52 protein-coding genes (2 of these 52 running past the window's edge) are annotated in these 57,671 nt (G+C 36.4%); 25 read left to right on the forward strand and 27 right to left on the reverse strand.

All coding sequences use genetic code 11. The features are described 5' to 3' along the window. The 13 genes from FN817_RS03455 to FN817_RS03515 all read right to left on the reverse strand — a co-directional run. Positions 1–386, reverse strand: the beginning of a protein-coding gene (locus FN817_RS03455) for a M48 family metallopeptidase (protein WP_142716721.1). The gene continues 1,663 nt to the left of window position 1, outside the view; 386 of the gene's 2,049 nt are visible here — the first part of the coding sequence; the start codon lies at positions 384–386; its stop codon lies beyond the left edge, outside the window. 10 nt (positions 387–396) lie between these two features. Further along, the gene (locus FN817_RS03460; protein WP_047375800.1) at positions 397–843 is read right to left on the reverse strand and encodes a phosphohydrolase; all 447 of its coding nucleotides are present in this window, start codon (positions 841–843) and stop codon (positions 397–399) included. Positions 844–923: 80 nt separating this feature from the next. Next, positions 924–1,259, reverse strand: a complete 336-nt coding sequence (locus FN817_RS03465; RefSeq protein ID WP_047422779.1) for a YegP family protein — start codon at positions 1,257–1,259, stop codon at positions 924–926. Positions 1,260–1,286: 27 nt separating this feature from the next. Further along, positions 1,287–1,598, reverse strand: coding sequence for a hypothetical protein (locus FN817_RS03470; RefSeq protein WP_142716722.1), 312 nt, complete (start codon positions 1,596–1,598; stop codon positions 1,287–1,289). 202 nt (positions 1,599–1,800) lie between these two features. Next, positions 1,801–3,576 (reverse strand): acyl-CoA dehydrogenase family protein, encoded by a 1,776-nt coding sequence (locus FN817_RS03475; RefSeq protein WP_142716723.1) that lies wholly within the window; start codon positions 3,574–3,576, stop codon positions 1,801–1,803. A 110-nt stretch (positions 3,577–3,686) separates the two neighbouring features. Continuing rightward, on the reverse strand, positions 3,687–4,055 hold the full coding sequence (locus FN817_RS03480) for a four helix bundle protein (RefSeq protein WP_142716724.1): 369 nt from the start codon (positions 4,053–4,055) through the stop codon (positions 3,687–3,689). Positions 4,056–4,127: 72 nt separating this feature from the next. After that, positions 4,128–5,306, reverse strand: a complete 1,179-nt coding sequence (locus FN817_RS03485; RefSeq protein WP_047422782.1) for an acetyl-CoA C-acyltransferase — start codon at positions 5,304–5,306, stop codon at positions 4,128–4,130. Positions 5,307–5,410: 104 nt separating this feature from the next. Then, the gene (tnpA, locus tag FN817_RS03490) at positions 5,411–5,875 is read right to left on the reverse strand and encodes an IS200/IS605 family transposase (protein ID WP_142716725.1); all 465 of its coding nucleotides are present in this window, start codon (positions 5,873–5,875) and stop codon (positions 5,411–5,413) included. 83 nt (positions 5,876–5,958) lie between these two features. After that, positions 5,959–8,352, reverse strand: coding sequence for a 3-hydroxyacyl-CoA dehydrogenase/enoyl-CoA hydratase family protein (locus tag FN817_RS03495; RefSeq protein ID WP_142716726.1), 2,394 nt, complete (start codon positions 8,350–8,352; stop codon positions 5,959–5,961). Between the two features lie 55 nt (positions 8,353–8,407). Next, complete coding sequence (locus FN817_RS03500) at positions 8,408–8,863, reverse strand: MarR family winged helix-turn-helix transcriptional regulator (RefSeq protein WP_142717053.1); 456 nt, start codon at positions 8,861–8,863, stop codon at positions 8,408–8,410. 165 nt (positions 8,864–9,028) lie between these two features. Then, positions 9,029–9,952 carry an ABC transporter ATP-binding protein gene (locus FN817_RS03505; protein ID WP_142716727.1) on the reverse strand — a complete coding sequence of 308 codons (924 nt, stop codon included), beginning with the start codon at positions 9,950–9,952 and terminating at the stop codon, positions 9,029–9,031. A 511-nt stretch (positions 9,953–10,463) separates the two neighbouring features. Then, on the reverse strand, positions 10,464–11,435 hold the full coding sequence (locus FN817_RS03510; protein WP_185149891.1) for a FecCD family ABC transporter permease: 972 nt from the start codon (positions 11,433–11,435) through the stop codon (positions 10,464–10,466). A 25-nt stretch (positions 11,436–11,460) separates the two neighbouring features. Continuing rightward, entirely contained in the window at positions 11,461–12,021 is a 561-nt protein-coding gene (locus tag FN817_RS03515; RefSeq protein ID WP_142716729.1) for a TlpA family protein disulfide reductase, read from the reverse strand. Positions 12,022–12,054: 33 nt separating this feature from the next. Here FN817_RS03515 and FN817_RS03520 point away from each other — a divergent pair, with 33 nt between their 5' ends. Further along, the gene (locus FN817_RS03520; protein ID WP_142716730.1) at positions 12,055–13,179 is read left to right on the forward strand and encodes a ferredoxin--NADP reductase; all 1,125 of its coding nucleotides are present in this window, start codon (positions 12,055–12,057) and stop codon (positions 13,177–13,179) included. A gap of 56 nt (positions 13,180–13,235) precedes the next feature. Continuing rightward, positions 13,236–13,793 carry a SanA/YdcF family protein gene (locus FN817_RS03525; protein WP_394345029.1) on the forward strand — a complete coding sequence of 186 codons (558 nt, stop codon included), beginning with the start codon at positions 13,236–13,238 and terminating at the stop codon, positions 13,791–13,793. On the opposite strand, the gene tamL is transcribed toward FN817_RS03525, so the two are convergent. After that, positions 13,790–16,399, reverse strand: a complete 2,610-nt coding sequence (gene tamL / locus FN817_RS03530; protein WP_142716732.1) for a translocation and assembly module lipoprotein TamL — start codon at positions 16,397–16,399, stop codon at positions 13,790–13,792. The two genes, FN817_RS03525 and tamL, sit on opposite strands and share 4 nt — an antisense overlap. Here tamL and FN817_RS03535 point away from each other — a divergent pair. Continuing rightward, positions 16,385–17,110: a TrmH family RNA methyltransferase gene (locus FN817_RS03535; RefSeq protein ID WP_142716733.1), complete on the forward strand. Its 726-nt coding sequence runs from the start codon at positions 16,385–16,387 to the stop codon at positions 17,108–17,110. The two genes, tamL and FN817_RS03535, sit on opposite strands and share 15 nt — an antisense overlap. Before the next feature lie 67 nt (positions 17,111–17,177). Here the strand turns inward: FN817_RS03535 and FN817_RS03540 are convergent, their stop codons facing one another. The 5 genes from FN817_RS03540 to porQ form a co-directional block, all read right to left on the reverse strand. Continuing rightward, positions 17,178–17,678, reverse strand: a complete 501-nt coding sequence (locus tag FN817_RS03540; protein WP_047375134.1) for a hypothetical protein — start codon at positions 17,676–17,678, stop codon at positions 17,178–17,180. 3 nt (positions 17,679–17,681) lie between these two features. Continuing rightward, positions 17,682–17,990 carry a phage holin family protein gene (locus FN817_RS03545; RefSeq protein ID WP_034694332.1) on the reverse strand — a complete coding sequence of 103 codons (309 nt, stop codon included), beginning with the start codon at positions 17,988–17,990 and terminating at the stop codon, positions 17,682–17,684. 79 nt (positions 17,991–18,069) lie between these two features. Then, positions 18,070–18,420, reverse strand: coding sequence for a YtxH domain-containing protein (locus FN817_RS03550; protein ID WP_047375131.1), 351 nt, complete (start codon positions 18,418–18,420; stop codon positions 18,070–18,072). 95 nt (positions 18,421–18,515) lie between these two features. Continuing rightward, a complete protein-coding gene (gene cmk, locus FN817_RS03555; RefSeq protein ID WP_142716734.1) occupies positions 18,516–19,190 on the reverse strand; it encodes a (d)CMP kinase in 675 nt (224 codons plus the stop codon). An 84-nt stretch (positions 19,191–19,274) separates the two neighbouring features. Next, a complete protein-coding gene (gene porQ / locus FN817_RS03560) occupies positions 19,275–20,267 on the reverse strand; it encodes a type IX secretion system protein PorQ (RefSeq protein ID WP_142716735.1) in 993 nt (330 codons plus the stop codon). Positions 20,268–20,433: 166 nt separating this feature from the next. Between porQ and pyrH the strand changes: the two genes are divergently transcribed. Beyond that, positions 20,434–21,141 carry a UMP kinase gene (pyrH, locus tag FN817_RS03565; RefSeq protein ID WP_047375127.1) on the forward strand — a complete coding sequence of 236 codons (708 nt, stop codon included), beginning with the start codon at positions 20,434–20,436 and terminating at the stop codon, positions 21,139–21,141. An 80-nt stretch (positions 21,142–21,221) separates the two neighbouring features. Here the strand turns inward: pyrH and FN817_RS03570 are convergent, their stop codons facing one another. After that, positions 21,222–22,580: a lipase family protein gene (locus FN817_RS03570; protein WP_142716736.1), complete on the reverse strand. Its 1,359-nt coding sequence runs from the start codon at positions 22,578–22,580 to the stop codon at positions 21,222–21,224. 735 nt (positions 22,581–23,315) lie between these two features. Between FN817_RS03570 and FN817_RS03575 the strand changes: the two genes are divergently transcribed. The 4 genes from FN817_RS03575 (at position 23,316) to FN817_RS03590 (ending at position 27,315) form a co-directional block, all read left to right on the forward strand. Next, on the forward strand, positions 23,316–24,275 hold the full coding sequence (locus FN817_RS03575; RefSeq protein WP_142716737.1) for a hypothetical protein: 960 nt from the start codon (positions 23,316–23,318) through the stop codon (positions 24,273–24,275). 81 nt (positions 24,276–24,356) lie between these two features. Next, on the forward strand, positions 24,357–25,124 hold the full coding sequence (locus FN817_RS03580; protein ID WP_142716738.1) for a putative phage abortive infection protein: 768 nt from the start codon (positions 24,357–24,359) through the stop codon (positions 25,122–25,124). Positions 25,125–25,468: 344 nt separating this feature from the next. After that, entirely contained in the window at positions 25,469–26,023 is a 555-nt protein-coding gene (frr, locus tag FN817_RS03585; protein ID WP_047422796.1) for a ribosome recycling factor, read from the forward strand. 230 nt (positions 26,024–26,253) lie between these two features. Further along, positions 26,254–27,315 (forward strand): 3-oxoacyl-ACP synthase III family protein, encoded by a 1,062-nt coding sequence (locus FN817_RS03590; protein WP_142716739.1) that lies wholly within the window; start codon positions 26,254–26,256, stop codon positions 27,313–27,315. A gap of 69 nt (positions 27,316–27,384) precedes the next feature. Here FN817_RS03590 and FN817_RS03595 read toward each other — a convergent pair whose 3' ends face one another. The 5 genes from FN817_RS03595 to FN817_RS03615 all read right to left on the reverse strand — a co-directional run bounded on the left by FN817_RS03595 (position 27,385) and on the right by FN817_RS03615 (position 33,859). Continuing rightward, entirely contained in the window at positions 27,385–28,023 is a 639-nt protein-coding gene (locus tag FN817_RS03595) for a hypothetical protein (RefSeq protein ID WP_142716740.1), read from the reverse strand. A 76-nt stretch (positions 28,024–28,099) separates the two neighbouring features. Further along, a complete protein-coding gene (locus FN817_RS03600) occupies positions 28,100–28,891 on the reverse strand; it encodes a hypothetical protein (protein WP_142716741.1) in 792 nt (263 codons plus the stop codon). A 108-nt stretch (positions 28,892–28,999) separates the two neighbouring features. Continuing rightward, entirely contained in the window at positions 29,000–30,457 is a 1,458-nt protein-coding gene (locus FN817_RS03605) for an LptF/LptG family permease (protein WP_142716742.1), read from the reverse strand. A gap of 111 nt (positions 30,458–30,568) precedes the next feature. Then, a complete protein-coding gene (locus tag FN817_RS03610; RefSeq protein ID WP_047375113.1) occupies positions 30,569–31,216 on the reverse strand; it encodes a LolA family protein in 648 nt (215 codons plus the stop codon). Positions 31,217–31,279: 63 nt separating this feature from the next. After that, positions 31,280–33,859, reverse strand: a complete 2,580-nt coding sequence (locus FN817_RS03615) for an FtsK/SpoIIIE family DNA translocase (RefSeq protein WP_142716743.1) — start codon at positions 33,857–33,859, stop codon at positions 31,280–31,282. Positions 33,860–34,232: 373 nt separating this feature from the next. Between FN817_RS03615 and FN817_RS03620 the strand changes: the two genes are divergently transcribed. The 15 genes from FN817_RS03620 to FN817_RS03690 all read left to right on the forward strand — a co-directional run bounded on the left by FN817_RS03620 (position 34,233) and on the right by FN817_RS03690 (position 52,792). Then, the gene (locus FN817_RS03620; RefSeq protein ID WP_142716744.1) at positions 34,233–34,871 is read left to right on the forward strand and encodes a cysteine hydrolase family protein; all 639 of its coding nucleotides are present in this window, start codon (positions 34,233–34,235) and stop codon (positions 34,869–34,871) included. Between the two features lie 307 nt (positions 34,872–35,178). Then, positions 35,179–35,751 carry a Crp/Fnr family transcriptional regulator gene (locus tag FN817_RS03625; RefSeq protein ID WP_142716745.1) on the forward strand — a complete coding sequence of 191 codons (573 nt, stop codon included), beginning with the start codon at positions 35,179–35,181 and terminating at the stop codon, positions 35,749–35,751. Positions 35,752–36,034: 283 nt separating this feature from the next. Next, on the forward strand, positions 36,035–39,310 hold the full coding sequence (ccsA, locus tag FN817_RS03630) for a cytochrome c biogenesis protein CcsA (RefSeq protein WP_142716746.1): 3,276 nt from the start codon (positions 36,035–36,037) through the stop codon (positions 39,308–39,310). A gap of 377 nt (positions 39,311–39,687) precedes the next feature. Then, positions 39,688–40,554, forward strand: coding sequence for an SPFH domain-containing protein (locus FN817_RS03635; protein WP_047422804.1), 867 nt, complete (start codon positions 39,688–39,690; stop codon positions 40,552–40,554). Between the two features lie 78 nt (positions 40,555–40,632). After that, positions 40,633–40,821, forward strand: coding sequence for a hypothetical protein (locus tag FN817_RS03640; protein WP_047431047.1), 189 nt, complete (start codon positions 40,633–40,635; stop codon positions 40,819–40,821). A 476-nt stretch (positions 40,822–41,297) separates the two neighbouring features. Beyond that, positions 41,298–42,848: an L-piperidine-6-carboxylate dehydrogenase gene (gene amaB / locus FN817_RS03645; protein WP_142716747.1), complete on the forward strand. Its 1,551-nt coding sequence runs from the start codon at positions 41,298–41,300 to the stop codon at positions 42,846–42,848. Between the two features lie 112 nt (positions 42,849–42,960). Next, positions 42,961–44,286, forward strand: a complete 1,326-nt coding sequence (gene lat / locus FN817_RS03650) for an L-lysine 6-transaminase (protein ID WP_142716748.1) — start codon at positions 42,961–42,963, stop codon at positions 44,284–44,286. Between the two features lie 61 nt (positions 44,287–44,347). Beyond that, complete coding sequence (locus FN817_RS03655) at positions 44,348–44,578, forward strand: DUF2007 domain-containing protein (protein WP_047422808.1); 231 nt, start codon at positions 44,348–44,350, stop codon at positions 44,576–44,578. A gap of 163 nt (positions 44,579–44,741) precedes the next feature. Further along, a complete protein-coding gene (locus tag FN817_RS03660) occupies positions 44,742–45,254 on the forward strand; it encodes a GNAT family N-acetyltransferase (RefSeq protein WP_142716749.1) in 513 nt (170 codons plus the stop codon). A gap of 115 nt (positions 45,255–45,369) precedes the next feature. Continuing rightward, positions 45,370–45,825 carry a transcriptional regulator gene (locus FN817_RS03665; protein ID WP_047422811.1) on the forward strand — a complete coding sequence of 152 codons (456 nt, stop codon included), beginning with the start codon at positions 45,370–45,372 and terminating at the stop codon, positions 45,823–45,825. Position 45,826: 1 nt separating this feature from the next. Next, positions 45,827–47,014, forward strand: a complete 1,188-nt coding sequence (locus FN817_RS03670; RefSeq protein ID WP_142716750.1) for an efflux RND transporter periplasmic adaptor subunit — start codon at positions 45,827–45,829, stop codon at positions 47,012–47,014. Further along, on the forward strand, positions 47,014–50,160 hold the full coding sequence (locus FN817_RS03675) for an efflux RND transporter permease subunit (protein ID WP_142716751.1): 3,147 nt from the start codon (positions 47,014–47,016) through the stop codon (positions 50,158–50,160). The genes FN817_RS03670 and FN817_RS03675 overlap by 1 nt, the downstream gene beginning before the upstream one ends. A 95-nt stretch (positions 50,161–50,255) precedes the next feature. Beyond that, positions 50,256–51,671, forward strand: coding sequence for an efflux transporter outer membrane subunit (locus tag FN817_RS03680; RefSeq protein WP_142716752.1), 1,416 nt, complete (start codon positions 50,256–50,258; stop codon positions 51,669–51,671). Positions 51,672–51,821: 150 nt separating this feature from the next. After that, positions 51,822–52,310: a GNAT family N-acetyltransferase gene (locus FN817_RS03685; protein WP_142716753.1), complete on the forward strand. Its 489-nt coding sequence runs from the start codon at positions 51,822–51,824 to the stop codon at positions 52,308–52,310. A 2-nt stretch (positions 52,311–52,312) separates the two neighbouring features. After that, complete coding sequence (locus tag FN817_RS03690) at positions 52,313–52,792, forward strand: MarR family winged helix-turn-helix transcriptional regulator (RefSeq protein ID WP_142716754.1); 480 nt, start codon at positions 52,313–52,315, stop codon at positions 52,790–52,792. Between the two features lie 50 nt (positions 52,793–52,842). On the opposite strand, the gene FN817_RS03695 is transcribed toward FN817_RS03690, so the two are convergent. Both FN817_RS03695 and FN817_RS03700 read right to left on the reverse strand, forming a co-directional pair. Further along, on the reverse strand, positions 52,843–53,472 hold the full coding sequence (locus FN817_RS03695) for a hypothetical protein (protein WP_142716755.1): 630 nt from the start codon (positions 53,470–53,472) through the stop codon (positions 52,843–52,845). 132 nt (positions 53,473–53,604) lie between these two features. Further along, positions 53,605–56,214 (reverse strand): TonB-dependent receptor, encoded by a 2,610-nt coding sequence (locus FN817_RS03700; protein WP_142716756.1) that lies wholly within the window; start codon positions 56,212–56,214, stop codon positions 53,605–53,607. 380 nt (positions 56,215–56,594) lie between these two features. On the opposite strand from FN817_RS03700, the gene FN817_RS03705 reads away from it, so the two are divergent. Together FN817_RS03705 and FN817_RS03710 are read left to right on the forward strand one after the other, a co-directional pair. Further along, positions 56,595–57,005 (forward strand): low affinity iron permease family protein, encoded by a 411-nt coding sequence (locus FN817_RS03705; RefSeq protein WP_228451466.1) that lies wholly within the window; start codon positions 56,595–56,597, stop codon positions 57,003–57,005. 65 nt (positions 57,006–57,070) lie between these two features. Beyond that, positions 57,071–57,671, forward strand: partial view of an SDR family oxidoreductase gene (locus FN817_RS03710; protein ID WP_142716757.1) — the 5' portion only. 152 nt of this gene lie beyond the right edge of the window; the window shows 601 of its 753 coding nt (coding positions 1–601); the start codon lies at positions 57,071–57,073; its stop codon lies beyond the right edge, outside the window.

The following is a 57,671-nucleotide window of genomic DNA, read 5'->3' on the forward strand; positions in this document are numbered from 1 at the left end:
ACATCGGGCGAAAGAAAAACTTTTTGTGGAGCTTTCACTTTGGTTTCAGCTACAATTTCATCAATAATGGCAAACAGTTCAGGCTGGTGGGATCTGTTGACTTCTATCAGATGACGGGTGCTGTAATGTGTCTTTTTGAAAATAAATTTAACAAGAAATATAAACACAAAAACTCCAACACTTAGCAATCCTGCTGCACCAAAAACTGTGAAGTAATTGAGAGAAATACTTAACAGCTTTATGGCCCCGTATCCTAATAAACATATCATCAGAAGTGAGGCAAGTATAAGTATCAGATAGATCAGAAAAAAAACTGAAATAGATACAATAGCAGAGACCAGCTTGGATTGATAAGCTGATGAAATTTTAGGCAGGTTATTAGTCATGTGTTTTTTATTAATATTTCTCTATCAGATAACGATACGCTTTCAGATATTTGTTGAATCTTTTAATATCCTTAGGAGTAAGTTCTCTGTTGACTCTTCTAAGATCCATGTTGTCACGAAGGTCATTCAGTTTTACGGCAACAGAGAGCAGAGATCTTTCTGTTCTTTTAATGAAATCATCGTAATCTTCTTCCGGATCAAACTTGGTAAGACAGCTGATAGCGAAAATAATATATTCTGGAAACCCTTCAGACCTTAAATAATCCAGACTGAATTCTTCCGGATGATCTTCCACTACATCATGCAGTACACCTACAATTTTTTCGTCCAGTGTTTTACCATAATTCATCACACGCATTACGTGGGCTATGTATGGGGCATGGTATTTATCTGTTTGTCCTTTATGGGCTTTGTCGGCAATTTTGATTGCTCTATTCAGTAATTCTTCTTTTGTCATTTCTAATGAAAAATAGAATACAAAAATAAAAAATGCCTTAAAAAAATAAGACATTTTTATTAAGATTATTTCAATTGATTTTAAAGATCCGCTTCATCCTCTACGTGAGCATGTGGAGCATTGTTTTTTACAGATTCTATTCCGTTTTCCATGCCGTTGTCAGATTCATACATCTGGCTGGTTCCTATGATCTGCCCGTTGCCTGCTTTTAAATTGAAATAACATCTGCCGTCTTTGGCTGTATTTCTTTCAAATTTTGAATCTTCCTGTGAATAGGTCTTTACAGATCCTATTCCGTTTTCGCAGGATGGCTTTGTGCTGTAACCCTGGCTGGTTAAAATAACCTGTCCGTTTCCTGCTTTGAGGTTAAACTGAAAGTCTCCGTTTGTTCTCTTAGAGATAATAAATTTTCCCATGTTTATCGTTTTTAAATTTGTGTTGTGTTATTTAGAGGATATGAGTTTCTTTGGACCTACCTTGAACTTGTCAGGCGTAATAGCGTTTAAAATTTTGTATTGCGAATAGTCCTTTGAGGGTTCTTTTAACGCCAGATACATTATAGTGTCATCAGGTTTCTTAATCAGCATTTTATAGAGCCCTGTGCGGGGCTGATTTGATTTTAGCGAAAAGTGCTCGGGGAATTTTCCTTTGCTGACAATTTTTATGGTATCTGTTTTGGGAATAGGAATTAAGTTTTCCTTTTTTTGTGCCGTCAGAACAGCAGACAAAAGAAGTAGTGGAAATAATGTCTTCATTATGTTTTCGTGTTTTTATGGTTTTTAGTTATAATAAAATTAGCAAAAATTATTGATATTTAAAGTTTTTTAAATATCAATTCCTCATACAAATATTTTTTACGTTTTTCGAGTTTGGTCTATTTTTGCCTGATTTATATTTTAAATATATAAAAAACGCCCCGTAATGAGGCGTTTTGAATCAAATTTATGTTATTAAAGACTAATAAGCCCCTTTCTGGATATAGTGAGCAGCCACTTTTTCAGTTAAGGCTACTACATTCGGGTGGTTGGTATATTTTGTGAATCTTCTTAATCCGGAAAGCATCATTCTCTGCTCGTCTCCTTCAGCAAAAGAAACGATTCCTTCTTTAGCCGCAGTGATGATTTTCTCAACAGCTTTGTAAAGGTTCAACTGAGCCATAGCTGCTTCTACAGAGTCAGGAGAGAAATGTTTCTCTGCTCTTAATACCGCAGATTCTGCCATATAGATCTGGTTAAGGATTTCAGAAGCATTTAATAATAAGTGCTGCTGTTTTTCAATATCCATCATGAATTTCTGAAGTGCAGCTCCGGAAACCATCAGGAATACTTTCTTAAGATTTGCAATAATTGCTTTTTCCTCACTCATGAATTCTGAATAATCAGGAACTTCAAATGAAGGAATACCCATCAATTCTTTGCTGATTGCCATTGCAGGAGATAAAAGATCTAATTCACCTTTCATTGCTCTCTTAATAAGCATTCCTACCGCTAATAATCTATTAATTTCGTTGGTGCCTTCATAAATTCTACCAATTCTGGCATCTCTCCATGCAGATTCCATTGGGGTATCTTCGGAGAATCCCATTCCTCCATAAATCTGGATTCCTTCATCAGCAGTATTTTGAGTAAGGTCAGAAACGAAAACTTTAAGGATAGAAGCTTCTACCGCAAATTCCTCAACACCTTTTAATTCAGCTTGCTGATGATCCATTCCGCCAGCAACTAGTTCTGCAATTTTATCTTCAACATTTTTTGCTAAACGGTAAGAACCCGCTTCACTCACAAAAACTCCGGTTGACATTTCTGCAATTTTCTTTCTGATTGCTCCGAAAGTAGAAATAGAAACACCAAACTGCTTTCTTTCATTTGAATATTGAATAGCATGGTTTAAAATTCTTCTTTGTCCGTCAAGGTTTGCTGCAGCTAATTTAATTCTACCAACATTTAATGCATTCAAAGCGATTTTGAAACCGTTGTTTCTTTCACCTAACATATTTTCAACAGGAACTTTCATATCATTGAAGAAAACCTGACGGGTAGAAGAGGAACGAATTCCTAATTTATGTTCTTCTTCACCAAATGTTAAACTGTTCGGATTTTCCAATTCTGAACGGTTGATTACGAAACCTGTAATGTTTTTATCATCATCAATCTTTGCAAATAATGTGAAAGTATCTGCAAAACCTGCATTGGAAATCCACATTTTCTGTCCATTGATGATATAATGTTTTCCGTCTTCTGACAATTTTGCTCTTGTTTTCCCTGAATTGGCATCAGATCCTGCATCCGGCTCAGTCAAACAATAGGCACCGAATTTTGTTCCTGTAGCTAAATCCGGAAGGTATTTCTTTTTCAATTCTTCACTCCCGTAAAGTAGAGTAGGAAGAGTTCCGATTCCTGTATGTGCTCCATAAGCTGTTGCTAATGAGCCATTTCCTCCGGAAACATAATCGCAAGCCAACATAGTACTCACAAATCCCATTCCCAAACCTCCATATTCTTCAGGAACAGTAATTCCTAATAGTCCCATTTCTCCTAATTTACGCATTGTTTCTTCAGTCAATGCATAATCTTTTTTCTCGAAACGATCATGTTGTGGAATAACTTCTCTGTCAATAAACTCTTTAGCAGAATCACGAAGCATTTTTTGCTCTTCACTCAGTTCTTCAAGACTGAAAATTTCGTTTGCAGGAATTTGTTTAATTAGGAATTCCCCGCCTTTTAATGTAGCCATATGTTATTTTGTTATTTAATTTTTTAGACCTTTAGATCATAGACGAAGAGATGATAGATTTCAACATTGTCTATTTTTTTTGTCTATTATCTATCCGTCTATTCTCTTAATTAGTTTCTGTTTAAAGTATTTTGAAATACCATTGTTGCTTTTTGAAATTCTTCAATTTTAATTTCAAAGATTTCGGTTTTTTCATCAGATAAATATTTTCTATGATTTGCTAACAATATTTGTGTTTGCAATTCAAATGAAGAACCTAAAGAAATATCTAAAAAATGACTAAAAGACTTATTTGTTCTGCTTGAACCTTCGGCTATGTTTGACGGAATTGAAATAGTACATCTGTCCATTTGGCTCTTCAACCCATATTTTTCATAAGATGGAAAAGTATCTGTAAGATCTAAAGTTAACCTTGATAATTCCATACTCATTTGCCAAATTTTAAGTTTCTTAAAATTGTGTCTTTTAAAATCATTCATTCATTTCTTGCATTTTTACCTTCTATTATCTATCCGTCTATTATCTATCCGTCTATTATCTTATTTATCTATTTATAATAGTTCAAAAATAGAAGCCGCTCCCTGTCCTGTTCCTACACACATAGAAACCATTCCGTATTTGTTTCCGCGCTTTCTCATTTCGTCAAGAAGTTGAACTGTTAATTTCGTTCCTGTACATCCAAGAGGGTGACCTAAAGCGATGGCTCCTCCGTTTACATTTAGAATATCAGGATTTAAGCCTAATTCTTTCTTAATGGCAACAGATTGTGATGCGAATGCTTCATTTAATTCGATTAATTCAATATCTTTTAATTCTAAACCTGCTTGTTTTAAAGCTTTTGGAATAGCATAGATAGGTCCCATTCCCATGATTCTTGGCTCTAATCCGGCTGCAGCATAAGCAACTAATCTTGCTTCAGGCTCCAAACCTAATTCTTTTACCATTTCCTCACTCATTACCATTACAAAAGCTGCTCCGTCACTCATTTGAGAAGAGTTTCCGGCAGTTACGCTTCCTCCGTTGGCAAATACAGGTCTTAATTTTGCTAAGCCAGCTAAAGAAGTATCAGCTCTTGGACCTTCATCTATTGAAAAATCAAACTTTTTAGTCTGTAGTTTCTGATTTTCATCCAGGAAGTTATATTCTACAGGAATCGGAACAATCTGGTTGGCAAATTTTCCTTCCTGATTTGCTTTTAAAGCTTTCATATGAGATTCAAAAGCGAACTGATCCTGCTCTTCTCTGGTAATATTATATTGTTTAGCTACTTCTTCTGCTGTGTAACCCATTCCCCAATAGTAATCAGGGTTTGTTTTTGCGATATCCGTTTCAGGAACCGGTTTATAACCTCCCATTGGAATGTATGACATCGATTCTGTACCACCTGCGATGATACAATCTGCCATACCAGCCTGGATTTTTGCAGAAGCAATGGCAATCGCCTCACTTCCTGAAGCACAGTATCTGTTTACGGTAACTCCCGGAACTTTATCAGTATTCAATCCCATTAAAGAGATCAGACGTGCAACGTTCAGCCCTTGTTCAGCTTCAGGCATTGCATTTCCTACGATAAGGTCATCAATTCTGTTTTTATCTAATTGTGGTAGCTCAGCCATTAATTTTTCAATAACGGTAGCCGCCATGACATCAGGTCTTGTAAATCTTAAACTTCCTTTTGGAGCTTTTCCAACGGCAGTTCTGAAACCTTTTACTATGTATGCTGTTTTCATTTTTTTGTTTAATTAAATTGTTTTAAGAATTTTTGCCTCGTAGAGGTAAACTGTTCCTAGTCTTTGTTTATGCTTTCTTTGTGGAGCTCCGTAGGAGCGACCTGTTAATCACTAATCCATTCAAATAAATATTTTGGATCATATTCTATCTCAAATTTTGACATAAAATCCAGATATTCTTCTCTAAAAGTTTTCTTTTTATGATGCTCCTCCTGATTTAAAATATATTTTACAACAGAATCAACACTGCTTTTAGAATAAGAAAAAGCTCCGTACCCTTCCTGCCAATTGAATTTTTCATTCATCCATGCTTTTTCATTGATGAATTTTGAAGAACCCGCTTTAATATCTCTTATTAAATCTGAAACCGATAGTGTCGGATTCATACTTACGAGAATATGGACATGGTCCGGCATTGCAAAAACTGCGAATAATTTTTGGTTTCTATTGGAAACAATACCTGTTATAAACTGATGTAACTCTTCTCTGTTTTCTTTTGGAATCAGATTTTGTCTTCCTTTTACAGCGAACACAATTTGAATATAAATCTGAGTGTAGGTATTTGCCATACATTAACAGGCCGCCTCTACGAGGCTCTCCAACTTTTAAAATTATTCATGCTATTAACAGTTCGCTCCTACGGAGCTTCCTGTTAGTTTCTTAATGGTTTACCATTTTGTAACATATACTGAATTCTTTCCAGAGTTTTTCTTTCCCCACAAAGCTGAAGGAAGGTTTCTCTTTCAAGGTTCAATAGATACTGTTCTGTTACTAATGTTGGTTCAGATAAGTTTCCACCTACCATTACGTTCGCCAGTTTATCAGCAATTTTCTTGTCGTGTGCAGAGATGAAGTTTCCGGTTAGCATCTGGTCTGTTCCTACGTAGAACATCCCTAGTGCATCTTTACCAAGAACTTTTACTTTTTGCTCGATAGGTTGGGTATAGCCTTGTTCTGCTAATAGTTTTGCTACTTTTTTAGCTTCGGCAATTTGTCTGTTTTTACTTACGGAAACGATGTCTTTTCCTTTTTCAAGGATTCCCATATCATAAGCTTCATATGCTGACGTAGCTACTTTACCCATCGCAATGTTCATGAAAGCATCACGAAGTCTGTTATTTTTCACGTCATCATTATGGAATTCTCTGGAAGTTCTTAAAGTCAGTTCTTTAGTACCACCACCACCAGGGATTACACCAACTCCGGTTTCTACCAGTCCGATGTATGTTTCTGCGGCTGCAACCACTCGGTCGGCATGCATTGTCATTTCGCATCCTCCACCCAGAGTCATTCCGTGAGGAGCTACAACTACAGGAATAGAGGAGTAGCGTACTCTCATCATAGATTTCTGGAAGTAAGCGATAGCCATATTCAAATCATCCCAATCCTGCTCAATAGCCATCATAAGAATCATGGCAAGGTTAGCTCCTACAGAGAAGTTAGCACCTTGGTTTCCTACAACTAATCCGTCATATTCTTTTTCTGCTAAATCAATCGCTCTGTTTAATCCGTCAAGAACTTCGCCTCCAAGAGAGTTCATTTTTGAACGGATCTCGAAGTTGATGATTCCGTCTCCTAAATCTTCAATAGCTGCACCGGAATTGCTCCAAAGTGTTTTGTTTTTTCGGATATTGTCTAAGATGATGAATGCATCCTGACCCGGGATTTTGTTATATTCTCCTGAATTTTTATCAACATAAATACTTTGTCCTTCGTCATTAACTTTATAGAAGGTTTCTACGTTCTTTACCCAGTCTGAAACTTCGTATCCTGCATCTTTCGCAAGCTCAATACCTTTTGCAACACCTACAGCATCCCAGATTTCAAACGGTCCGTTTTCCCATCCGAAACCAGCTCTCATGGCATCGTCAATTTTATAAACTTCGTCAGAGATTTCAGGAACTTTATGTGAAACGTAAGCGAATAATGCTCCTAAAGATTTTCTGTATAATTCACCGGCTTTATCTTTACCTCCGATCAAAACTTTGAATCTGTCAATTGGTTTGTCAATTGTTTTTGTTAATTCTAAAGTAGGGAATGATGACTTTCCTTGAAGTTCATACTCTAAAGTGTCAAGGTTTAATCCGTGAATTTCAGATTTTCCTTCTGCATTTTTCACTTTTTTATAGAACCCTTGTTCCGTTTTTGAACCTAGCCATTTATTATCCATCATTTTCTGGATATAGTCTGGAAGCGCAAAAACATCATTGAAATTATTGGCCTCAGCACCGCTCTGGCGAACTCCGTTGGCTACCATTACCAAAGTATCAAGACCTACAACGTCAGCTGTTCTGAACGTAGCAGATTTTGGACGTCCGATCACCGGACCTGTTAATTTATCAACATCAGAAACGGTAAGCCCTAATTTCTGTACATTGTGAAGAAGATCCATCATCGAGAATACACCGATTCTGTTGGCGATGAAAGCAGGTGTATCTTTGGCTAAAACGGTTGTTTTACCTAAAAATTTCGCCCCATAGTTCATATAGAAATCGATGATCTCAGGATCTGTATCGTTAGTAGGGATAATCTCTAAAAGAGGAAGGTATCTTACCGGATTGAAGAAGTGGGTTCCTGCAAAGTATTTTTTGAAATCTTCACTTCTTCCTTCAGTAAGGAAATGAATAGGAATACCGGATGTATTGGAAGAAATCAATGTTCCCGGTTTTCTGAACTGTTCAATCTTTTCGTATACAGACTTCTTGATGTCAAGTCTTTCTACTACTACTTCAATGATCCAGTCTGTGTTTTTTATTTTCGGAAGATCATCATCGAAGTTTCCGATTTTAATTCTGTCTGCAAACTTTGGTGAATAAAGAAGTGCAGGACTTGCTTTTTTAAGTTTTTCAAAGTTTTCGGAAGCAATTCTGTTTCTCACTACCTTGTCATCTTTGGTCAAACCTTTTTTCTGTTCAGCTTCAGTAAGTTCAAAAGGAACAATATCCAAGAGTGATACTTCAACACCGATGTTGGCGAAGTGAGCAGCGATACCGCTTCCCATAATTCCTGAACCAAGAACCGTTACATGTTTGATTCTTCTTTTCATATGTAAATTTTTATTTTTTATAAGATTATATGACACCCGAAGGTTTCATCATAATTTATTTTCTGTTGTTTAATAATTCGTTTGCTATTTTCATGATTTCGGTCATCACGTCTTTAAAAGCATCCAACTTTTCGGGAGCAATTTTTTCCATCACCTTCTTATTGAAGTTGACAACGACTTCCTTTGACATATTTCTGGAGTTTAATCCTTTATCTGTAAGCTTAATAATAACCTCTCTTTTATCAGTGGTTGTCTTTTCCTTATAGATATATCCGTTATCTTCCAGAAGTTTGATGATTCTCGTTAATGAAGTGGGTTCAATAGCCATCTTGGGACCAAGATTGGTACTTCGGGTTCCTTCTTTAGGGTCAATTTTAAGAAGAGTAAGGGCCTGTACCGCTGTGGAATCATGTTCCTGGGCCAGCTCTGTGTACATTTTAGAAACAGCCAACCAGGTCTGCTTTAAAATTAAATCTACGTTTTCTATTTTTTCCTTATTATTATTATCCATCATTTTTGCGCCAATGGTTTAACCCAAATATAATAAATATTATGCATGCATAATATTTATTGACGTTAAATTTTGTTAATAACCTGATAATAAATAGATTAAATTATATGATTAGCATAATACTATGCATGCATAGTATGTGGATTAATCAAAGAAAACTCAGTATTAATGAATGTTTGGGATTAAATTAATGATTTCTTCAAAAGATTCACATTGGTATCGGGTTGAATCTTTAGTAATTACCCAAAAAGCATTCTGAAAGTCAAAATTAAGGGCTGACAGGTCTTTTGGGAAGTTTTTTTGAAGCAGAGAATACAGCATTTCCTTATGAAACTGCGGTGCCGAGATGAAAGGCGGAATAAAAGTCTCATTGATCTGAAATAATGATGCATTGGTAAGCTCATCATGCTGGAGCAAAATATCCTCAACAATTCCTGAATACAACTGTTTTTCCTTTACATACCATATTTTGTCTGCAAATTCTTTGGCTAATCTCCAGTCATGGGAAGAAAACAGAATTAGTTTATTCTGTTCTTTAGCCAGTTTTCTTAAGGTTTTAAGAATAATGATCTTATTTTTTTCGTCCAGATGGGTAGTGGGTTCATCCAGAATAATAATGGGAGAATTCTGGGTTATCGCCCGTCCGATAAAAGCTTTCTGAAGGTTTCCGTCCGACAGGTTTTTCAGAAGGGTATATCTGTATTGATTTAAATCCAGTTCTTCAATGATGTGTGCCACTTCTTCACGGTCTTCTTTTTTTAACTCAAAATAAAAAGGGTAATAGATATATTTTCCAAGAGAAATAAGATCCTCAACCGTATAATGCTGAGGAATAACCGATTTTGAAAAAACAATAGCAATATTCTCCGCAATTTCTTTTACAGAAAGGCTTTTTACATTTTTTCCATTAATAGAAATTTCTCCTTTCAGTAATGGCAGCTGATGCAGAATAGATTTGATCAGCGTTGTTTTTCCTACACCATTATTACCAATCAGCAGACATACATCACCAAGCTTCAAGTCCGCATTGGCATTGGAGATTAAAGTTGTACTGTAGCCGATATTTGCCTGATTGATCTGTAGGTACATTTAGTACTGATTTTTAATTATTGAAATAATTAATAAAAGTAAAAATAGAATAATAGGTGACAAACTCAAAAGAATGTATGAAATTTTCCTTTCTTTTATTTGAGAATAACTGTTAAAAGCTAATATTACCGATATAATTATAGTAGTTGGAAAGATTACGAGATGAATTAGATTTGCAAAAGTATAAATCCAATGTAAATCTTTATACATTCTAAAAATGTCTGAAAGTCTAACAAAAGTAAAACTACTTACAAATAACATGATATTTATAAAAATTAATCTTTTTTGTGTTATTCTGATGCTCATTACTTTGTTTATAGTTAGATAAGTCGGGATGAGTAGGTCATGCTGAAAGCATCTCTGCAAAGTTGATTTAGATTCCTTCGGAATGACATATTATAAGTGTTTTCCCTTTTTGCTCACCGGAGAAAGTTATAAAATTATTCTTAAATACTATGAGTAATTTTCTTGATCCATATTACATTTGAATTGATTGGTTTATATACTAATATTATACCTTATTCTGTTTCAAAAGCATCATCAGAATCACAGGAATCCCAAATACAGAGCTTATCACATTCAGAGGAATCTGTGTTTTTTCTGCAATCACCGAGAAAAGCAGCATGATCAGCATTCCCAGAAATATATTAAGAATCCACTGCTGCCAAAGTTTTGAAGGGTTATAAACAAGTCTGCAGAAGTGGGGAACAATAATTCCAATAAAGAGAATAGGTCCCAAAAATGCCGTAATAGAAGCTGAGAGGAGAGAAGAAGCAACTATTATTAAAAGCTTTAGCTGTTTCAGATTTACGCCTAAACTTTGTGCATAGGAACTGCCGAGAGAATTTCCAATAAGTGGTTTTATAGCTCTGAAACAGATAAATATCCCAATTAAAACCAAAACAAATAACACATAAATCTGGTTTCTGGTTACCATATTGTTGGCTCCGAAAGACCATAATATATAGTTTTTCAAACTTTGATTCTCCGCATAAAACTGAAGCAGTGATACAATGGCTCCGGCAAAAGCAGAGACAAGAAACCCAAAAATAATGAGATAAGATTTGTCCTGAAATCTGTTAGACATCGACAATAATATCAGCATCAGAAGTAAACTTCCCCCAATAGCTGATAAACTGAGGAAACTGTTTTGTAAAAACTCCGGAAGTAAAATATCGTGGGAAAAGAAAATATAAAAGGCGACAGACAAGCTGGCTACCGAAGTGATTCCCAATATATCAGGTCCAGCCAGCGGATTTTGAAAATATTCCTGCATCAGAAAACCTGAAGTAGGAATTGAAATTCCTGCTAACATCATTACAAGTACACGATTGATGCGGATTTCAGCAATTTGATTATGATCAGAATTCAGAAAGAAATCCTGGAAATCTAAACTTAAAAATCCTGTATTCAGATTGATGACCGCACTAATAATAATGGCAATCACTAATAGCAAACACAGGATTTTAAATCTTTTTGACATGATTCAGAAAGAGTTCAGTCTGTTTTTATTGTAAGAAAGAATCGATTTTTGAATTTAATACATCTTCCGTCATCATTCCCAGATATTCATCGGTTTTATCTCCTTTTCTCATAAAAGTAAAAGGAATAGAACCTCCGTCCCATTGTTTGAAATTGGAAGTGAAGAAATTTTGATCTAATTTTTGTCCATCCAATAAGATAACACTTTTTCCCAGCTTATTTTCTGTAGCAAAATTCTTTACAGCATCAGCCCAGTCAGCTTTATCATCAAGATTGATGAAAGTGAATTTTACGGGTTTACCCTTCAGTTCCTCCATTTTGCTTTTAAAACTTGGAATTTCTCTCATACATGGCCCGCACCAGGTTGCAAAAAAGTTAGTGACATATAAAGTATCATTATTTTTTGCTAAATACTGACTTACATTTTCAGGAGAAAGTTCTTTGGGAACATACGTACTTTCCTCAGCACCTGTAGATTGGGCAACAGAAACAGAATCTGAAGCTGCTGTATTTTCGGTTTTCTGACCTTCTTTTTTACAGCTGTACAATGCAGTAAGGAGTAACGTTGATAAAATTATCTTCTTCATAAATTATTTTTTATCTATTTTTGAATTGAAGTTATGGAACAACAAATCTATAAAGGGAAACTGATACAGTTTCATCCGTTAAAAATAGCGAAAAAGGAAGAGCTGACCAAAAATACTTTTTCTCTGGAGTTTGATATTCCTGAGAATTTAAAGGAAAATTTCAGATTTGAAGCCGGGCAGTTCGTCAGTATAAGATTTCAGGCACATGGTAAAGAGGTTATTAATGATTATTCAATGACTTCGGCTCCTTATGAGGGCAAAATATCCCTGGGAATAAAGATCAACTCTCCTGAAGGTGCTGCTTCCCAGTTATTTCAAAACTATACTACAGGCGACGAACTGTGGGTAAGTGATCCTGGTGGCAGATTTACATTGGTGTCCAAACCCAGTGAATTCAGGACGATTGTAGCTTTTGCTGCCGGTATTGGAATTACCCCGATTTTGAGTCATTTTAAAAATATTCTTCACAACGAACCCAGAACACGGTTATTTTTATTTTTTGGAAATAAAAGTTCTGATGATCTGGTGTATCGGGACCAGCTGGATAATCTTGCCAGAACTTGTGGTGACAGACTTCAGATTTTTTACTTTTTCTCGCAGGAGAAAACAGGAGATCAGTTTTTTTATGGCAGACTGGATGCCAAGAAATTAAATCTTATCATCAATCAGATTCTTCATCTGGATGATACAGACGAAGAATCTACGATCTGGGATGCGGTGGACGAAGTGCTGATCTGCGGAAAAGGGGAAATGATCAAGACACTGGCCAATGCCTGCTATCACCATGGAATTCCGAAGAAGAACATCCATTTTGAACTTTTTGAAGAATTCAATGATGATATTTATCCTGTAGAAAAGGAATTTCCTCTGATTGAAGATATAGAGGTTGAATTTACCATGCTCGGAAAAAAATATACTACTCATCTTCCTGATAACAAGGATAAAATCCTGCAGCAGCTTTTGATTCAAAAGTTTCCGGTTCCTTATTCGTGTAAGTCCGGAATTTGTGGAAGTTGTGAATGTTCTTTGGAGGAAGGTGAAGTGGAACTGCTGGAAAATGAATATCTTACTGAAAAAGAGGAAGAGCAGAGACACATATTAGCGTGTATGTCTATTGTGAAAAGTAAAAAAATAAAGCTTAACTTTGATCTTAGTTGAGAGTTATTAGGAACATATTTAACCTGGGTTTTATATCATTGGAATTAGGAATTCTGATGATATGCTTCTGTAATGTGTGGGTTTTCGGGCTTACCAACGGGAGAACCTATACTAAAATCTCAAAAATCCCACCAAGAGAAGTTGCATTGGTTTTGGGAACATCTCCAAAAATGAGATCCGGAAAATCTAATCCCTATTTTACGAAAAGAATGGATGCTGCGGCTCTTCTTTATCATCATGGGAAGATCAAGAAAATTATAGTGAGCGGGGAGAAGAGTACAGGTTACAATGAGCCGAGAGCAATGAAAAATTACCTGGTTTATCTGGAAGGGGTTCCTGAAGATATTATTGTGGAAGACCCGAAAGGTTTCAATACCTATAAAAGTATTCTCCGTTGTAAGGATGTGTATAAAAAGAAGAATGTCATTATTGTATCTCAGGGATATCACAACCTTAGGGCTTTGTTTTTTGCGAGAAATAATGATATGAATGCTTTGGGATTTGATGCTCAGGATGTCACAAAGTCTGAAAGCTTCTACAGAAACCAGGCGAGGGAAATCCTCGCCCGTGTGATTGCTGTAGTCTATTTTATTTTAGGCGTTTCTCCGGATTAGAAAGGATATCCGAACGCGATATTAACAGTAGGTTTAAAAGGCTGGATATATTTGAATCTCCATCGGTCTCCATCAGGTTTATTCGGGTCATAGATCTTATAAGCAAGATCAATTCTGGCCGTTACATAGGCGATATTAACCCTTAATCCGAATCCACTTCCGATACCTACCTGCTTCAGGAACTTATTGAATTTAAACTCATCCCCATATCCGTCATTATAGTTACGAAGACTCCATGTATTTCCTATATCGGTAAATAAAGCTCCCTCATAAGTCTTATTGAACGGAATTCGGTATTCAATATTGGTGGTCAGCTTCAAATTGTCTGTCATGTAAGTACGTACTCTTTCATCCACCTGAGAATCTGCAGGACCTAATCCTCCAAATGCTACCCAGGCTCTGATATCGTTGGAACCTCCATTGAAATATGATTTGATGATCGGCATATCCTGAGAATTTCCATACGGTATTCCAACCCCGATAAACTGGCGAAGGACCAATGTCTGGTTTCCATTGAATTTGAAATACTTCCTGGCATCAATATCAAATTTTATAAATTGTGCATATGGAAGTCCGAAAATGGTTTTTTGAGGACCGGTAACAACACCTCCGTCGTTACCCTTTTTATTGAATAAGCTTAAAATATTACCTGCAAGCTCAACTTTCCCATTAAAATAAAAGGCATTTGGATATTCTTTTTTCCCGATTTCACTGTATACAAAGTTATAAATCATAGAAGAAATAAGTACATCCTGCGTCTGTCTGTCTTTGTTCACCAATGTTCCCGTAAATGCCGTTAAAAGATCTCTTCCCTGCTGATCAAGACTCCCACGGTAAGCATCATTCTCAATAATCTTTTTGGAAACCTCATCTACACTGAGTTTTCCATCTTTATAATCTTGTCCGGTTTGCGCAGTTTCCGGGTTAAACATAAAATAATTTCCGAAAACTTCATCTTTTACCCTTCCGTCATTCACAAAGTAATCGTAGTAGGCATCTTTATTTTTTGTCAGACTGACCTGAGTATTGAATAAAGTAAGTTTGTGATATACCTGATCATTAACACTTGCCTGATAGTTCAGCCCCGTATTGAAAATCAACCTTCCCAAACCGATATTGTTCTGTATGGATGCCCCCAACAAAATAGATGAAGTAGGCGTATATCGTTTAGGAATGAATTTATAATAATTAAAAGGAAGCAAAAGCCTCGGGAAATTCAAAGATGCCTGAGCCGATATTTCATAGGCGGCAACTCTTTTATCAATATCCTTGGTACTTCTGATAGATCCAAATGTCCCTGAAAGGCTTGTGGAAAGGTTTTCTGCCCCTCTGAAAACATTTCGGGTAGTAAGGTCTACGGAAGGAGAGATACCGAGATTCAAGACCTGAGAATAATTGATATCTGTTCCCAGCTTAAATTCGTACTTCGGAAGCGGTTTTAATACATATAATAAATCAACAATACTGTCGTTAGGTGAAGACATTCCTCCTTGTCTCAGGGAATCTCTTGCCTTAACGATGCTGAAATTGTTCATGGCCAAAAGGTTTCTCTTGGTGACATCAAGTTTAGTCTGATCAAAAACTTTTTTACTGTCCGGAATAATAGCTCTCCATATAGATGAAAGTTTATATTTGTCATTCATCGTATGGAACCTTATTCTTCTTAAGCTGTCTTTTTTTGTATTTTTAGGGTAGTCACCAGGCTCATCTACAATGGCAACATCTATATTTCCGAAAGTTGAAATCTTATAAGGTGTATCCAGAGAGTCTTTATGGATTTCCAGTGTTAAAGGAATCTGCTTTCTGCTTTTAAGAGAATCCGCCACAAAATATACCTCATCATTGGAGGCGTTGAATCTGTAGAAACCAAACTCTCTCATCAGATCAGTAATTCGGGTTACCTCTCTCTCAAGAACGGTCTGGTCAAGTATCTGCCCGGATCTCACAAGACTTTTGTTCAGATTATAGTTGTAGTAGCCTTTGATCCCCTGATCCGGAATATTGTAAAAATAATCCTTGATCATGGTAGGATCGTTATGTTTAATAGAATAATTAACGGTTGCTTTTTTTGAAGCGGAGTCCAGGTTATGTTTAAAAGTTACATCTGCATCCCAATATCCTCTGTAAGTAAGTCTTTTTTTAATAGACTCAGCACTTTTTTCACTTCTGGTCTGGTCAAGAATTACGGGTGGTGTCCCCCAATTATGCAATAAACGATCGAACAGCAAACTTTTTCCGACACTGCTTTTCATATCATATTTAAGGAATAAAGAGTCTCTCAGCTTCTGATTTCTCATCTCACCGGGATAGGTCATGTATTCATTAAGTATCGTATCATATTTCGGATCAGCCATATTGTACAGAAGAAGACTTAATGGCATGAAAAGGAATTGCTTTTTATTGGGCTTTTGCTGAATATAATCTTTCAGTTCCTCATCGAAAAATTCTTTCTTATCCTCGAATCCTAATGTGTTCTTGGTAAGCAGATATTCGCCTTCAGGAACTTTTTTTGTTGTACTACAAGCATAAAGGAGACCAACAAATGTTGCAAATGAGATAATTTTATAATATTTTTGAGGAGAATTCTTATAATGCTTACAGCTCATACAATAAAAGTTTTACAATCTTTAGATAAAAAGAAGTTCAGACAAAAATACAATTTGTTTTTGGTTGAAGGTAATAAAATCATTTGTGAACTTTCTAATTCTAACTTTAAAGTTAAAGAAATATTTTCAACCGATCCACAAAAATTGGACCGTACTGATATTCCCGTTATCCATATCTCTGAAAATGAATTAAAAAAAATCAGTTTTCTTAAAACGCCGAAAGATTCCGTAGCGGTATGTTATCTTGCAGAGGAAGAAAAGTTGGCGGATAAGAATATACAGCTGGTTTTGGATGGAATACAGGATCCCGGAAATTTAGGAACGATTATACGACTGGCAGACTGGTTCGGAATAGAACAGATTATCTGCAGTGAAGATACCGTGGATGTCTACAATCCGAAAGTGATTCAGGCTACTATGGGCTCTTTTACCAGAGTTAATGTGGTATACACTGATCTAGTGGAATATCTTTCTGCAACAAAAAATATAAATATCGGAACCGATATGGAAGGGGAGAACATCTACACGTTTGATAAACCTGAAAAAATCAATCTGATCTTAGGAAATGAAGGAAACGGAATGAGACCGGAAACTGAAAAGCTTTTACAAAAAAGTATCAGTATTCCGAGATTTGGAAAATCCCAGTCTACAGAAAGCCTGAATGTTTCCATGGCTGCCGGGATTATTTTAGGACAGTTATTTTCAAAATAAGATTTAGAAATTAGGGCCCAGGAAGTGAAAATGTAAAACTATTTTCTCAATCCTAAGCCCTAATTCCTTAAATCAGTTGTTCCATACTGGAAACACTTTTATTTTTCTGATATACTTCCATCTTTTTTCTGACATACTTCAATGCTATAGGCGCAAGGTAGATCAATGCAGCACCAATCAGCTTTTTCTTCCAGTTGGAGCTTTTCATGTTCTTTTTGGCGTAATTTCCTACAATAGCGGTAACTCCCAGTTTAACAAGGCTGTCTGTAATATTACCACCTTTGAAAGCGGAGCTTGCGATTCCTACAGCGGTATTTTTGTTAATCAGCAAATCTTTTACTTCTGAGGTAAGCTGCTTGGCAATGACATCCTTTCTGAGAACTACTTTTTCATCACCGTCTTCATCTATCTTCTCCTGAAGGTACTGGTCACTTAATCCGTTGGTAAATGCACTCAGGCTTTCCTTCGTATTTTTGAAGGTAAGAAGATTCTCCAGATCACTTATTTCACCTTGAAGCAGTTTTTTCTTTCTTCTTAATTCTTCTATGCTCTCGTATTTTCTGCCCATAGTTTAATGATTTAAAAATTTAATAACCTGATCTGCAACAGTATTTACGATCTTAGTTTTAAAGGCAACGACGAATGCCATTACCAGTGCATAGAATGCAGCAACAATTAAGAATCCGTAAGAGTAATTATCCAGTGCCTTTCCGATAAGGAAAGCGATTCCAAAATTGAAAAGGATAATAAAAAAAGCAAAAGCAACAAGCAGTACTACAAAGTAAGTAATGAGCCCGGCAGAAAGAGACGACTTTTCAGTTGCTTCAATTTTCAGAAGATCTATTCTCTTGGAGGCGTATTCTTTAATAGTTTCTATCATTGTTTTTTTTTAAAGTTACAAAAAAAGGAACTTTTGCACAAAAGTTCCTTTCTGTAATTTACTTAAAAAGATAAATTACTTATTTTTTTAGATCGTTCAGTTCCGCTTCTACATCTTTTGCCAAATCTGCAGTTTTAGAAACAATCTGATCTTTATATTTGTCATATCCGTCTTTCACAGTATGTGCTACGCTGCTTGCCGTTTCTTTGAAAGTAGAAGAAATATTGCCATATTGGTCTTTTACTTTTTCAGAAACCTCTCCGTATTTATTTTTAGCCTGATCTTTAAGATCATTTGCTTTATCCTTAATTTTTTTTCTGGTTTCTTTACCTTCTTCCGGTGCATATAGCATTCCTAAGATTACACCTGCCGCAGCACCTGCAAGAAGTCCTGCCAATATACCTGCTGTATTATTTCCTTTTCTAGACATTTTAAGTTTTTTAATAATTAATAATAGATTAGTTTTTACAGTAATAAAACTTACAATTTGTATACCAAAGGAGGCTGGAAGCCTATTAAAAATTGTTAAATCTTTTCGATGTGAGATAAAATAAGCTCTATAGTTTCTTCTTTGGTCAGTTCCGAATTATCAATAACGGTAGCGTCGTCAGCCTGCTTCAAAGGGGCTATTTCACGCTCGCTGTCTATCTTATCACGTTCTATAAGGTTCTGTTTTACCTGTTCTTTATCTGCTTCAATTCCTAAGCCTTGCAGTTCCAGGAACCTTCTGTTGGTTCTTTCGTCAATGCTGGCAGTAAGAAAGAATTTGTAGTCTGCATTTGGCAGAACTACTGTCCCAATGTCACGTCCGTCCATAATGACACCTCCTTTTTCTGCCAAAGTGCGCTGTGACTGCAGTAAAAAGTCTCTTACTTCTTTCTGTTTGGCCACAAGGCTTACATTGTCAGATACTATATTGGTACGGATTTCTTTAGAGATATCCGTGTCATTAAGGAAAAGAATAAGTGTTCCGTTGTTGTTTTTAAACTCAAGGCTGATCTGGTCTAAAGAAGAGAATAACGTATTCAGATCAATTCCTCCATTTTGGTCCAGACAGTGCTGCAATGCATACCAGGTAACTCCTCGGTAGAGGGCTCCTGTGTCCATATGAATAAGTCCCAGTTTATCTGCAATGATTTTAGAGATAGAACTTTTTCCGGTAGACGAGTACCCATCGATAGCAATTACAGGTTTTTTCATACTGCAAATTTCAAGATTTTTTCTTAAAAATCAAGAGGAAGTAAGAAAAATTCAGAATAATTAAGAAAATTTAAGCCGGAAAGATTACTCTCCTCTGTGGCTTGAAAGGTCCATGGAAATTCCTATCTGATTGACATTGGAAGAGTTGTGATATCTTACATGTGCATAATCTATACGGAATCTGGAAACTTTTACTCCAAATCCTGCAGAAAGTCCTGAGAAGTTTCTCTGATCTGCAACTGCCAGTTCATTTCCTCTTTTTACATTATATCCCAATCGGATATTGAAATTCTTTTCCGGAAACAATTCAGCTCCCAATGAAAAGTGGTCTGCAATTTTTCTGCCGGCATTCACTTTCTGTCCGTCCAGGTTATATTCTGAAGAAATATCGAACTTCTGAAGATCATGCGCTGTAATGGTAATCGCAAGAGGGAAGTTCTTGATGATTTTGGTATACCCAAGATCAATTCTAAAAGGAAGATTTTCTCTTGTTCCATTGAATGACTTCAATTGGAAACCAAAATTTCTCATCACTAAAGAAAGTACTTCTTTGTTCTTTTTATTATGATAGGTAACTCCCGCTGTTCCTGAAATTGCGGAAGAAGTATAGTTGTCAATTTTTGAGGTAACGAAATTAAGTCCTCCACCAATCGTCCAGTCTTCTTCAAACTGGTAAGCATAGCCTGCGCCAATGGCTACATCCGAAGCTTTGAACTCTCCGTTTTCAAAACCGCTTTCATCCGTTCTCGGCGTACTTCCATAGCTCATATACCTGGCATTGATGGTAGCCATATGGCCATTTTCAAAGTCTTTGGCATAAGCAATAGTTCCGTATTTTGAATCGGCAAGATAAGCTGTTGCGTTTACAGAAAGCTGTTTGTCAGAATCTCTATTTAACAGGGCAGGGTTTGCAATAGCAAAGGAAACATCATAATCTCTTATCGAAATTGCATCGCCACCCAAAGCAGCCTGTCTTGCAGATACAGGTACATTTAAGAACGGATAAACATTTGTTCCTGTTTGCGCATAAGAAACAATTCCTGATAGAAATAATGAAAAAATGATAATTTTCTTCAACTCAATTTATAATTAATGCAAAAATAATCCTTTTTCGTACTTTTCAAAATATTTCTTACATTATTTCTATTTAATATTTTTCTTTTATCAAAATTTTTAATGATTATATTTGCAAAAGCAAAATCGGGGTAGACCCACACTAATAAAAAGTTACTAAAAATAAAAGATGAAATATAAAAGAATCCTTCTGAAACTGAGCGGTGAGGCCTTAATGGGAAACAGACAATATGGTATTGATACCGAAAGACTACAGGAATATGCTGTTGAAATCAAGAAAGTAGTCGAAAAAGGCTGTGAAGTTGCGATCGTGATTGGAGGAGGAAATATCTTCCGTGGTGTTGCAGGAGCTGCAAAAGGAATGGACAGAGTGCAGGGAGATTATATGGGAATGCTGGCTACTGTCATCAATGGTATGGCATTACAGGGAGCATTGGAAGATGCAGGAATCAAGACAAGACTTCAGTCTGCTATTGAAATGGATAAAGTAGCTGAACCTTTCATCAAAAGAAGAGCGGTAAGACACCTTGAAAAAGGAAGAGTGGTAATCTTCGGAGCAGGTACAGGAAACCCTTACTTTACTACAGATACAGCGGCTACTTTAAGAGCAATCGAAATTGGAGCGGATGTAATCTTAAAAGGAACAAGAGTAGACGGTATCTATGACAGTGATCCTGAAAAAAATGCTGATGCTGTAAAATACAATTCATTATCATTCGATGAAGTATTTGAAAAAAACCTTAAGGTAATGGATATGACTGCCTTTACTTTGAGCCACGAAAATAAATTGCCAATCATCGTATTCGATATGAATAAAGACGGTAACCTGTCAAAAATTGTAGACGGAGAAAATGTAGGTACTTTGGTTGATTTATAATCAATTTTAGTAAGACAATATAAAAAACACCTGCCACGATTATCGTGACAGGTGTTTTGTTTTTATAGCAGTTTTAATGTCTATTTATCTGCTTCAATATTTTGCGTGGCATTTTCCTTTTCAACCAGAGTGTAGTGGGAGAAAACCCATTCAATGATTTGATTTATTATTTTCATGATCATCTCAAACTCGGTGACAGCAGTTACTCCCGGAACCAGTTTCACAACGTCCGGTTTGGGCAATGGCTTTGGTAGAATAAGACCAGTCACCTGAGGATCAGATCCGGTTGCAGTAATGCCATTATACATACCCACATGTTGTACTGATAACTGAAGCATATAATCCTGCAAGGTTGCCGGAGGTGTTTTGATGCTGATTGAGGAGCTGCTTGAGTGCTGCAGCTGACCCGGAAGCGATTGATTTTGTATCCTTGTATAGCTGGCTCCTGATTTTGAAGAATCATCAATAGCCATTTTCTGTAAAGCTTTTAATATGGAAGCCGTCATATTGGTAGTGGCCTGTCCATATATAGTTGCAATTTTTTCCAGTTCTGATACCGGCCATGCATGAGGCACAACATCCAGATCATTCCAGTGCATGGTATTCCAGCTTTGGTAAGTGCCTGATTGTTGCTGCCATCCTGGTGGCAATGGCGGGAATTTACTGTTGAACAGGCTGGCAAATGCTGCCTCACCCGGAGTTGGTCCGGCGGTAGGATATACAAGTGTTACACCGAAAGCATTCAGATCTTTATTTTCTTTCAGATAAAGAGCAAGGGTAGGCGATAATGCTCCGGCAAGACTGTGTCCGCAAAATATAATAGCTGTGCCCGGTTCCGGATGTAAGTCTGCAAGAAACTGCTGCAGTGTAGTTTTAGGCGAAGCAGCAGAATCAGGGCTTTCAAGTCCGAGAAGGATGCTTACACCGGTAGCGGTACCTTTTGAAATATAAGGATCAGTACCATTATAAGGTGATGGAGCAAAACTGGAAGGATTATAAGTCGTCCAGTTTACCACTTCTGAAACTGAGAAATCTTCTGTTTCCCAATCGTAAAGGGATGATGGATTGGTTGCTGCAATAGCTACAACATAAGCAGGCAATGTAGGACCGCCCGGAAATGCAACAGCGTCACATTTAACTACGTATAATGCATTATCTGCAACTCCTGTAGGAATACCCATTTCATTTTTTTCTTCGATCAGGGCAGGTCCCCAGACAAGATCCCAGCTTCCTAATTCCGATAGAACTGAAGGATTAGCTGTGGAAGGTGTTTTCTGATCCATTATTTTAACCGGAGGAACATTGTTAAAATAATAGGATAAATCATATTGAAGCTGTTGCTGTAGCTGAATACCAAAACCGTTGTAGCCTCCTGCGCGGTTGGCAAGACCTGCCATACCAAATACTTGTTGATAGGCATCTAAAGATGGATTTGTCATAATGTGATTGGTTTAAATTAGTTTATAATTGTTCGCTTATGAAAAATGTCTTTTCTAAGACTTTTCTTTTTTCATGGCAAGTCTTCAACTTAAAAACCTGCCAAAGTTTCGTTTAAAAGAACAGAGTAAAGGAAGCTAGAAAAAATGATATCACACTAAGTAGAAATAACCAAAATGTCTCATAGGTATTTGTACCTGAAGTTTTTTGCTTGAAGTTGGATTTTTAGGGAAAAAACAAGTTTCTTGTTTCAAAGAGAAGGCAAGTGCACAAATCTATGTTGGAAATCAGCCATTATTCAGTCAAAAGGCCACAATGGAGAAAGCAAGAATAAAGGATGTGGATAAGATGCAAAAGGAAATCAAGAAAGAAATGCCAGCTTCTACAAAAGAAATTGTGAAAAATTATGTATAACTATTTGTGGTTCAAAAGTAAATCACTATATTAGAGATAATGGTGCTTTTGCCATAACTAAAAAACTCTAATATGGAGCAGATTATTTATGATCACATAACCAAAGTGATCGAGGCAGAGGGAAGAGAGAGTTTTCCCTATGAGGAAATGGCTAAATTGTTTGGTGTAAAGTCACAGCAATACTAACAATTATCGAAGAAAGCTGGAGGGTATAATTTGAGTTCGCTTATAGCGAAACAGACAAGATTCTTCAATAAGATTTAAGTTTAATAGCCTTCTCTTTGAGAGGGCTTTTTGTTATATTTGTGGAAAACTAATCTTGCATGAAAGAATTTTTTCAGACCATCTTAAAAAGTACAGAGGACAGAGTTAAAAATCCTTTTATTGGCACATTTATTACTTCGTGGGTGATTTTTAACTGGAAGCCAATATTATATATCATTTTTTCTAATATTGATATTGAGAAAAAAATAACCTTTATAAAAGAGAACTACACTGACATTTGGTATTATTTATGGCTACCTTTAATTTCTGCTACCTTTTATATCGCGGTACTGCCATATATTAGTTTTGTTTTTGAATATATTACAAAATTCTCTCATGGACTGCGAAATAAAGTAAACTTAGAGGCTAGGAACACTGCATTAGAACTACAGATTGGAGTTGCTCAAAATGAAATTAGATTAGAAGAAGAAAAAACTACTTTTAGAGAAAGGAATAGCTATAATTTAATGGTGGAAAGTTTGCAGGATCAAAATAAATCTTTGAGCGAAGCTTTAGAAGAAGCAAATAAGACACACTTAGAAACAGTTACGGAACTACAAAAACAAAATGAGGAGAGTAACAAAGAATTTAACAATCTAGTAAGTAACTACGATAATGAGCTAAGAGAAGTTAATAAAAATCTTAATGAGGAAAGAAAGAAAGTAGTAGGGCTAAGAAGTGAATTAAATCAAGTAAAACTTCAAAGTAGTGATAACTATAATGAGGCAGCAACTTTGCAGAGAGAGCTACAGATAGAAAAGTTTAAGTCGAGTAGGCTAAAAAATCCTGTCACAAAAGTTTTATCAATTGAAGGATATGAAATACTAGAGTACTTTAATTCTAAAAAGGATGTAGTATATTTTGATGTAAAAGGAGAAAAACTACTGGAAACGGAAGTCGTTTCTGACTATTCTCGGGGTAAGAAGTCTAGTGAATTTTTCGATGAATCGGCTATAAAAAGATATACAAATATGATGTTTAATACTCTGACAGACAAAGAAAAAGTTAGACTTAGTTAAGGTTTTTATCTTATAATACACCATGAATATGAAGATCTCTTTGGTAGGGACTTTTGTTATATTTGTGAAAACTAAAACTCTATGAAAAGTAAATATAAACATAATACCAAAGTAAATTTCCGTTTAATAATATTAGGGTCGTCTTGCGTAATTTTAATTACATTGTTAGGCACTTTGCTTTTTGGATTGAATGCAAATGAAAGTAAGAGAGGAACTTTTGGTGATATGTTTGGGTTTGCAAATTCTTTATTTACGGGGTTATCATTTGTAGGGTTAATAATTACAATATTATTGCAAAGAAATGATCTACAAAAACAAGCAGAAGCAGCAGAAATACAGTATTTCGATAATACCTTCTTCAATTTATTAAATATTCATCGTTCAATAACTGTGAATTTCTCTCTAACTGTCGATAGGGAGACGAAATCAAACGATTATACATATGCCCATAAAGTTAAAAAGGAAGGAGTGAATGTTTTCCAACTAATTTATGGAGAATTAATTTATAAGTTAAATCTCCAAGGAGGGTTTGATCAAAGTGTATATAATGTGGTATATAAGAATAATTGGGAGATTTTAGGACACTACTTCAGAAGTGTTCAGTTAATTATAACTAGAATAGATCAATTGAATACTGACTCATATGAAGTCAAAAGGAACTATATAGAAATCTTGAAAGCTCAATTATCAGAATATGAACTAGCAATGATTTTTTATCATTTTTTATCACATGCAGATAAAAGCTATAAAGAAATTGCTGAGAAGTATGCACTTTTTGAATATATTAATAGTGCTTTGGTGGAAGATGATATAGTTTATTATAATGAAAACGCTTTTGTAAAAAATTAAAAGAAGTGTTTTTATTTACCTAAAACTAATATTAGAACTGATTATTTTGTCATTAAGAATATAATACAGAAAGCCCTGTAAGCTGGGGTTTTATTTATCTAATCTAAAAAAGATTATTAATAAGTAATTTTTGGATTGTCACATTTTAAAAATATAATAGATTTACTAAAATACAGAGTGTAGTTACCAAAATATGGAAATAATCATTATTTTTGCAGCACTGAATAGTAAAAAATAGTTTAAAACAGTGAAAGAACACTGATGCTTACAGGATTTATGGGTTTTAACTAATTGATATTCAGATTAATTAATAGATGTGTAATTTATCAAACTTTAATATAATAATGGAAGAATTAGATCTTATATTAGAATCTGTAAAACAAGACATGGATGCAGCTGTAAAGCACCTGGATCACGCATTTCAAAGAATTAGAGCAGGACGTGCTTCTACATCAATGGTTCAGGATGTAATGGTAGAATACTATGGAGCAATGACTCCTATCAACCAGGTTGCGAATGTTTCTGTTCCGGATGCAATGACAATCTCTATTCAACCTTGGGACAGAACTGCCATCAATGCGATTGAAAAAGCGATCATCAATTCAAACTTGGGTTTTGCACCTTCTAACAACGGAGAAAACATTATTCTGAATGTTCCGCCTTTAACAGAGGAAAGAAGAAAAGAGCTTGCAAAACAGGCTAAAGTGGAAACTGAGAACACTAAAGTAACGGTAAGAAACGCCAGACAGGACGGTTTGAAAGAGCTTAAAAAGCTAGACGGTGTTTCTGAAGATGTTGTAAAAGGAGTGGAAGAAGAAATCCAGACTTATACAGACAAATATGTAAAGCTTTGCGATGAGCATCTTAAGACAAAAGAAGCTGAAATTATGAAAGTATAATTTTCAGTTGTTGAGAATAATAAAGAGGTTTCCGATGGGAGCCTCTTTTTTTTTCTTACGGATAAGCTGGTCATATTGATTTTAAACTATGTATTTGGTATTTTTGTTTAGAACTTTATCGTAAAGAGGTCTCATTCTATAATATATTGGTGAGTATTTACGTTAATTCATTATATTTATAGAATTATTCCTGCAGACTTAACTTAAAACAGGAAATTAAACATTTTAAAGTGATGACGAAGATTATTGGTGTAGGCAACTACATACCATCTGAAACGATAACCAACCTGTTTTTTGACAAGCATATTTTTCTTAATGAAAAGGGTATATTATTAAAAGAAGATAATACATCTATTACAGATAAGTTAAAAAAAATTACGGGTATTGAAGAAAGAAGATATGCTCATAATACAGAGGTTACTTCAGATCTTGGGTTTATTGCAGCAAAGGCTGCCATTGAAAATGCAGGAATAGATCCTGAAACATTAGACTATATTATTTTTGCCCATAATTTTGGAGATGTTCGCTTTGGAACAATTCAATCCGATGCGGTTCCAAGTCTTGCAGCAAGGGTAAAGCATTTATTAGGGATCAGAAATAATTTCTGTGTGGCGTATGATGTGCTTTTTGGATGTCCTGGCTGGATTGAAGGTGTGATACAGGCTAATGCATTTATTAAAGCCGGTATGGCTAAACGGTGTCTGGTGATTGGCGGGGAAACGCTTTCCCGTGTAGTGGATATTCATGACAGAGACAGTATGATCTATGCTGATGGAGCAGGAGCGGCTGTGCTGGAAGTAAATAATGAGGATGACTCAGGAATAAAGGCTCATTTGTCAGCTTCTTATACCTTTGAGGAGAAAGATTATCTGTATTTTGGGAAATCTTACAACAATGAGAAATGCCCGGATACAAAATACATCAAAATGGATGGGCGAAAAATTTATGAGTTTGCCTTAGTAAATGTTCCGGATGCGATGAAAAAATGTCTGGACAGCAGTGGATATTCCATTAGTCAGTTGAATAAAATTATCATTCATCAGGCCAATGAAAAAATGGATGAGGCTATTGTTAACAGGTTCTACCAATTGTATAATACACCGGTTCCTGAGAACATAATGCCTATGGTCATTCATAAGCTTGGAAATAGCAGTGTGGCGACCATTCCGTCTTTGCTGACTATGATTTTGAAGGATGAACTTGAACATCATAAAATCCAGAAAGATGATGTGGTATTATTTGCTTCTGTGGGTGCAGGAATGAATATCAATGCTTTTGTATATAAGTTTTAAGCTTAGAAATTGAAATTTTCAATACTAAAAAAATAAAAAGAGGTTTCCGATTGGAAGCCTCTTTTGTGTTCACAGACATTTTATAGGTTCTTTCTGGTCTTTATGTTTTAGCAGCAATTGATATGTTTTATGCAATTCATTCGTGTCACATTGAATTTCTTTGCTTGGAATGTTATCAGGAGCTGTTTTTTCTTTCTGATCAGATTTTATGCTGTATTTCTTTTCAAGACATTTCAAGGGTTTATCATTCTGAAGATAGATGCGGGTTTCTGTAATATCATCTTTCGTAACAGGCTTTTCCGGGGTGCCGCCATCAAAATTCCATACAGTTTCCTGTCTGAATATAAAGAAAGGCTTTCCATCTTTTATAAAGTATTTTTCAGATCCGGAGAAATGGCTGTGTTCTGCATAAAAATGCTCTATCACTTTGATCTCATTTTTGTCGGAATAAAAAATAACTTCACCTGAAGGTTCATCATTGCAATCATAAGTAAATTTTGATTGACTTAGTTTTTTAGCCTCCAATTGAGCCTGAAGGGCGGCATATTCTTTTTTAATCTGATCAATTGGATCTTCTGCTGTGCTGATCTGTGCAGAATCCTTTTTTGCGGCAGAACTTTCCATTGAAGCAGATTCTTTATGAACTGCTTTATCATTTTTACATGAAAAAAGAAGAAAGAGACTCGCTGTGAGAAATAGAACTTTCATAAGATCAATGGTTTGGTGGTGAATAAAAATACAAGAAATGTCACAAAAAATGCTTTCGATTGAAAGCCTTAGTTTTTTATTTGCAGTTTTCATTGTAGTCATAGATTACTTCATTGATAATTGAAAGTTTATCTACTGTAGCATTGCTGATTTCATCCCTGATAAATTTCCCGAAACCGGATCTTTTCTTTTCTTCATTTTTAAGAGAGCCATATTCTCCTTTTGCTATTTTTGCTTTTACATAAGGACAGTCTGCTAGGATGAGTTTTGCTTTTGCAGGTGTCAGTTCTTCCACTTTTCCACCTTTTTTAGAAAAGATGTAATTGGGATTTTCTCTTAAACGGTCTGTTTCTGCCTGTGTAATTGCCTGTGTGCTGTTGGGAGAAAGAGCTGTAGGATAACCATAGAGTTTATAAACGGTTACTTTACCCTCTGTTATTACTTCTGCGAACTGATCTGTTCTTGAAAGATTATTGATCGCTTTAAAACCTGCTGACAATCCTGTTAAACTTTCAGAACTGTTTAAAGCTTCTCGCATGTTCGAATATTTAACCGATTTAAAGATTCTTGGAGTATCCCCTTCATACACCATATATTCTTTAATATCTCCTGTGTCGTAGGTTTTGAATTTGATCCTGTTTTTTACTTTGTCAATATCTGAAATGGCTGCAAATTTTACTTTTAACTGATTTTGCCACGGGCTGGAATATCCTCCGTGCAGATGGACAACGCCTTCCGTTTTTTTTCCGCTTTTATCAATAATGTAGCCGTATTTTTCACCGTTGTAGGTTCCGTTTTCATCCTGATCCTGAGCATAAGCATTCAGAGACACAAGACCGAAAAGGCCAATAAGGAGTAATTTCTTCATGGTATTGTTTTTAAGTTCCAGCAAATATAATTTTTTATATCCAAAATAACTCAATAAAAAAGCTCCGAAAAATTATCGGAGCTTTTTATTTTATTACTGATATCAGAATTATTGATATCTCTGATGTTCTTTGCTTTTGGTAAACCTTTTAGTGATAGGTTTGAATAGTGCTTTGTATTTTTCAGCATCAAATAATTGTGAATCTGTAAGGGCCTTATACGTCATCCAGACTCCAAAAGGAAGAAGGATCAGGTTAGGAAGCCATGCGGCAAGGTAAGGGTTCATTTTTCCGCTCCATGACAGGTTTTCTACCCCAACATTCATTACATAAAAGACAATGAAAATTACAATAGCGATGATTACCGGAAGTCCCATTCCTCCTTTTCTGATGATAGAACCTAAGCTGGCTCCAATCAGGAAGAAGATAATACAGGTCACCGAATATGCTACAATTCTCTGTTGATAAATAACAACCTTGCTGAAATATTTTACATTGGAACTGTATTCATTCTTTTTAGACTCCAGTGTAGACTTCAGGTTATCCAGTCTGGTGTAAGAATTATAAAGGATTTCCAGCTTTTTTTCTCCTTTTACCGTATCCAGTTTGATCTGTGTTTTTGGGGCTACTTTATGCTTGTTGCCTTTATCCATATAGGTCACAACAGAATTGGTCTGGTTAAGAACTTCGGAACCGATATTATCAAAGAACTGTTTATTGTCTTTTTTGTTTTTGCTAATTGTTCCGTCTAGCTGGTTGTAAGTCTGAAAACGGTAGTCATCCGTGATCTGCTCTTTTTCGATTGCTTTATTAATGATTTCACTGATGTCAAAGTGAGAAACCAATGTGTCAAATTTAATGGCCTGATCGGGTTGTTTCTGTCTTACATTATCTCCTTTTCCGGCAAAGGCATCTTCAAATACATATCCGTTATATAAAACGAGCTTCAGGAAATTCTTATTAGCAGCAGGAACAAATTTTCCCTTTTCTGCTACAACAGACTGTTGATTTTCATAAGCGTTGGCTTTTTTATGTACAAAAACCCCTTCAATATTTTCTCCATTTTCCCCGTATATTTTGTCAAACTTTACCATATAACCGGGAATCTGATCAATAAACTGGCCCGGAGTAAAGTTAATTGCCGGTTTTGTCTGGGCAATATTAAAGAGCATGTTTTTGGCTTTTTTCTGAAAATCCGGGATAATATTATTGGAGAAGAAAAACAACATAATCGCAAGCGCTGTTGAAATTCCCAGTAGGGGAGTCATTACCCTGGTCAAAGGAATTCCTGCCGCTTTCATCGCTGCAAGCTCATACCGTTCCCCAAATTCCCCGAACGACATAATGCTCGCAAGGAGAATGGTAAGCGGTAACACCATGCTGATGACGTTTACCCCAAGATAAAAAAGAAGTTTAAGGATCTGCCAGTAGCTTAATCCTTTTCCCATAAACTGTCCTAACTGAACCCAGATAATGTTTACAATAAAAATAAAAAACAATACGCTGAATATAAAGAAAAACGGTCCAAAGAAGGTTTTTATGATATATCGGTCTAGTATTTTTAACATGCGCCAAAATTAATCAAAAAGCCACAAAGTTTTACTTGTGGCTTTTTATATTTTGTTATTTTTTTAACTTAAAAAGTAAATTTGCTTATTTGCCAATTCACTTTCAGCTTTTTAAAGTTCTGTAATTACGTAATTTTTAAACTTATTTTTGTCAAAAACAAACATATTAGGGTCCAGCTGCTGATTTTCTTTGTATTCTTTAATCGCAATTACGGCCACATCTTTGTTGTTTCCGTGTTGTTCCAGCTTTACCATCTGCTTTTTAGCAGAATCTACAAATAAATATACGAACTGTATTCCGTTTGCTTTGACAGGGGTCAGCTTAATGAAATCAGCATTTACCCCGTTTACCATCTTCTTACCGTTATAGGTTACATTATAATCGTTTCTGTAAGTTGTAAGGTAGTTGATAGGGGAGAACATGGTACCGCTTCCGTTAGGCTTAGCGATTGTTACTTCCATATCATCTGCATTGATATTGTAAATCTTGCTTCCGTCGAAGATCTGTTCCGTGTCCATGATCTTCAGCTTGTATTTTTCTCCTGCAGCATAATAAATACCTGGTTCTGTTTTCGTCACCTGCCCGTTAAGGCCGCTTCCAAAAGAAAATTTGAAGTAAGAATTCTTTTTAGAATTGTAGTTGGCTGTAATATCATCCAATATCTTTTTAGCCTTAGCATCAATCTTCTGAGCATTGGCCATACCTACTGCACCTACAACAAAACTTCCTAATATAACTTTTGAAATAATATTTTTCATTTTTTTACTTAATAATCTTTAGACATTTTAAACTCTGAAAGGTTAAATCATTCAATTTTTCCCTTAACTACGCAGATCTTCCAAAAACTGTTCCAAAGAATGAAGATCACTGATCAGCACCTCTCTTGCTTTAGCCCCGTTAAAACCTCCCACGATACCACTGGCTTCAAGCTGATCCATAATTCTTCCGGCTCTGTTGTATCCCAGTTTCAATTGTCTCTGAAGCATTGAAGTAGAACCTTGTTGGGTAGAAACGATAATTCTTGCTGCTTCTTCAAATAAAGCATCTTTTTCGTTAGGGTCAAAAGCACCTACTGTACTTGTAGAGTCTTCAGAAACATATTCAGGAAGTAAGAACGCAGACGCATATCCTTTCTGTTCTCCAATAAACTCAGCAAGTCTTTCCACTTCTGGTGTATCTACAAAAGCACACTGAAGTCTCAGGATCTCATTTCCATTGAAATAAAGCATATCTCCTTTACCAATCAGCTGATCTGCACCCGGAGAATCAAGAATGGTTCTGGAGTCTACACTTGAGATTACTCTGAAGGCTGCTCTCGCAGGGAAGTTCGCTTTGATCATCCCTGTAATTACGTTTACAGACGGTCTTTGTGTTGCTACAATAAGGTGAATTCCTACGGCTCTTGCAAGCTGTGCCAGTCTGGCAATCGGTAATTCTACCTCTTTTCCTGCTGTCATGATCAAATCTGCAAACTCGTCAACTACCAATACAATATAAGGTAAGAAACGGTGTCCGTTGTCTGGGTTTAATTTTCTTTCTGCAAATTTCTTGTTGTATTCTTTCAGGTTTTTACAGAAAGCATTTTTAAGAAGATCATATCGTGTATCCATCTCAATACACAGAGAATTCAGGGTATTGATTACTTTATTGGTATCAGTAATGATTGCTTCTTCTGCATCCGGCAGTTTTGCTAAATAATGTCTTTCGATTTTAGAATATAAAGAAAGTTCCACTTTTTTAGGATCCACCATGACGAACTTCAGTTCACTTGGGTGTTTTTTATAAAGAAGTGAAGTAAGGATTGCATTAATCCCTACAGATTTACCCTGACCTGTTGCTCCGGCCATCAGTAAGTGAGGCATCTTTGAAAGGTCGGCCATGAAAATTTCATTAGAAATCGTTTTTCCGAAAACCACCGGAAGATCCATATCCGTATTCTGGAATTTCTGAGACGCAATCACAGAACGCATAGACACCATGGTAGGATTTTTTCTTGGTACCTCAATACCAATTGTTCCTTTCCCGGGCATCGGAGCAATAATCCTGATTCCTAAAGCGGAAAGGTTCAGTGCAATATCATCCTGCAGTTTTTTAATAGCTGCTACTCTGATTCCCGCTTCCGGTACAATTTCATATAATGTAACAGTAGGACCGATTGTTGCCTTGATCTCTGCGATTCCTACGTTGAAGTTTTTCAGAAGCCCAACGATCTTATTTTTATTTTCTTCTAATTCTTCTTTATTGATGGAGATCTCTTCACTGCCATAGTCTTTCAGTAATTCTACAGGCGGCATCTGGAATTTAGCTAAATCCAGCTTGTGATCATATAAACCGTGTTTTTCTATCAGTTCCTGAGATTTTTTATCGGAATCATCCAGAATGTCAATTACAGGGGCTACTTCTACATTGAATTTAATGTTTTCCTGTGCCGGTGCAGTATTTATAGCAGAAGATGGAGCAGATGGTCTGATATCAAATGCTTCTTCCGGAGTTGAAACCGGAACAATAGGTTTTGTAGAAAGATTTAAACTTACCGGCTGGGCAACTTCTCTCGGCTCCGCTTCAAAAGAAGTGTGGTTGGGAGTCGTAATGGTTTCTATATCGGTTGAAACAGGAACTTCCGGAAATCCTTTCGGAACACTTACAGGGTCTGGTTCTCTCACCGTATTGATTGAATTATTGGAAGTACCATTGGTAACATCACTTACCGTAACACGAGATGGAGCTGTTTCTTCAATTTCTTCAGCTTCTTCTTTCAATTCCTCATCTGCCTCGAAGTCATCATTAGAATCAGGAATCATAGATTTTACTTTTCCAATCGTATTTTCATTGATCTTATCCAGTTTTGCTTTGATAGAACTTGGACGAAGATTAAACTCAAGAATAAAATATAAAAGAATACTTGCCGCCAATACAGTCCATAGACCTACCGTTCCAATAATAGAATTAAGGTAATCCATGATCTGATATCCATAAACCCCTCCTAAAACACCTTGTCCTTTAGTAAGTGCTCCCATAAAAATCGGAAGCCAGCAGATAAAAAACAAAGAATGCCCGAAGGTTTTCCATGGTTTGAATATTTTCTTCTTAAGGATTAGTGTACCCACTACAAGAAATAAAAAAGCAATGATGAATGAAGCAATACCGATACTTTCAAAAATGAAAATATTCCCCAGCCAATCACCTGCCTTGCCAAAGATATTGGAAGATTTTATACTCTTGTCAAGCATTGTTCCGGCCTGGCTTTGATCTGCTTTCCAGTTCATTAAATAAGAAATGAATGAGAATGCAAGAACAGCCGATAAAAGTATAAAAGTAAGCCCGGAAAAAATACGCGGCTTAGATAAAATTTTGCCTGCTTCAGGCGATTCAGTCTGTTTTTTTTGTGTCTTTTTATCCATAATATCAATGTCGCAAATTTAATGTTTTTTCAACACTAAAAGAATCTTTTTTCTCCAAAAAATATTTTGGAAATCCCACTTTTTACAACGATTATTTAAAATTTGATTAAAAAATATTTTTCGCAATTAGAAAATAAAAATAGGGCTATTTTTTTTGTTTATGCAAATCTGATGCTGTTAAATTATATTAACTAATCATATTTGTTTTTCTTTAAAAAAGATAATAAAATTTCCGATCTAAATATAGAGGAATGAAAAAAATAATACTATTTAAAATTATGATTGATATTATTAAAGATCAGATGTGTTTTTTGAACTAGTTCAAAGGTCAGGATTTGAAACAGCTATAATTTTGTCTCAGAAAATTTCACATATGGAAAACAGATTCAAAACTATTCTGACCTTAGGTCTGATATTGATTTCAATGATTACAATGAACGCACAAAAACAAAAAATGGAAAACACCGCATTATTAATTATCGATGTACAAAATGATTATTTCCCCGGAGGAAAAATGACATTGGAAAATGCTGAGCAGGCTGCAGAAAAAACCAAAAGGATTTTAGAATATTTTAGAAAAAATAATCTTCCTGTCATTCATATCAAGCATATCTCAACGAATGAAGGAGCTGCTTTTTTTCTTCCGGATACGAATGGAGCCAGGATTAATCAGTTGGTTTTACCTGAAGAAGACGAAAAAGTAATTACCAAGCATTTTCCCAACAGCTTCCGGGGAACGGATCTCCTGAACGATCTTCAGTCAAACAAAATTAAAAATCTGGTTATTACAGGAATGATGACAGATGTTTGTGTAGAAGCCACTACGAGAGCGGCTTTCGACTTTGGGTTTAATAATACGATTATTGGGGATGCTACAGCCACCAGAAACCGGGAACTGAATGGGGAAGTGGTAAAGGCTGCAGAAGTTCAAAGATCCTTTTTAGCAGGAATTTCTGCTCTTGGAAATCTTTATGCCCGTGTAATAAATACAAAAGAATTTTTAAGTAAGTAGGTTTTAAAGTGAATCTGTTTTGGTTACGCAAAGGCGCAAAATGATATTAAAAATTGTGCTGTAAGGCGCAAAGATTTTATCTCCGATAAAATTTAAAACAGGTCGTCTTGCTGAAAATCTCATATTGAGCGAAGTCGAAATATTCTTGTGTCTTGAAATAAACAATACTTATGATAAAACTTGTGTCTTTGCGTTTACCCAACAAAAAATTGAAGTTCCATTGCTTAGGAACAAAAATAACTTAACATAACTTAATTCAATAAAGGTGTCAATAATTTTGATACCTTTATTTTGCTTAAATTACAGAATGTCCGATCTGCTCTATAAAAATATCAGCAACTCTATAAATCTTTCCCAAGAGGATTTCAACCATTTTATGAAGCCTTTTGAATATAGAAAGTTTAAAAAGAAAGAAGTCGTTCTCAAAGAAGGTAACTATTGTAATTTTGAAGGATTTGTTCTGAATGGCTGTTTTAAAATTTACTACCTGAATGAAAACGGATTTGAACAAACCCTGTATTTTGCGGTAGAAGGATGGTGGATCACAGATATCGACAGTTTGATCAATAATGTTCCAAGTATCCTGAATATTGAAGCCCTTGAAGACAGCGAAGTATTAATGATTTCCAAAAAAGATAAAGAACATTTGTATGAAACCATGCCTCAGATAGAAAAGCTTTTCAGAGTCATGAACCAGAAATCGTCAGTAGCATTGCAGAGAAGAATACTTTCATTAACGGGTAAAACGGCAGACAAACGTTATCTTGAATTTCTTGAAAAATACCCGGGATTGGAACAGAGACTTACCCAACAACAGGTCGCTTCTTATCTGGGAATTACTCATGAATTTTTGAGTAAAATCAGAAAGAAAATTCTTTGAAAATAGTTGAATAATGAATTTCAAAATACTTTAAATTATTGACCATTTTTGGGAGGTTTCAAGATCTATTATTGAGATTAAAAATAGAAGCCTTCAATCATGGGTATAGGTATTATAAATCTCTATTTCTGTGGATTTGAAAATTGAATTTTTCCTAATGTTTTCAGGCTTATTAAGAATGTTTCAAAATAAGCAAAACAGAGGCCAAAGTGACAAAAAACAGCTTTTTTTAAGCTCTTTGTGGTTTATCATGCTTATTTTTGCATGTCAAGTACAATAAATCATGAAGAAGCTCCAAGATATTCTTATCTCAACCAGGACAATGGCTGTATTGTTGCTGGTGTATGCATTTGCGATGGCTTATGCAACGTTCTTAGAAAACGACTACGGAACTCCTACAGCAAAAGCATTAATTTATGAGGCCAAGTGGTTCGAACTGATCATGGTCCTGCTCATTCTTAACTTCATAGGAAATATCGGAAGATACAGACTATGGAAAAGAGAGAAATGGCCGGTTCTTGTGTTTCACCTAGCCTTTATCTTTATTTTTATCGGTGGTGCCATCACAAGATACATCAGTTTTGAGGGTACTATGCACATCAGAGAAGGTGAAACTTCAAACGAGATCGTAACGGATAAAAATTTCTTTAAAATTCAGATCGAAGAGAAAGGTGATGTGCTGAATTATCAGGATGTTCCTTATCTGATGTCTCCTTTGAACAAAGATTTAAAAGCAACGTATGACTTCCACGGAAAAGAAGTGAAAGTGTTTGCTAAAGAATACATTCAAAGAAAAAAAGACAGCCTTGTGGCTGAGCCAAACGGTGCAGAATATCTTCATCTGGTATCTACCGGAAACACCGGAAGACAGAACATTTACATCAAACCGGGTGAGACAAAATCGATCAACGGGACTTTGGTGACTTTCAACAGAGCGATTGAAGGAGCGGTTGAATTCAAAAATGAAGGAGGAAAATTATTCATCAAAACTCCGGTGGATGCAAGCTATATGACCATGGCTACTCAGGCAACAGGAAGCACTGTGAAAAATGAGTTCCAGCCTTTGGCATTGAGAAGCTTATATACCATCAACGAACTGAAGCTTGTAGTACCTGAAGGTCTTAAAAAAGGAAGACTGATCGCGATTGAAGGAGACAGAAAGAAAGATGCTAACGTTCCTGATATGCTTCAGATTGAGCTTCAGGGCCCAAAAACAAAGCAATTGGTAGACCTTTCTGTTGAAAAAGGAAATCCTAATGCCTACAAGCAGGTGACTATGGATGGTTTAAACATCATGGTTGGATTCGGACCTAAAGTATACAATACTCCTTTCGCGTTGAAGCTGGATGACTTTATTATGGAAACTTATCCTGGAAGCTCATCTCCAAGTGCTTATGAAAGCCATGTGAAGATCATTGATGAGGGTAAAGAAACTCCTTATAAAATCTATATGAACCACGTTCTTAACCATAAAGGATACCGTTTCTTCCAGTCAAGTTTTGATCCGGACAGAATGGGAACAGTTCTTTCTGTAAACCACGATTATTGGGGAACTTTGATTTCTTATATCGGATACGGACTTTTATTCTTAGGAATGTTTGTGATCTTCTTCTGGAAAGGAACTCACTTCTGGAAACTGAATAAAATGCTGATTGATGCAAACAAAAAGAAAACAAAAGCAGCAACAATACTTTTAGTTTTTTTAAGCTTAGGATTGAACGCACAAAAAATCGAAACTCACGGAACTACGGACGGAAGCAGAGAACACATTCATGTGGAAGGTGATAATCATACCCACGCTCCGGCTCCGTCTGCTCAACCGCTTGATGCTGCTGCTCCAAAGCAGAATTCTCTGGCTACTCCAATGGGTAAAATGAGATCTATCACTCCGGATGAAATCATTGCCAGAAACAAAATCAGTAAAGAACATGCTGATAAATTCGGATATCTTTTGGTGCAAAGTTTTGAAGGAAGAATTGTTCCTATCAATACAGAAGCATTGGATGTTTTAAGAAAATTATACAAAAAAGACGAGTTTAAAGGAACAGACGGAAAGTATCTTACAGCTAACCAATGGTTTCTTTCAATCAATACAGACACACCAAGCTGGACTATGGTTCCGATGATCAAAGTGGGAACGAAAGGAGGTGATGAACTGAAAAATAAAACAAAGGCAGATGAAGACGGGTATACTTCACTGATGAACCTTTTCCCGGCTGATGCCAATGGTAATCTGACTTATATCTTAGAGCATGATTATAATACGGCATTCCGTAAAAAACCAGCTGAGCAAACGAACTACGATAAAGAAGTAATTGCTGTAAATGAGAGAGTGCAGATCTTCAATGAGTTCTTCAGCGGTCAGTTTATGAGAATTGTTCCTGTGAAAAATGATGCCAACCACACATGGCATTCATGGTTAGATCAGAAATTTGAACCGGATATGGAATCTCAGCAGGTGATGGGACCTTATTTCGCTGAAGCGCTTACCGCACAGAAAACCGGAGATTGGAGTAAAGCGGATGCTGAGTTAGCGAAGCTTTCAGAATACCAGCAGAAATGGGGTAAGGCGGTAGTTCCTGCAAAATCTAAAGTTGATCTTGAGGTTTTCATGAATAAAGCAGATATTAACTTTAAACTATTGATTTTCTACACTATTATCGGAGGGCTTCTTTTAATCTTAGGATTCGTTGAGCTGTTTAAATCCAATAAAGTTTTAAATAAAATCATTAAAGTAATCATTGCGGTTGGTTTAGTAGGATATCTTTGCCATTTCTTAGGACTTGTAGCAAGATGGTATATCTCAGGACACGCACCTTGGAGTAACGGATATGAAGCTATTATCTTCATCTCTTGGGTAGGTATTACAGCAGGTTTATTATTATACAGAAATTCCAATGCATTAATTCCTGCAGCCGGGTTTATGGTGGCTGTTATTATGATGGGATTTGCTCACGGAGGTTCAGCACTTGATCCGCAGATCACTCCGCTTGTTCCGGTATTGAAATCTTATTGGTTAATTGTTCACGTAGCAATTATTACATCCAGTTATGGATTCTTCGCACTGTCGATGATCATTGCTGTAATTTCATTGGTATTCTATATTATATCCAATAAAGAAACTTATAAAATTCACCACGATACCACATTAAAGGAATTGGTAATTGTTTCTGAAATGTCATTAACCATCGGATTGTTTGCATTAACAGTAGGAAACTTCTTAGGAGGAATCTGGGCAAACGAATCATGGGGAAGATACTGGAGCTGGGACCCGAAAGAAACATGGGCGTTCATCTCCATCATGGTATATGCATTTGTACTGCACATGAGATTAGTACCTGGATTGAGAAGCAGATGGGCATTCCACGTAGCAACGATGTTTGCATTCTGCTCAATGGTAATGACTTATTTTGGAGTAAATTATTATTTAAGCGGACTTCACTCTTATGCAGCGGGAGATCCGGTACCAGTACCAGCTTGGGTATATATCGGAATCTCTACAATGATCATCTTATCAGCTGTTTCTTATATGAAGTTTAAAGCTTTAACAAAGAAATAAAGATCTGAATATAAAATTAAAATCCTGGAATTTACTTTCCGGGATTTTTTTATTTCTATTGTTTTAGCATTAGGGTGAGCTGTTTTAACGCTAAGGTTCGCAATGATTTTTATGATGATAAATATCGTTCGCAAAGGCGTTTCACTCAGCAAAGAAATTACTGATCTTAGCTAAGTGAAGCGGCTTTGCGAACAAAAATATAATGGATCCTAATAAATTAACCTCGTGAACCTTGCGTTAGTTAAAAATACCCGCACTTCGCACCTCGAAACCCGAAATCTGCACCTCATTCAAAAAAAATCAAAATTGATCATTTGTAATTCAAAATTTATCACCATCTTTATGATATCAAAACAATATCAAATTAAAATTAAATCATGGAAAAAACATTAAAACCCATGTCGGGTTATCTTACACTGGTCATCTGCCTTGCCTTGTTTGTGGCAGCAGTTTACTTTTTTGTTAGTGGAGTAGATCAAAGTATAGCCTATGTGGTTATTGCCATGCTTTGCTTTCTTCTTTCCTGCTTTTTCTTAAAAGGCTTAATGATTATCCAGCCGAATCACTCAAGAGTGCTGAACTTTTTTGGAAAATATGTTGGGAGTGTAAAAGAGAACGGATTATTCTTCATCAATCCTTTGTATTCATCACAGAAAATATCTTTACGTTCTGAGAATTTACAGGGACAGACTTTGAAAGTAAATGATAAAATGGGAAATCCAATTGAAATTGCGGTTGTCATTGTATGGAAAGTGGGAGATACTTATAAAGCAGCTTTTGATGTGGAGCGCTATTCTGATTTCGTGAAAATGCAGAGTGAAGCAGCAGTACGTCATTTGGCAATGAGTTTTCCTTATGATAATTTAGAAGATGATCATGCTCCGATTACGTTGAGAGAAGGTGGAGATAAAATCAATTCTATTTTGGAGCAGGAACTTACAGACCGTCTTTCAAAAGCAGGAATTGTGATTCAGGAGGCCAGGATTTCGCATTTGGCTTATGCTTCGGAAATTGCAGGTGCTATGCTTCAGAGACAGCAGGCAACGGCTATTGTAGCGGCAAGAACCAAGATTGTGGAAGGAGCTGTAGGAATGGTAGACCTTGCATTGAAAAAGCTTTCAGAAGAGAATATTGTTGAGCTTGATGATGAAAGAAAAGCAGCAATGGTAAGCAATTTAATGGTGGTTCTTTGCGGAGAAAAAGCTGCAACACCGGTATTAAATGCAGGAACACTTTATAATTAAAAGTGAAAAATACAAGTAGATTGTAGTGTGTATATTTCTACACTACAATAGTCAGAATAATGTTAGAGAATTTAGAAAATGAAATCAGAAAAAGCTCAGAACTCTTCAGAAAACAAAAGCAAAAAATCTTTTGTGATAAGAATAGATGAGTCTACTTATAAACTCCTCGAAAAGTGGGCCAATGATGACTTCAGAAGTGTAAACGGACAGATAGAATACCTGTTGCATCAGAGCCTGGTTAATGCAGGGAGGAAGAAGAAAGAGTAGTTTGAAAAAGATGAATTGTGAAGTATACATGCTATTTTCAGGGAATATAGCTGTTGAAAGACGGTACTTCTTCTCTTTTTGAAATTACAGAAAATATAAAAAAGGATTCTTTTTTTAGCTTTTCAATAAATAAATAACAATTCAATTAACCTTATACCAAAAAAGAAAGCAGAGAAATTTTCTCTGCTTTTTTATTTTATACAACTTTGAAGACTATCTGCTCCAACGTAGAATATGACGAGCCAAATCAAGCCTTTAATGGTAAAGAAAGCAAGTCCTGCCCATCCCACACGCTTGAACCACTTCTTAAGCTTTGAGTTATTTTCTTGTGAATTTTCCATTGGTGATTATCAAAATGATTACCCTGCAAAGATAAGCATGTTTATAATTAGTCCAAATAAAAAACGTATTAAAAATTAAAGTTTTGAGGTTCACATAATATTTTTATCTTTAGAGAGAACGAAAAGTAAGATTTTATGTCAAAAAAAGTAAAGGATTTCGGAATCGAAAAAACGCTTAAAAATTTAGGTATTAAAGAAGAGAACAAAGGTACCTCAACAGGCGGTAAATATTTCGCTTCAGGAAAGGTGATAGAAAGCATTTCTCCTGTGGACGGAAAGTTGATCGCTAAAGTAAAAACTTCCGGAGAAAGTGATTATGACAAAGTAATTGAAACGGCTCAAAAGGCGTTTCAGGAATTCAGACTGATCCCGGCTCCCAAAAGAGGAGAGATCGTAAGACAGCTGGGCTTAAAATTAAGAGAATATAAAGATGATCTTGGTAAACTTGTTTCTTACGAAATGGGTAAGTCATTACAAGAAGGGCTTGGAGAAGTTCAGGAGATGATTGACATCTGCGACTTCGCTGTAGGGCTTTCAAGACAGCTTCAGGGGTACACCATGCACTCTGAAAGACCTGGTCACAGAATGTATGAGCAATACCATCCGCTGGGAGTTGTAGGAATCATTACTGCATTCAACTTCCCGGTAGCTGTTTGGTCCTGGAATACAGCATTGGCTTGGATCTGTGGTAACGTTACCATCTGGAAGCCATCTGAAAAGACACCGCTTTGTGCTATCTCATGCCAGAATATCATGATGGAAGTTATAAAGGAAAATAATCTTCCTGAAGGACTTTCAAGTGTATTGGTATCAGACCACGAAATCGGACAGAAATTAGTAGATGATAAAAGAGTGGCCCTTGTTTCTTTCACAGGATCTACAAGAGTAGGAAGAATGGTTTCTTCTAAAGTGGCAGAAAGATTCGGGAAATCTATCCTTGAATTAGGTGGAAACAACGCGATTATCATTACAAAAGAAGCTGATATTGATATGTCTATCATTGGAGCAGTTTTCGGAGCGGTAGGAACTGCAGGTCAGAGATGTACTTCAACAAGAAGACTGATTATCCACGAAAGTGTATACAATGAAGTGAAAACAAGATTAACAAAAGCTTACGGGCAGCTGAAAATCGGAAATCCATTGGATGAAAATAATCACGTAGGTCCTCTGATTGATACAGATGCTGTAAACCAATACGAAGAAGCCATCAAGAAATGTAAAAAAGAAGGTGGAAAATTCGTTGTTGAAGGCGGAGTTTTAACCGGAAAAGACTATGAATCCGGATGCTATGTGAAGCCTTGTGTTGCAGAAGTGAAAAACTCTTATGAGATTGTTCAGCATGAAACATTTGCCCCTATATTATATCTGATCAAGTACAAAACACTGGAAGAAGCTATCGCAATTCAGAACGATGTTCCACAAGGATTATCTTCCGCGATCATGACCCAGAACTTAAGAGAAGCAGAATTATTCCTTTCTCACGCAGGTTCAGATTGTGGTATTGCCAACGTAAATATCGGAACTTCCGGTGCTGAAATTGGTGGAGCTTTCGGTGGTGAAAAGGAAACCGGAGGAGGAAGAGAGTCTGGATCAGACGCCTGGAAATACTATATGAGAAGACAAACCAATACTATCAATTATACTGCACAACTTCCTTTAGCACAAGGAATTAAATTTGATTTATAAAAGCTTTACTTAAAGCACTCAAAAAACATAAAACTTAATAACCTGAATGATTAAATGCTTCATTCTTTGGATCATTTAATCATTCATTTATTAAATCACACAACAATTTATTATGGAACAGACATTAGATATAAAAGCAAATAAAGTAAAAGAAACAGTAGGAAGACATGTGTTGGCAGACGGTTTTGATTTTGTGATGGATATTGAAAAATCACACGGATCATGGCTTTATGATAAATTGACAGACAAGGAGTACCTGGATATGTTCTCTATGTTTGCATCAGCATCTATCGGATACAATCACCCTTATCTTTTAGAAAGATCAGAATGGCTGGGAAGAATGGCTGTAAATAAGCCTACTCTGGCTGACGTTTACTCTGAAGAATATGCTCATTTCCTTGAAGTATTCGAAAGAGTGGTTATCCCTGAAGAATTACAATATGCTTTCTTTATTGAAGGCGGATCTCTGGGCGTTGAAAATGCTATGAAAGCATGCTTCGACTGGAAAACGCGCAAAAACTTTGCAAAAGGACTAGATACAGAAGCAGGAATCTGCATTCACTTCAAACAGGCTTTCCACGGAAGAAGCGGTTATACTTTGAGCTTAACCAATACTTCTGACCCAAGAAAGTACCAATATTTCCCAATGTTCAACTGGCCGAGAATTTTAAACCCGAAATTAAAGTTCCCGATTACAGAAGAAAACCTTGAAGAAACAATCAAAAATGAAAACCTTGCTTTACTTCAGATTGAAGAGGCTATCCTGATGCACCCTGATAAAGTGGCCTGTATCATCATAGAACCTATTCAGGCAGAAGGAGGTGACAATCATTTCAGAGACGAATTCCTTTTGGGATTAAGAAGAATCTGTGATGACAACGAAATCTTACTTATTTTTGATGAAGTTCAGACAGGGATTGCCATTACAGGAAAAATGTGGGCATTCCAGCACTTTACAGCAAAGCCGGACATCATTTCTTTCGGGAAAAAAGCGCAGGTTTGTGGTGTTTTAGCCAATAAAGAAAAATTTGATGAAGTTCCGAATAATGTTTTCAGAGAAAGCTCAAGAATCAATTCTACATTCGGAGGAAACTTTATTGATATGCTTCGTTTTCAGCTGGTAATGGAAGTGATTGAAAAAGAGAACCTTGTGGAGAATGCAAGAGTAGTGGGAGATTTCTTATTGGAAAGCTTGAAAGCGCTTGCTGAAAAATATCCTGAAAAAATTTCGAATGCAAGAGGAAGAGGCTTGATGTGTGCCGTTGACCTGCCATCTGCCGAACAGAGAAATCACCTGATGAACGAGCTTTTCAAGGATGGATTAATCATTCTTCCATGTGGAGATCAGTCCCTTCGTTTCAGACCTCATTTGAATGTGACAAAGGAAGAAATTCAACTTGCTTTAAATAAAATTGAAAATAATATTAATAAAATTTAAAACACGGGATTTGTAATTTTAAAAAAAACATCGTACATTTAGATACTCAAACAATTAGAATATGGAAAGAAGTACGAGAGTATCAGTTTATGAAAGTGATAACCCTTCAGAAATTCAGTTGGTTAAATCTAAATTGGATGACGCGCAAATTACAAACACCGTTGAAAATAACTATCTTACGTTTACCACAACTCCAACAGCCACTTCGCTGAAGGTAATGGTAGATCTGGAAGAAGAAAAAAAAGCATTTGAAATTATTGATGCTTACCTTCAACAAAGTGAAAATCAATAAACAATTTCATAATTTTAAATTTTACTACTTCGAACCGAAAATTAATTAAGATTAATTTTCGGTTTTTTAATTAATTACGAACCAAAAGATTATTGATTTCATTATTAGTTATTCTGATTTTTAATCATTCAATCTTTTAATTTTTTTAAATCAACTTTACAACATGAATCCAGAGATCAAACTAAGAAAATCGGAAATTGAAGACAGAAACAGGATTTGGGAAATTATCCAGCAATCTATTGAAAGAAGAAGACAAGACGGAAGCACCCAATGGCAGAACGGATACCCTAACCTGGGAACGGTGGAAAGTGATATTGCCAAAGGTTTCGGACATGTTTTGACAGTAGACGGAGAAATTGCAGTGTATGGAGCTTTGATTCTGAATGATGAACCTGCTTATAGTACCATTGAAGGAGCATGGCTGAGCGACGGTGAATTTGTAGTGGTTCACAGAGTGGCTGTAGATGAAAAATTTGCAGGACAGGGAATGGTGAAGAAATTTTTTGACCACATTGAAGAATTCACTAAATCCCATGACATTCAGAGTATTAAAGTAGATACCAACCATGATAATATTGCCATGTTGAAAATCCTTGAAGGAAGAGGGTATTCCTATTGTGGAGAGGTTCTTTTAAGAGACGGTATGAGAAAAGCTTTTGAGAAGATTATAATTTAAGTGAAAAGTTAAATCATCTTTCATTGAATTTTTAAACCGGCTTGTATTTATAAACTCTATCGGGTTTGTTCGTTTGGTTCTGAACTAATTTTTACTTTTGTTCAAATTTTTATATATGCACCAGAGTATAGAAATTGATGAGAAAATTTTTCAGGATGCCGTAAGATTTTATGGCACCGTGTTCAGCTTACCCCCTTTAGCATCAAAAATCTATTCCTACCTTCTTTTTGACTATGAGAAAGTAGGAATTACTTTTGACGAATTTGTGGAAGTGCTCTCCGCGAGCAAAAGCTCCGTTTCTACCAGTATTTCATTATTGTTAAATGCTCAGCTTATTGTTGATCATAACAAAATGGATGAACGGAAGCGGTATTTTTTCATCAATGATGAATACAAAAAAATACGATTCGAGAAAATTGTCCAGAAAATGCAGGACGAATTGAAGCTATTAGATGATTTAAACAATTTTAAAACAAGTAAAGACGATGGATACAATGAAAGAATAGAAGTTTACAAAGCACTCTTAAACAAAAACATAGAAAATATACAGGAATCTCTTAATAAACTATAAAATGAATAATAAGCTAGTTATACTTTCCATTGCAGCGCTTTCCCTGACTGCCTGCAAAAAAGAAGCTCCGAAACAGGATGGTGCCAAGCCATATCCTGTTGTTTCCGTGGAGTCAAAAAATATAGTGGGTTATCAGACGTTTCCGGCTACCATCCAGGGTAGGGTAAACAATGATGTACGTGCAAAAATACAGGGATATATTACACAGGTATTGGTGGATGAAGGACAATATGTTACAAAAGGACAGCCTTTGTTCCGTTTGGAAACCAATATTCTGAACGAAAATGCGGCCGCTTCCAAGGCAGGAATTGGTGCTGCTGAATCCAGTATTGCTGCTGCCCAGGCTTCTGTAAATGCTGCTCAGGTTGAAGTAAACAAACTAAAACCTCTGGTTCAGAAAAATATCATCAGCAACGTACAGCTGCAGACTGCTCAGGCTCAATTGGCTCAGGCTCAGGCTCAGCTACAACAGGCCAATGCTTCCAAAAGACAGGCACAAGCCAATTATAAAGGAGTAGAAGCCAATATCGAATATTCCATCATTCGTGCACCTATTTCAGGGGTGATCGGAAGACTTCCGTTAAAAGTAGGAAGTTTGGTAGGGCCGTCTGATCAGACGGCTCTGACAACAATTTCTGATACTTCTGAGATCTATGCTTACTTTGCAATGAATGAAAAAGAGTATTTTGATTTCCTTGAAAAATCTCCTGGAGCTTCTATGCCTGAGAAAATCAAAAACTTACCGATGGTTGAGCTTCAGCTTGCTAACGGAAGTCTTTATCCTGAAAAAGGTAAAATTGAGGCTATTACCGGACAAATTGATCCTACAACAGGGACTATTCAGTTCAGAGTTGCGTTCTCGAATGCTCAGAAATTATTAAGTAACGGTAACAGTGGAACGATCAGATTCCCTCAACGATATGATAATGTTCTTGTAGTGCCTGAAAGTGCTACTTACGAACAGCAAGGTATTGTTTATGTATACAAAGTAGAAAAAGGAGATACGGCGAGAAATGTTGTTGTCAATGTTATTGACAGAATCGACAATTTAGCACTTATCAAATCTGGAGTTAACAAAGGTGAAACAGTTATTGCAGCTGGTATCGGAGGTTTGAAACCGGGAACAGCCGTAAAACCAAAGCCGGTTAAAATGGATAGTCTTGTTCAATCAATAAAACCGAAATTCTAATGATAAAAAATTTTATTAACAGACCGGTTTTATCTACCGTAATCTCAATCCTGATTGTGATTCTCGGTGTGTTGGGACTGATCTCGTTACCGGTTACACAGTATCCGGATATTGCACCACCTACAGTGAGTGTTTCCGCAAACTATACGGGAGCCAATGCTGAGACGGTGATGAAAAGTGTAGTAGTGCCTTTGGAAGAACAGATCAACGGGGTGGAAGGTATGGATTATATCACTTCCAGTGCCGGAAATGACGGTTCTGCTCAAATCCAGGTTTTCTTCAAGCAAGGAATAGATCCGGATATTGCAGCGGTAAACGTACAGAACCGTGTGGCCAGAGCAACGCCTCTTCTACCATCCGAAGTAACCCGTTCAGGGGTTGTAACCCAGAAGCAGCAGACCAGTGCCCTGATGTATATGTCTTTCTATTCTGAAAATAAAGATCTGGATGACGTATATCTTCAGAACTTTTTGAATATCAACATTATTCCGAACCTAAAAAGGGTAAATGGTGTAGGGGATGCCAACGTTTTCGGAGGTAAAAACTACTCCATGAGAATCTGGCTGGATCCTGCAAAAATGGCTGCCTACAGCGTAACTCCTACCGATGTTACCAATGCGATCAACGAGCAGAGTAGAGAAGCAGCAGCGGGTTCTATCGGACAAAACAGCGGAAGTTCTTTTGAATATATCATCAAATACGTAGGTAAATTCAACGATAAAGAACAGTACGATAATATCATCATCAAATCTCTTGCAAACGGACAAAACCTGATGCTGAAAGACGTTGCTAAGGTAGAACTGGCAGGACAGTCTTATACAGGAATCGGGGAGAACGGAAACAATCCTTCCATCAGTATGGGGATCTTCCAGACTCCGGGATCCAATGCACAGGAGATTATTAAAAATATCAAAGCCTATCTGAAATCAGCCGAAGGAACTTTTCCAAAAGGGGTAAAGTATACTTTCAACTTTGATACCAACGAATTCCTGGAAGCTTCTATTGAAAAGGTAGTACATACCCTGATCGAAGCCTTTATTCTGGTATTTATTGTGGTATATATTTTCCTTCAGGACTTCAGATCTACGCTGATTCCGGCTATTGCAGTTCCGGTATCTATTGTAGGGGCTTTCTTCTTCCTGAATCTCTTCGGATATTCATTAAACCTCTTGACCTTATTTGCATTGGTACTGGCGATTGGTATTGTAGTGGATGATGCCATTGTCGTCGTCGAGGCCGTTCATGCCAAGATGGAGCATGGTATTTCGGATGCTAAAAAAGCAACGGTGGAAGCGATGGATGAGATTACAGGAGCTATTATCTCTATTACGTTGGTAATGGCAGCAGTATTTATCCCGGTGACGTTCATTACAGGTCCTACTGGGGTATTCTACCAGCAGTTTGGTATCACGCTGATTATAGCCATTATCATTTCTGCTATTAATGCATTAACGTTGAGTCCGGTTTTATGTTCATTATTCTTAAAACCTCACGCAGAGCATCATAAAGAGTATAAAAACTTAAACCTGTTACAGAAGTTTTTCTACAAGTTTAATATTGCTTTTAAAACAACTACTGAACGTTACGGAAGAGGATTTGTATTCCTTTTAAGACATAAGTGGGTAACCCTTATTATTTTCGCTGTTACCGGAGGGATCTTATTCTGGGCAAGCAGCAGTATGAAGAAAGGGTTTGTACCTACAGAAGACAGAGGGATTATCTTTACAGATGTTCAGCTTCCTCCGGGAGCTTCTATGGAAAGAACTTACAACGCATTGAAAACGCTTCAGGCGAAAGCACTGAAAGTTCCGGGTGTACAGAATGTAACGATTTCAACAGGTAGAGGATTCTTATCCGGAAACGGAAGTAACAACGGTCTTGCCTTTGTTAAACTGAAACCATTTGAAGAAAGAAAAAAAGACGGACAGACTTCTGAAGATATCACCAAAAAATTATTTGGAATTGTAGGAGCTGTTCCTGATGCTAAAGTAGTATTCTTCCAGCCGCCAAGTGTACCGGGATTTGGTAACAGTGCAGGTTTTGAAATGGTATTGCTGGACAAGTCAGGTGGGGAATATGCAGACCTGGATAATAAAACCAATGAATTCATCGGTAAGCTGATGCAGAGACCGGAAATTCAGTTTGCGCAGACTTCATTCAATACTAAATACCCTCAATATCAGATGGAAATTAATGTTCCGCTGAGCAAACAGCTTGGAGTTTCTGTCAATGACATCCTTGCAACCATGCAGGGATATATCGGAGGTATTTATACTGCCGACTTTACCAAGTATGGAAAACAGTTCAGAGTGATGGTTCAGGCTCTTCCTGAAAACAGAAAAAATATTGAAAATCTGAATCAGCTCTACGTAAGAACAGGATCAGGGATCATGTCTCCGATCTCACAGTTTGTAACATTGACAAAAGCATACGGACCACAATCTGTAAGCCGTTATAACCTCTTTACTTCAGTAAAAGTGACAGGTGCGAACTCTGACGGATACAGTTCCGGGGACGCGATTGCAGCAGTACAGCAGGTAGCTGATGAAACCCTGAATCAAAACTATGCCGTTGAATTTACGGGGTTGACCAGAGAAGAATTAAACTCAGGATCTCAGACCCTTCTGATTTTCGGGCTAAGTTTGATCTTCGTTTACTTTATCCTTTCTGCACAGTATGAAAGTTATATCCTTCCGCTGATCGTTATTATTTCTCTTCCTCTTGGGGTAATGGGAGCTTATTTCGGACAGAAGATCATGGGACTGGAGAATAATATTTATTTCCAGATTGCCCTGATCATGCTCGTGGGATTATTGGCGAAAAATGCGATCCTTATTGTCGAATTTGCTGTTCAAAGGAGACATCATGGAGAAACCATTGTAATGTCAGCCATCAATGCAGCGAAAGCAAGGGTGAGACCTATTCTAATGACCTCATTCGCCTTTATTTTCGGTTTATTGCCGTTGGTTCTGGCCAGTGGAATCGGAGCAGTAGGGAACAGATCTATCGCTACGGGTGCGGCTATCGGACTATTGATAGGAACTGTTTTGGGATTATTTGTAATTCCGGTTCTGTATGTGATCTTTGAAACACTGCAGGAAAAAATTAAACCTATCAAAAAAGAAGATATCAATTTAGCAGAATAAAATTAATTAGAGAAGCTGGAAGTTAGATCTTAGACAATTATTCTAAAACCATATCTAACTTCCGGTCTCTTACATCTAATTTCTAATTTTTTATAATGAAGAGTTTATTAAACATCATAAAAGGAATCACTTTTTCAGTTTTCATACTCGGGGCCATTTCATCCTGTATGGCAAGAAAAGAATATGAAAGACCGAAGAACGTGGTAGACGAAAAACTGTTTCGTACAGATATGCTTCCTTCAGACAGTACTAATATTGCGAATGTTTCCTGGAAAGAAATTTTTACAGATCCCTTGCTGCAAGGACATATTTCTAAGGCTTTAGAAAATAATCTTGATATAAGAATTGCATTACAGAGCATTAATTCTGCAGAAGCTTATCTTAAGCAGAGTAAAGCAGCATATGCCCCAACTGTTACAGTAGGACCCGGTTATACTTTCCAGACTCAGTCTTTGAATACCCAAACCGGGAGACTATTCGGGGACAGAAGATACATTAATCAGCTTGATATTACTGCAAGTATAGGTTGGGAGGCTGATATCTGGGGAAAACTGAAAGCTCAGGAAAAAGCTCAGTTAGCAACTTATTTGGGAACAGTGGCAGCACATAAAGCCGTTAAAAGTGACCTTGTTTCTTCCATTGCTTCTGCATATTATCAATTGCTGACTTTTGACGCGCAAAAAAGAATCATCAATGAAACGATTGCTGTTCGTGAGAAAAATCTTGAGACCACAAAAGCTTTAAAAGTTTCAGGAACTGTTACAGAAGTAGCAGTACAGCAGAGTGAGGCTCTCGTTTTCAATGCGAAATCTATGCTGATTGATATTGATACCCAGATCCAGCTTTTGGAAAATACAATAAGCCTGCTTATGGGAGAGCCCTCGCATACGATTGAAAGATCAACATTGGAATCTCAAAATGTTCCTATTGACTTAAAATTAGGATATCCTGCCCAATTATTGGCCAATCGTCCTGATGTCATGAGAGCGGAATATAACCTAATGAATGCTTTCGAGCTTACCAACTCGGCAAAAGCGCAGTTTTATCCAACGTTGAAGATTACTGGAAGTGGAGGAATTCAGTCTCTTGATATTGATCACTTATTCAGTGTAAATTCATTGTTTGCAAGTGTTATAGGAGGACTGGCCCAGCCTATTTTAAACAAAAGAACGATCAAAACAAATTATGAGGTGAGTCTTGCCAATCAGGAAACTGCTTATCTTAACTTCAGAAAAACCGTTCTTACTGCTGGTAAAGAAGTTTCAGATGCTATCAGGGTTTTCTCTGTGCAGGATTCATTTATTGAATTAAAACAACATGAGCTGGATGCCTACAAAAAATCGGTTGATTATTCTCAGGAACTGGTGAACTATGGTATGGCCAACTATCTTGAAGTGTTGAATGCAAGTGTGAATTCACTGAATGCTGAACTTAACATCTCGAATGCCCGATACAGTAAAATGAAAGCTGCCGTAGAGCTTTATCAGGCTTTAGGCGGAGGTTGGAAATAAACGCATTTTGTAATTTAATATCATAAAAACGTATGTCAGTAATGGCATACGTTTTTTGATTATTGATCATGCTAAAATGATTAAATAGATAAAACCAATTTGTATAAATGTATTTAACTACGTAGTTTTATACTTTAAAATTCAAGCGCTATGAAATTGCAGATACAACCCATAGGAAATTCTTATTCGGAACAGGCGATTGACCTGATTTTGAATATCCAGCAGAAGGAGTTTAATATTCCGATCACCATTAAAGATCAGCCTGATCTTTTACAGATTGAAAGTTTTTACACAGAAGCAGGAGGCAACTTTTGGGGCGCGTTTGTAGATGGTGAGCTGGTAGGTTCTATTGCACTGGTTAAGTTTGATGAAAGGGTAGGAGCGATCAGAAAAATGTTTGTTAAAAAGGAATTCAGAGGCAAAGAACTGAATATTGCCCAAGAACTACTGGAAGTTTTAATTTCTTTCTGCCGCGAAAACGGAATTGATGATTTATATTTAGGAACCATAACGGTACTGAAAGCTGCACAGCGTTTCTATGAAAGGAATCAGTTTGTGAAGATTGAAAAAGGAAACCTCCCTGTAAAATTTCCTTTGATGAGTGCTGATGATATTTTTTACCATTTAAATATTGCCTGAATATGAATGTAATCAACGAAGCAGGAATTCTTGCCATATCAACCAGATTGCACCGTTTGAGTGAACAACTGAGGAAAGATGGAGCGCTTATCTATAAAGCATTCGGAATTGATTTTGAACTGAAATGGTTTCCGGTAATCTTTACCATTTATAAAAAAGAGATAGCAAGCGTTGTCGAAATTGCCAATGAAATAGGGTATACTCATCCATCCACTATCACCCTACTCAAAGAACTCGAAAAACTGGAGCTGATACAATGGGAAAAAGACAAGCAGGACGAACGTAAAAGACTTTTTAAACTCACTTCAAAAGGGCAGGAGCTCATTGAAAAAATGAAACCGGTTTGGGAGTTGATGTCACAGATTTTAGGTGATATTGCTGACAATAACAACAATCTGCTTACTGCTATTGATGAAGCGGAAGAGAAAATTGCAAGCCAGTCTTTTTATCAGAGAGCGCTGCAGGTGAAGAACTGGAAATAAGTAGATTTTAGTTATATAAAAAAACAGTTGTACAAATGATATAGCTGTTTTTATTCTATAATAATATCAAGTGATTCTTTGAAAGGATGTATACTTTTCAGATATTCTTTGTCTTGTTCCGTTAATTCATTTGTTCCAAGAGAAATATCTTCCCAAACTTTTTCATCTTGGTGTTTAAGAGCAAATTCAATGGATTCAATTTTGATTTTTTTATTAAGTCCCAGTATTCTCAAATCTATTCGTTGGCCTTCCCTGATTTCCCCCTCTATAATTTGTCCTATCAAGAAAAACTGCCTTCCTGTAATCTGAATAGTATCGTTAAGCTTAAATTGGGCAACAATTAAATGATGCCAGCTATATCCGCAAAATCTGCATTGCTTTGCATGTGGAGTACGGGCAAGTTTGTCACATTTCGGACAATTATTAAAAAAAACTTTTTCAGGAGTTTCAGTCATTACACGCGTTACAATGTTTTGTTTAAAGACCTCATAACTATTTTCTAATAGATTTGTGATTTCAGGGTTGGAACTTATCCAGCCTTTATCTATCATTATCTTTCTGAATTGTGGATTTTCATTACTCTTGAAAGAAGACATTTGATGTTTTAGGGCTAACTTTTCATTTTTAGTCATTAAGTTACCGAAATAGTTGATAATATAATCTGTGGTTTCCTGGTCCATATCTAATTGAAAAGAGTTAAATGATTTTAAATGTCTAATGTATTATTTATTTCTTTAAAATAATCATATAATATAAAAGAACCCGCCAAATTCTGGCGGGTTCTTTGAATTCATTATTGAAATGAAATTATATTAGAATCTTAAAGTCGCTGCAACAGACCAGGTTCTTCCAAAACCAAGGAATCCTGTATTACCATCAGCAATACCCTGATAAACTCTACCTGTTTCCTGGTACGTTTTTCCGGCATTTGGACCGCTGGCAATTTTGTCACCTGCAAAAATATTGGAGCTTAATTCAGAAATATAATATTTATTGAATAAGTTGTATACATTCGCTCTCAATGTTAAAGACTTTTTCGCATCAAGTGTGAATTTGTAAGAAGCACCTACGTCAAATAAATTATAACTTGGCAATTTTACAATTCCTTTTTCTCTTGCAGCCTCAGTAAGGAAATTGATTGGGTTAAACTGTGCATACAGCTTGTCATAATATTCCCAGTTAGCATCAATACTGAAAGCTTTGGTAATGCTATAATCAACTCCCAGACTTGCTGTAGTTTGTGCAGCATCTCCAACTTTTAAATCTTTGATGTTGATAACTCCTGTAGCTCCGGCAACTTCCTGATTGTTTTGAACATCAAGAATGTTGAAATTGGCGTTTCCTTTGTACTTCCAGTTCCCTAATGATAACATCCCTCTCAGCCTAAGGTTAGCAAATGGTCTTGCCTTCGCTTCCAATTCAACACCCTGGTGTATTTGTCCAACATTCAGAGCGTTGTAGAAATAAGCATTTCCAAGTTGCAATTGAGAGAAGTTAGCTACATCTGCAGCTCCTGCATTAAAAGTTCTTGAAATAAATCTGTCATCCCACTGCGTTCTGTACGCATTGATATTTACATCTACATAACGGGATTTGAAACCATATCCTAACTCTACAGAGAAAATTCTTTCATTCTTTGCATCGTTGTAAATATTCTGGTTGGAAGGGAACAGCGCGTTGAATAATGGCTGTCTTGAAATAACTCCTGTATTGAAAAATACATTATGGTGTTCATCTATATTATAGTTGGCACCACCTTTTACAATATAACCCGTTTTATGGTACCATTTTGTTTCCTGGTTTCCTGGAGTATACAGCATATAGTCTCTTCTTTTGTAGTACTGTTCAGAAACTGATCCCTGAACGGATGCACTTAGTTTTTCAGAGCTGTATTCAACCATTCCGTATACACCTGCCCATTTTACCAGACCTTCGTTGTGGACAGATACTTTTTGAGCATCTTTAAGTTTAGTAAGAGGCTCCGGTTTTACCGTATTGTTGATATAGTATCCTTTTGGAGCATTTGCCGTACTGGAAACAAATAGTGCATCAGATCCCAACATATCGGTTACAATATCATAAAGTGCCCCTTTGTAAGTTTTAAGATCGATACCTCCGTTAAAGGTCCAGTTATTTTTTTTGTAATTAAGGTCTGCAATTACTCCATACCAGTCATGAGCATTGATACTTTGCTTTCTTACGATACCGCTGGTTCCGTTTAGCGTAGCTACATATTGTCCGTTATAATCACCAGGAGATCCTGCAGGAGCAGTAAAGGTCGATTTCTGGAAAGTGTTTCCGTTATAATCGGTTACCATACCCCCTCTGTTATATCTGTAAATCATATCCCAGTTGATCGTACCGTCTCCGCCTGCACCGTAATTCATGAAATTCATGGTCTGGCCGCTGCCGTTTTTGATAGAACCGTTCAGTCCGGTACCACCGCCTCCACGTCCCCATGAACCATAAAGAACGGTAGATAACTTCAGGTTATCATTCATTGTCCAGTCCCAGTTCAATGATGCAATAGGCTTATGATAGAAGTTAGGAGCCAAATTAAATTGAGAACCATTTAACATTCCTGTCTGAGGGTTGTATCTTCTTCCATAAGTATCCAGTTGCTGTAGAGTAGCTACATTCGCTCCGGTTGCAGAAGACCTTCTTGTATCATGTACCTGAGGTGCTCCGGTTGCGATTAAATTGAATGCATGTTTTTCATTAGGCTTAAATCCTGTTGAGAAAAACCAGGAATAACCTTCTCCTTTCGTTCCATTGATATAACCATCACCTTGCCAACGGGAAAGCAATACAGTTGTTCCCCATTTGTTTTTTAGCCCGGAAGAGTACATCGCAGATATTCTGGAGTAGTTATCATTACCTACTTCTCCTTTGATCATTGCTTTCTGCTCAGAATCGGTAGCTTTGGTCACAATATTGATGGTTCCCCCTACAGAAGGAACTACAAATTTGGATGCTCCCAAACCTCTCTGGATCTGAATGTTGCTCGCGATATCTGCCAACCCGGTCCAGTTAGACCAGTATACAGTACCTCCCTGCATATCATTCACGGGCTGTCCGTTGATGATCACTGCAATGTTAGCCCCATCAAAACCTCTCATGTTGATTCTGCTGTCTCCAAAACCTCCACCCACTTTGGTCACATACACGGATGGGGTAGACTTCATAATCTCAGGAAATTCTCTGTTTCCCAGCTTCTCCTGAATTTCCGCTGCCTTGATGGTGGAAACTGCAACAGGAGTTTTTCTTTCTTTGGCTGTTTGGGAAAGGTTTCTACCTACCAACATCACCTCATCAAGAGATTTTGATTTCTCTAAAGAATCCTTCGTACTCTGCCCGTAATAAAGGGCGGCCGTTGGTAAAACAAGCGCTATAAATAGTCGCTTTTTAAAAATAATGCTCATGAAATAAACTAGCGTTTTTGAATTTAAGGCTGCAAAGATGGATATTTATTTTTTAATAAAGTATTAAATCTTTGTTACGTGATTTCATAAAGCATGAGGATATTCTATTATTGCTCGTTTTTTTGTGTGTATTAATTAATTCAGTTCATTAATTTACAATTTGTTATAGAAGTGAATTATTATAAAACAGAATATATATTAGATGCATAAAATAATTATGTGCTTCATTATATTTTTCATTACGGTGGCTGTTGTTTGTTTAAAATATTCTAATTATTCATTGATTTGATGATATAACATTTGGTAATTGACTAGAGTCATAAACTTTATACTGTTGTTTTGATACCTTGTATTATTATTTATTTAAAACCGTGATTATTATGAAAAAGAATTTTTTTGAAAGGTTTTCAGATCGTGTTGTCTGTATTACCGGAAGTCCCGGGGCTTTTGTCGGTGTAAGTCTTCTTGTTGTTATCTGGGCAGTTTGCGGACCTATTTTTAACTATTCCGAAACCTGGCAGCTGGTTATCAATACCGGTACTACTATTATAACTTTCCTGATGGTGTTTCTGATTCAAAAGACTCAGAATAAAGATTCAAAAGCAATTCAGATAAAACTGAATGAGCTTATAGCATCCTATGAAAAAGCCAGCAACCGGCTGGTTGATATTGAAGATTTAACGGAAGAAGAACTGGACCAGCTTCATAAGTATTATGAAAAATTAGGTAAGCTTTCCAATGAATCAAAGCCATCCTCAAATTCTGCAGGACAGCAGCACCGATATAAATAATCAGTTGCTTCCGGAATAGGAAATTATTTAACGTATCAGAGGATATCTGCAAATATTGAATAACTATGAAAAATCTACAACTCAAAGACAAATCTGTCCTCATTACAGGAGCAGACAGCGGAATTGGTAAGGCAATAGCACTTTTATTTGCTAAAGAAGGAGCTAATATTGCATTTATACACTATCATGATGCTAAAGATGCCCAAAAAACAAGCAAAGAAATTGAAGAGCTGGGAAAAAAGGTTCTTTCGTTTGAAGGAGATATTAATGATAGTAAATTCTGTGAATCCGTTGTTGATGAGGTTGCTTCCGGATTTGGGGGAATAGATATCCTGATTAATAACGCCGGAACTCAGTTTCCCTCTGATACTATAGAAAATCTTCAGGAAGAAAATATCCGTAAGACCTTTAATTCAAATATTATCGGGATGATGCTATTGACAAAAGCCGTATTTCCCCACTTAAAAAAAGGCGATGTTATTATCAATACAACTTCTGCAACCGCTTATTTGGGGCACGAAGAATTACTTGATTATTCTGCAACCAAAGGAGCTATAGTTTCTTTTACCCGTTCACTGGCACTTCAGGCTAAACCCCAGGGGATACGTGTAAATGCTGTAGCACCCGGCCCGGTAGCAACACCGCTTACAGAAAAAACATTCGGAG

Origin of the sequence: Chryseobacterium rhizoplanae (assembly GCF_900182655.1) — a bacterium.
GTDB lineage: Bacteria > Bacteroidota > Bacteroidia > Flavobacteriales > Weeksellaceae > Chryseobacterium > Chryseobacterium rhizoplanae.

Coding starts and splice junctions, on each gene's coding strand:
- FN817_RS03595 (WP_142716740.1), bottom strand. CDS start 28,023: ATGAAAGTTCTATTTCTCACAGCGAGTCTCTTTCTTCTTTTTTCATGT.
- lat (WP_142716748.1), top strand. CDS start 42,961: ATGGAACAGACATTAGATATAAAAGCAAATAAAGTAAAAGAAACAGTA.
- FN817_RS03655 (WP_047422808.1), top strand. CDS start 44,348: ATGGAAAGAAGTACGAGAGTATCAGTTTATGAAAGTGATAACCCTTCA.
- FN817_RS03670 (WP_142716750.1), top strand. CDS start 45,827: ATGAATAATAAGCTAGTTATACTTTCCATTGCAGCGCTTTCCCTGACT.
- FN817_RS03535 (WP_142716733.1), top strand. CDS start 16,385: ATGCTTACAGCTCATACAATAAAAGTTTTACAATCTTTAGATAAAAAG.
- FN817_RS03500 (WP_142717053.1), bottom strand. CDS start 8,863: ATGGATAATAATAATAAGGAAAAAATAGAAAACGTAGATTTAATTTTA.
- pyrH (WP_047375127.1), top strand. CDS start 20,434: ATGAAATATAAAAGAATCCTTCTGAAACTGAGCGGTGAGGCCTTAATG.
- FN817_RS03480 (WP_142716724.1), bottom strand. CDS start 4,055: ATGAATGATTTTAAAAGACACAATTTTAAGAAACTTAAAATTTGGCAA.
- FN817_RS03615 (WP_142716743.1), bottom strand. CDS start 33,859: ATGGATAAAAAGACACAAAAAAAACAGACTGAATCGCCTGAAGCAGGC.
- FN817_RS03525 (WP_394345029.1), top strand. CDS start 13,236: ATGATATGCTTCTGTAATGTGTGGGTTTTCGGGCTTACCAACGGGAGA.
- tamL (WP_142716732.1), bottom strand. CDS start 16,399: ATGAGCTGTAAGCATTATAAGAATTCTCCTCAAAAATATTATAAAATT.
- FN817_RS03695 (WP_142716755.1), bottom strand. CDS start 53,472: ATGGACCAGGAAACCACAGATTATATTATCAACTATTTCGGTAACTTA.
- FN817_RS03580 (WP_142716738.1), top strand. CDS start 24,357: ATGAAAAGTAAATATAAACATAATACCAAAGTAAATTTCCGTTTAATA.
- amaB (WP_142716747.1), top strand. CDS start 41,298: ATGTCAAAAAAAGTAAAGGATTTCGGAATCGAAAAAACGCTTAAAAAT.
- FN817_RS03575 (WP_142716737.1), top strand. CDS start 23,316: ATGAAAGAATTTTTTCAGACCATCTTAAAAAGTACAGAGGACAGAGTT.
- FN817_RS03675 (WP_142716751.1), top strand. CDS start 47,014: ATGATAAAAAATTTTATTAACAGACCGGTTTTATCTACCGTAATCTCA.
- cmk (WP_142716734.1), bottom strand. CDS start 19,190: ATGAAAAAACCTGTAATTGCTATCGATGGGTACTCGTCTACCGGAAAA.
- FN817_RS03550 (WP_047375131.1), bottom strand. CDS start 18,420: ATGTCTAGAAAAGGAAATAATACAGCAGGTATATTGGCAGGACTTCTT.
- FN817_RS03600 (WP_142716741.1), bottom strand. CDS start 28,891: ATGAAGAAATTACTCCTTATTGGCCTTTTCGGTCTTGTGTCTCTGAAT.
- FN817_RS03475 (WP_142716723.1), bottom strand. CDS start 3,576: ATGGCTACATTAAAAGGCGGGGAATTCCTAATTAAACAAATTCCTGCA.
- FN817_RS03625 (WP_142716745.1), top strand. CDS start 35,179: ATGTCCGATCTGCTCTATAAAAATATCAGCAACTCTATAAATCTTTCC.
- FN817_RS03665 (WP_047422811.1), top strand. CDS start 45,370: ATGCACCAGAGTATAGAAATTGATGAGAAAATTTTTCAGGATGCCGTA.
- FN817_RS03570 (WP_142716736.1), bottom strand. CDS start 22,580: ATGACAAATCCATCTTTAGATGCCTATCAACAAGTATTTGGTATGGCA.
- FN817_RS03460 (WP_047375800.1), bottom strand. CDS start 843: ATGACAAAAGAAGAATTACTGAATAGAGCAATCAAAATTGCCGACAAA.
- FN817_RS03510 (WP_185149891.1), bottom strand. CDS start 11,435: ATGTCAAAAAGATTTAAAATCCTGTGTTTGCTATTAGTGATTGCCATT.
- FN817_RS03705 (WP_228451466.1), top strand. CDS start 56,595: ATGAAAAAGAATTTTTTTGAAAGGTTTTCAGATCGTGTTGTCTGTATT.
- FN817_RS03485 (WP_047422782.1), bottom strand. CDS start 5,306: ATGAAAACAGCATACATAGTAAAAGGTTTCAGAACTGCCGTTGGAAAA.
- FN817_RS03635 (WP_047422804.1), top strand. CDS start 39,688: ATGGAAAAAACATTAAAACCCATGTCGGGTTATCTTACACTGGTCATC.
- FN817_RS03520 (WP_142716730.1), top strand. CDS start 12,055: ATGGAACAACAAATCTATAAAGGGAAACTGATACAGTTTCATCCGTTA.
- FN817_RS03620 (WP_142716744.1), top strand. CDS start 34,233: ATGGAAAACAGATTCAAAACTATTCTGACCTTAGGTCTGATATTGATT.
- FN817_RS03610 (WP_047375113.1), bottom strand. CDS start 31,216: ATGAAAAATATTATTTCAAAAGTTATATTAGGAAGTTTTGTTGTAGGT.
- FN817_RS03465 (WP_047422779.1), bottom strand. CDS start 1,259: ATGGGAAAATTTATTATCTCTAAGAGAACAAACGGAGACTTTCAGTTT.
- ccsA (WP_142716746.1), top strand. CDS start 36,035: ATGAAGAAGCTCCAAGATATTCTTATCTCAACCAGGACAATGGCTGTA.
- FN817_RS03685 (WP_142716753.1), top strand. CDS start 51,822: ATGAAATTGCAGATACAACCCATAGGAAATTCTTATTCGGAACAGGCG.
- frr (WP_047422796.1), top strand. CDS start 25,469: ATGGAAGAATTAGATCTTATATTAGAATCTGTAAAACAAGACATGGAT.
- FN817_RS03505 (WP_142716727.1), bottom strand. CDS start 9,952: ATGTACCTACAGATCAATCAGGCAAATATCGGCTACAGTACAACTTTA.
- FN817_RS03700 (WP_142716756.1), bottom strand. CDS start 56,214: ATGAGCATTATTTTTAAAAAGCGACTATTTATAGCGCTTGTTTTACCA.
- tnpA (WP_142716725.1), bottom strand. CDS start 5,875: ATGGCAAATACCTACACTCAGATTTATATTCAAATTGTGTTCGCTGTA.
- FN817_RS03605 (WP_142716742.1), bottom strand. CDS start 30,457: ATGTTAAAAATACTAGACCGATATATCATAAAAACCTTCTTTGGACCG.
- FN817_RS03660 (WP_142716749.1), top strand. CDS start 44,742: ATGAATCCAGAGATCAAACTAAGAAAATCGGAAATTGAAGACAGAAAC.
- FN817_RS03495 (WP_142716726.1), bottom strand. CDS start 8,352: ATGAAAAGAAGAATCAAACATGTAACGGTTCTTGGTTCAGGAATTATG.
- FN817_RS03540 (WP_047375134.1), bottom strand. CDS start 17,678: ATGGGCAGAAAATACGAGAGCATAGAAGAATTAAGAAGAAAGAAAAAA.
- FN817_RS03470 (WP_142716722.1), bottom strand. CDS start 1,598: ATGAAGACATTATTTCCACTACTTCTTTTGTCTGCTGTTCTGACGGCA.
- FN817_RS03680 (WP_142716752.1), top strand. CDS start 50,256: ATGAAGAGTTTATTAAACATCATAAAAGGAATCACTTTTTCAGTTTTC.
- FN817_RS03515 (WP_142716729.1), bottom strand. CDS start 12,021: ATGAAGAAGATAATTTTATCAACGTTACTCCTTACTGCATTGTACAGC.
- FN817_RS03545 (WP_034694332.1), bottom strand. CDS start 17,990: ATGATAGAAACTATTAAAGAATACGCCTCCAAGAGAATAGATCTTCTG.
- FN817_RS03690 (WP_142716754.1), top strand. CDS start 52,313: ATGAATGTAATCAACGAAGCAGGAATTCTTGCCATATCAACCAGATTG.
- FN817_RS03640 (WP_047431047.1), top strand. CDS start 40,633: ATGAAATCAGAAAAAGCTCAGAACTCTTCAGAAAACAAAAGCAAAAAA.